The sequence below is a fragment of the Microbacterium sp. JB110 genome (genome assembly GCF_003335195.1).
Lineage (GTDB): Bacteria > Actinomycetota > Actinomycetes > Actinomycetales > Microbacteriaceae > Microbacterium.
The window spans coordinates 1-57671 of record NZ_QPGM01000002.1 but is presented as its reverse complement, the minus strand read 5'-3'; the positions used below and the strand labels follow the sequence as shown (position 1 = coordinate 57671).

Here is a 57671-nt window from a genome sequence, read left to right as displayed (position 1 = left end):
CTCGGCCTCGAGCAGCGGCACGTCGCCGGAGAGCACGAGCACGTCACCGGAGAAATCCTGAGGCAGCGCGTCGACCGCGAGCTGCACGGCGCGCCCTGTGCCTGGCACGTCGTCCTGATCGACGACGACGAGACCGGGGTGATCGCCGATCACGTCGACGACGCGGTCACGTTCGTGCCGCACCACGACCTCGATCACGGCTGCGCCGAGCGCGTCCGCCGTGTGGAGCACATGTCCGACGAGGGGACGGCCGCCGATCGGATGGAGCACCTTCGGAAGCTTCGACTTCATCCGGGTGCCCTGACCCGCCGCCAGGACTACGATCGCAAGATTCTCGTGCATCACGCTCCGCCACCAGGACTCGAACCTAGACCTCACAGCTCCAAAGGCTGTTGTGCTGCCATTACACCATGGCGGACTGCGACCGAAAGGCCACTCCCTCCAGTCTGCCATGCGACATCCGCGAGGCTTCAACTGACGCCAGATGCTCCGAGATCGGCCTGCAACCAGCAGAAGGTGTCAGGTGAGCACGGCCGCGCGCGGCCCCCTGCGATACTGGAGGGATGGCAGAAGCGGATGAGGTCGACCGGATCGTCGGCGCATGGCGCGCCCAGCGCCCCGACCTCGACTTCTCGCCGATGGAGGTGCTCTCGCGCGTCGACAGGCTCTCACACCACCTCGAGCACGCCAGGCGCGCCGCCTTCGACCGCACGGACATCGAGCCGTGGGAGTGGGACGTCCTGTCGGCGCTGCGCCGCGCAGGAGAGCCCTACCAGCTCAGCCCGAAGACGCTCCTGCAGCAGACGCTCGTGTCATCCGGCACCATGACCAATCGGATCGACAAGCTCGTCGATCGAGGGCTGGTGCGCCGAGAGGCCGACCCGGATGATGGGCGCAGCGTGCTCGTCTTCCTGACCGAACCAGGCCTCATCCGCGTGGATGCGGCCATCACCCGACTCATCGATGCAGAGGCCGACTTGTTGCACTCCCTGTCCCCGACCGAACGCACGAGGCTCGCCGCCCTGCTGCGCCACCTCAGCATCGGCGTGGAGAACGCCTGATGGCGCATCTGCTCGGGGCCGAGAGCCTGCACCAGGAGTTCCCCGCGAAGGTCGTGCTCGACGACGTCACCGTCGGCATCTCCGAGGGCGACCGCGTCGGCATCGTCGGGCGCAACGGCGACGGCAAGTCGACGCTGATGAAGATCCTCACGGGCATGTCGGAGCCGGATGCGGGGCGCGTCACGCGCCGCAGGGGCCTGCGGGTGGGCATGCTCACCCAGACCGATGAGCTGACAGGGTCGGACAGCGTGCGACACGCGATCGTCGGAGATGTGCCGGATCACACGTGGCGAAGCGACGCGCGCATCCGGAGCATCGTACGGGGGCTCGCGGGCGACCTCGACCTGGAGGTCGCCGTCTCGACGCTCTCCGGCGGCCAGCGCCGCAGAGTCGCGCTGGCAGTGCTGCTCGTGGCCGAGTGGGACGTGATCGCGCTCGATGAGCCGACCAACCATCTCGATGTCGAGGGCATCACCTGGCTGGCTGAGCACCTGCGCACCCGCTGGGGCGCGAATCAGGGCGCTCTGCTGCTCGTGACGCACGACCGGTGGTTCCTCGACGCAGTGTGCACACGGATGTGGGAGGTGCACGACGGAATCGTCGACCCGTTCGAGGGCGGATACGCCGCGTACGTGCTGCAGCGGGTGGAGCGCCAGCGGCAGCGGGAGGTCGTCGAGGAGAAGCGGCAGAACCTGATGCGCAAGGAGCTGGCCTGGCTCAGGCGGGGTGCCCCGGCGCGCACGTCGAAGCCGAAGTTCCGGATCGACGCGGCGAATGCGCTGATCGCCGACGAGCCGCCCGTGCGCGACTCCGTGCAGCTGTCGCAGCTGGCGACCGCCAGGCTCGGCAAAGACGTCGTCGACCTGCTCGACGCGGGCGTCGCCTACGACGGGCGCACCGTGCTGCACGACGTCGAATGGCGCATCGCGCCGGGTGAGCGCACCGGCATCCTCGGCCAGAACGGCGTTGGCAAGTCGACGCTGCTGGGACTGATCTCCGGCGATGTGACGCCCACGAGCGGGCGAGTGAAGCGCGGCAAGACGGTCCGCGTGGCCTACCTCGACCAGCGGCTGGCCGAACTCGACGCCGTGCAGCACATGCGGGTGCGCGAGGTGCTGGCAGAGCAGAGGACGAGTTACGTCTCCGGCGGCAAGGAGATGACGCCCGCGCAGCTTCTGGAACGGCTGGGCTTCCGCTCCAGCGAGCTGTCGACGCCGGTGCGCGATCTCTCCGGCGGCCAGCAGCGTCGGCTTCAGCTGCTGCTGGTGCTGCTCGACGAGCCGAACGTGCTGATCCTCGACGAGCCGTCGAACGACCTCGACACCGACATGCTCGCCGCGATGGAGGATCTGCTCGACTCGTGGCCGGGCACGCTGCTGGTCGTCTCGCACGACCGGTACCTGCTCGAGCGCGTCACCGACCAGCAGTACGCGATTCTGGACGGCTCGCTGCGGCACCTGCCAGGCGGCATCGACGAGTACCTCAAGCTGCGAGCCGCACAGGACGCTGCGGGTGCCGCTTCTCCCCCGGCCGGAGGTGCGCAGCAGAAGCGGTCTCCGGAGCTGTCAGGCGCCGAGCTGCGCACGTTGGAGAAGGAGCTCTCCTCCGTGGAGCGACGCGCCGAGAAGCTGCGCAGCCAGGCAGACAAGAAGCGGGCGGGCCTGGCCGACCTCGACCAGGCGGACTTCGAGCTGCTCGGCTCCGAGATGGCGAAGATCGCCGAGCTGGAGGACGAGGCCGCGGCCCTCGAGGAGAAGTGGCTGGAGCTGTCGACCCGGCTGGAGTGATCGGTACGCTGCTCTCCGAGATGAATCGGACGGCCTCCACGCGCCGCAGTCGTCGGTTGCCGGTGCCGTTCAGGAGTACGCAGCAGGAATCGCGGGGGCGCAGGTCGTCGCGACGCACCGCGGCGCAAGCGGCGAGACGGTTCTCACGGAACTCGATGCGGCAGGAGTCGATCCGCTTCAGCTTGAAGCAGCGGATCTTAGTCCCGAGGATTTGCCGGACGTCGACATCGACATCAGCGACGGGAGCCATCGACATCCGATGCAGAGAACGAGACTGCCGAAGCCTCACCATCCCGAGCGCCCGTTCTGGTTCAACACGGTCAGTGTGGCAACGCTGCCGTCAGTTCGTGTCGTTGTCCTCGTTGTATGCGTCGAGCACGTCATCGATCGGCGCATCCATCACGAGACGATGATCGCGGATGTACAGCCCGCGTGTGCAGAACCGGCGCAGGTCCTTCTCGCTGTGGCTCACGAAGAACAGTGTGCGCTCCTCGGAGAGCAGCTCGTCGATGCGCGCGTAGCACTTCTCCCGGAAGGCCTTGTCGCCCACGGCCAGCACTTCGTCGACCAGGAGGATGGGTTCGTCGAGCCGAGACACGACGGCGAACGCGAGACGCACCTTCATCCCGCTCGACAGATGGCGGAACGGCGTGTTCTGGAAGTCGCGCAGCTCCGCGAAGTCGATGATCTCGTCGTACCTGGCCGCGACTTCGGCGCGTTTCATGCCGTGCAGCCCGGCCGCAAGGCGGACGTTCTCGCGCACCGTGAGGTCGTTCGCGAAGCCGCCCGTCAGCTCGATCAGCGGGGCGACGCCGGCGCTCACGCGCACGTTGCCCTCGTCGGGGAGCAACACTCTGGCGACGAGCTTGAGCAGCGTCGACTTCCCTTGCCCGTTCCTGCCGACGACGCCGATCGCCTCCCCCCGTCTGACGGAGAAGGACACATCGCGAAGGGCCCAGAACTCGTCCTTCGGCGTGCGCCGATTCGCGCTGGCGAACATCGACAGGATGCCGCTGCGCCCGCGGCGGTTGCGCCGGAATCGCACGCCGAGCCCGGTGACATCGATCGCGTTTCCTGTGTCGTGGGCCATCACAGTTCCTTCAGCACGGGGCGCTCGAGCGCGCGCATCACGAGGTACCCGATCAGGAGCACCAGGGCGCTGGCACCCACGGTCGACAGCACCGGCCCGGTCCGCCATTCCTCGGGGAAGAAGCCCGCGCGGTACAGCACGAACAGCCCCGCGAGGGGATTCGCGTATTCAAGCCATGCGAAGCCATCAGGCAGGTCGCGGATGCCGTAGATGATCGGCGTCGCGTAGAACAGCGCACGCAGGATCAGCTTGGTCGTGCGCTCGAGATCGCGGAACAGCACGCACAGCGGCGCGATGATGAGGCCGAGCCCCGTGAGAAGCACGACCTGCAGCACCACGGCGACCGGCAGCCACAACACACCCCACCCCACAGCGACGTCTGCCCATCCGCCCTCGCCGGTGAGTCCTGCGACAACGGCGAAGATCACGAGCACGGGCAGCGAGAACAGGAACTCGACGCCCTTCGACACCACGGTGCGCGCTACCCAGATCGACCGGGGAATCGCGGTTGATCGCACGAGCTTCGCATCGATCTTGAACGCTCTCGTGAAGTCGGAGATCGAGGTGTTGAACCACATCCACGGAAGCAGTGCCGAGATGAGGAAGAGGATGTACGGAGTGGCCCCCACCGTGCGGTGGAACACCTGTGTGAACACGAACCAGTAGATCGCACTCATCACGAGCGGATCCAAAACGCTCCAGATGTAGCCGAGCCAACTCGTCGAATAGCGGACCTTGAGGTCGCGTGCAGAGAGCAGCCACAACGAGTGGGTGTATCCGCGCACGCCCGAGGTGGCTCTGACCTTCACCCTCTGATCCTACGGTCGGGCGAGGCGGGCTCGACCGCCGATCACGCGCGTGTTGTCATCCGAGGTCGCCGCACTGGTCGATGCGGTACAGGGACGATTCATCATCGGTGGCGACCTCGGTGAAGAGACCGGCGTCGACCGCCGCATGCACGCCGAGGTACAGGTCGCTGTCAGGGTCGCCACCGCCGAACGATCCCGGCGTGTACAGCACGTGCCGCACGCGGAGCTCATCGAGAGCCGCGCACACCTCTGACGACTCGTCGATCGAAGGAAGCGAATAGGCGAGCGTCAGGCGTGCGTCGTCCCAGCGCCCACGGAGGTGGGGGAAGACGGGCTCCCGCCCCGCGAAGACTCCGGTCAGCGCCGCCCCGTCCCAGGGGTCGCCGAGCACACGTTGGTTCTCGGGCACGACAGCACTCACCTGATGACGCATGAAAGTCATCTGCGCAGACGAGACGATGGCCCGGTCACTCGCCTGCACGGGCTGGCGGAACACCGCCCCTGCCGCCTCGCTCACTCCTGTGGCAGCGAGCGTGCCGGTCGATGTGACACCGACGATGACCGCCGTGACGATGGCCGCCCCTGCTCCGAACGCACGCCGCGCCGGCACGATCAGGCGACCGAGCGCGACGATTCCGATCGTGGCGAGCGGAACCCCCACGATCGCGAGGGCCGCGGCCAATCGATACGGGTCACCGAGCCAGAGCGCGGCGATCATGCTCGAGACCGGGCCGACATCACCGGCAGCGAGCACGTACAGCAGCGCAAGCACCAGGTAGGAGATCACCACCCAGCGGGTCGCAGCACGACGCAGCGCCATGAAGACTCCGCCGATGACCGCAAGGGCGAGCGGGGGCGCGACGATCGTGACCACCCCGTTCACCCCCGTCTGCGACTGCGCCATCACCACCTGCGTCAGGCTCTGCCACGGGGACTGTGCGACGAGGTCCGTCGTGTCCCCCGGGCGCCCCGTCAACGGCATCGCCGCGTTTCCGAAGATCAGGCCTGCGGCGATCACGACTGCGGCCGCGCTCACGCTCCCCCACAGCGTGTATCTGGCCCGTCGCAGTTCGCCCGGCGCGGCCTCGTGCGCCTGACGGAGAACGATGATGAGTCGCCAGAAGACGAACGGTGCGACGATCACGAACAGGGTCGCGATCGCACGGGGGTCCGCCGCGGCGAGCGCACCGCCGGCCAGAGCGACGCCGACGACCGCCGCCGTCCATCTCCTGGCGCGCGACACACGCCCGCGATCGCCGAGCACGGCCCGCGCTGCGACGAGGACGATGCCGACGGCTGCGGGCAGAAGGGCGTGGGCGAGCGCAGACGGGTACAGCGCGCCTCCCGTCAACAACCCGTAGGGATACCAGCCGAACGATGCACCGAGCGGAAGGGCGATCGTCGCCGCGGCCCATGTGGGCACGACGGTGCGTGCGAGCCACGCGATGCCTGGCAGCCATACGACGGCGATCGTCGCAAGGAACAGCACGTTGAAGGCGACGGCGACTGGCACACCGGTCGTCTGCGCGACGAGGGCGGCGAACGAATGCCAGCCGGACGGAGAGTAGGTGAACGCCCCCGTCGTGTCGATCAGACCACCGATTGCGAATGGGGAGGCGGAGTGCCCGCTCAGAATCGCGCCGGTTGCGGAGAGATGGAAGACGTTGTCCTGCGTCTGCGCGATGCGGTCGGGAATCGGCACCCGCCAGAACATCACGATGGCGATCGCGAGCGCGGACAGCAACCACATTCCGAGCAGCAGGAGCACACGGCGATCGGCTCGCGGCTCCAGCCGCGGCACCGCCGGGCGCACGGCCAGCGCGAGCGCGAGGCCGACGGCCGTGACGATGAGCACCTGCCACCACGCGAAGGCGAGACCGAACGCCCCGAAGATCGTCGCGGCACTCGCAACGACGCACATCCCGACCAGGCCGGAGACGGCGGTGCGAGCCAGCGTGCCGAAGCGGAACGGCGCAGTGACGATCAGCCCTGGGCCGAGCAGGCACACGACCGCGACGAGGAGTGCAGGGAAGGAGTCGCCCCAGGTCATCCCTTCTCACTCCCCGTCTGCGAACACTCGTCGCTCCCCTACGCCAGCTGGTTGTTCCACATCGACAGCGCGGAACCGATCGCCATATGCATGTCGAGGTACTGGTATGTGCCGAGGCGACCGCCGAAGTAGACGTCCTGTTCGCCCTTGGCCAGTTCGCGATAGGCGAGCAGACCCGCGCGGTCGTCCTCGGTGTTCACCGGGTAGTACGGCTCGTCTGTCTTCTCCGCGAAGCGCGAGAACTCGCGCATGATGACCGTCTTGTCGGTCGGGTACACGTCAGTCCGCTCCGGGTGGAAGTGCTTGAACTCGTGGATGCGCGTGTAGGGGAAGTCCGCATCGGGGTAGTTCATCACCGGCGTGCCCTGGAAGTCCCCTACGTTCAGCACTTCCCGTTCGAAGTCGAGCGTGCGCCAGCTGAGCGCACCCTCAGCGAAGTCGAAGTAGCGGTCGACCGGACCGGTGTACACGACTGGGATCTGGCCGACGGTTGATTTCTTGTTGAATGGCTGCGATGCGTCGAAAAAGTCCGTGTCCAGACGCACCTCGATGTTCGGGTGGTCGGCCATCCGCTCCAGCCACGCGGTGTAGCCGTCCGTCGGCAGACCCTCGTACGTGTCGTTGAAGTAGCGGTTGTCGTAGTTGTAGCGCACAGGCAGTCGGCTGACGATGTCACCCGAGAGCTTCTTCGGGTCGGTCTGCCACTGCTTGGCGGTGTAGTCGCGGAAGAACGCTTCGAACAGCGGGCGTCCGATGAGCGCGATGCCCTTCTCCTCGAAGTTCTGCGCCGTCTTGACATCGAACTCGCCAGCCTGCTCCTTGACCAGCGCACGCGCTTCGTCCGGACTGTAGGCGGCCTGGAAGAACTGGTTGATCGTGCCGAGGTTCACTGGCAGGGGGTATACGACGCCCTTGTGGTGCGAGTAGACCTTGTGCACGTAGTTCGTGAATGTGGTGAACCGGTTCACGTACTCCCACACCGTCTCGTTCGACGTGTGGAACAGATGCGCGCCGTAGCGGTGCACCTCGATGCCGGTCTCGGCGTCTGCCTCGCTGTAGGCGTTGCCGCCGATGTGGTCGCGGCGGTCGATGACGGTGACCCTGCGGCCGGCGTTCGCGGCCCGTTCCGCGATCGTCAGACCGAAGAATCCAGAACCAACAACAAGAAGATCGGTGTCCATGGCCAACATTCTTACATCCGGATCTGGTCCGGCCACTCAGGTTCCACGGCACCCACAATCCCATCGGTACTGCTCTAAGCCTCGGGAATCACACACGCCCAGATGTGCGCCGCAGAAGTCTCCTGGGGCTGTGCGCCATAGAAACTTCCTAAAACGCAGAGCGCTCGCGCCGCCTGGTCGCCACGCGCTCTCATGGCGGAGCACCGCGCGCGGCAACGAGCGGTCGCTGCACGCGCCGACGGCGTGGCGGTCATCCAGTTTCGAGTCGATGCTGTGGTCTAGAATCACGATGCGCCTCCACCACCGCGTGTACTCTCTGCGACATTGGCGCGGGCCGCCATTCTCGACCCGCCTCGGACCCCAAACCTCAAGGATCATCACGGAATGACTGCACACTCGAACGAGCACTACGACGTCGCGATCGTCGGCGTCGGTATCGGAGCCAACTACGGTTCGGTGCTGACCTACTACAGTCTGTACAAGACTGTCGAGAGCCTCGGCAACAAGGTCCTGATGGTCTCAAAGATCGGTGCTAGCGCGAGCGACCCCGAGGTGCAGGACACCCACTCGATGCGTTTCGCACGGGAACACTACAACCTGAGCAAGCTGTACAGCCAACAGACCGTCGGAGAACTGAACCAGATCGCAGACAACTTTGTGATCGGCTCCGATCAGGTGTGGAACTTCGGCATAGCTCAGAACTTTGGCAAGGCGTTTTATCTCGACTTCGCAGACGACGACAAGCGAAAGGTCTCCTACGCCGCTTCTTTTGGGCACGCGAAGGATTTTTCTCCTGAAGAAGAGATTCCGGGCATCTCCCGCCTCATGAAGCGATTCAACGCTATCTCCGTGCGGGAAGACTCGGGAGTTCGAATTGCGCGGGACGTGTACGATGTCCCCGCCACACAAGTCGCAGAGCCCATCTTCCTCACCGATGTGACCGAGTACCGTCGACTGGCGGAGCGGTCCGACCGCGATGTCTCGGGGCCGTATCTCCTCGCGTACATTCTTGACCCGACGCCGGAGAAGAAGGCCGCGATCGAGCACATCGCCGCCCAGAAAGGCCTCAAGATCCGGATCATTCTTGATGCCTGGTCGCACCTGGTCGAGGAGAACAAGGAGAAAATGAACATCCCCGACGCAGTCGAGGATGATATCGACACCTACGACTTCTTGAAGCTGTACGACAACAGCTCCTACGTCGTGACTGACTCTTTCCATGGAACCGCGTTCTCTCTAAAGTTCGAAAAGCCCTTCGCTTCGATTGGGAACCGTAGACGCGGCGTTGCACGCTTCGATTCCCTGTTCCGCCTGATCGGTCACCGAGACCGATTCACACTTCAGGCCGAGGACGTCGTATCGGACGACGCGCGATTCCTCGCACCGCTCGACTACTCGGCCATTCGCGCAACGCTGGATAAGCACGTGCACGATTCGAAGGCGTGGCTTAAGGCGTCGCTCGAGATGCCGGTCCGGCGCACTGTGGGTGCGGCACGAACCAAGCAACCAGCTACTGGGCGATCCGTGCGCTCCGCCCTGCGTGGAGGCGCCCGGGTCGCGAGGAAGGCTATCCGCCGGGTTGTCCGCCGCCGCGCTCCGCGGCCGATACGGATGAACGCGCCGACATTCGTCGCGAACAACGAAGCGTGGCAGATCGAAAGTCGCCCGGGAGAAACCCGACTGCGCGTCGCGGGGCCCACATACGCGACTCAGCGCGGCCATTACGTTTGGACCACGATCCCGACCACGCTGCGGGAGGGCCTCGCGTACGAGCTGGAGCTCGACTGGGCGCCCCGGAGCTCCTCGCAGACGGTCAGCGTCCACCTGCGCAACCCGAACACCCGCAAGTTCAAGGTTGTGGGTGGTATCGACATCGACACTCAGGCCGGCGAGCAGCGCACTGATCGAGTGGTGTTCTTGGCCGACGATCCGGCGTTCTCGCAGATCATGTTCGGAGCACTTCACTTCGGTGGGAAAGATGGTGGTGCGGACATCACATCAATCGCTCTTCGCACGATCTCACCCTCGGCCGTGACCCGACAGGGCCCCGCGGGAGTGCGGGGCAACGATCCCGTTCGTGCTGTCAGGGCACTCGGCCAAATCGACGATAATCGCTTCATAGCGTCGTACGCCCAGCACCGAGTTTCCCGCACCGTCGAGAACGCCCGTTCGCTCCTGATGTACCACGCGCACGGCTTCGAGAAGGGGCTCAGTCGCACAACGAACTTCCGGCCAGGTTTCGGAAAAGCCGTAATGCCGCTGCTTTCCAAGGAGATGAACAAGTGGATCGCGGAGGGGCGCGACCCTGAGGATTCGTTCTTCCAGATCGCGGCTGCCGTCATGCATAACTATTTCGAGCGCCACCGAGAACTCGACGCAGATGTGTCACATTTCTGGAAGTTGTTCGATGCTCCGGTTCAGGAGCACATCACTCGTGCAGTGTCGGGTCTTGGTGGCGCCATGCCTGCGGACGTCGAGCGCGACTTGGAAGCGTGGAATCGCTCGGATCGCGAATTCGAAGATGTCGTCTTCTCTCGCCGCAGCGTACGTGAGTTCACCGCAGATCCTGTCGCCAACGAAGACATCGAACGCGCCGTGCAGATCGCTTTGCAAGCGCCGTCCGTATGCAACCGCCAGCCGGCGCGCGTGCACCAGTTCGAGGACTCGACGAAACTCAAGTCGGTGTTGGAACTCCAGGGTGGCTACCGAGGCTACGAACTTCCACCGAAGTTGCTACTCGTAACGAGCGACCACGCCGCGTTCGTCGCCGCGGTCGAACGCAACCAGGCCTACATCGATGGCGGACTGTTCATGATGCTCCTTCTGCTCGGGCTCGAGCACACAGGTCTGGGCGCGGTCAGCCTCAACACGGCGATGGGTCAGGAACGCGAAGCCGCCATTCGTGAAATCCTTGGGATCCCCGATTCCGAAGTGTTCATCTCCTTTATCGCTGTCGGCCACTTCGACCGGTCGGTTCACGTTCCGCGCTCCAAGCGCATCGGGCCCGGCTACGTCCTCAAGCGTCACGCCGACGACTGAGATCGTACGTGGCGACGACAGCAACAAGCACGATTGGGCCGTCTGTCAACGGCAGGAAGGCATCCGCCATGGGGCTGGGGAAACTCTCGGATCGCACTGGGTACCCACTGCAGGCCGCAATCTGGCCACAAGCCGGTATCTCGACTGAGACCGAGGCACACTTCGCTCTGAAAGGGTCCGTCGGGATCTCCCTCTCGGAGGGCGGCGCAGACTTCGCACAAGGCGGACGGCTCGCGACGGGCACCTACTACAACCTGTTCAACCTCGGCAAGTGGCGCAGGAACTCCGGCGATCTGCCGCTGGAGCTGCAGCTGACGGGCCAGGGGCGGTTCCTGCTGTCCATCCATCTCGCCTGCCGGAACCGCTCAACGCAGCAGCTCTTCAGCGAGATCGTCACGCTGGACGGGTTGCACCGCCAGCCGTTCGAGCCCTACCACGATGCCTCGTCAGACGCCATCGTCTTCTTCAAGCTCACAGCGCTCGAGGACGGTCGGTTGGAGGACTTCGCCTGGGCGACCACGGAAAAGCCCCGCAGCACGCCGGAACTGCTGCTCTCGGTCACGACGTTCCGACGTGAAGCGGAGGTCGCTTCGACCGCCGAGCGCTTCCGTCGATTCCGCGCGGGCTCAGAACTCAGCGAGCACATCCGCATGGTGATCGTCGACAACGGCCAGTCCGCGACGATCGAGAACGGCGAAGGCGTCACCGTCATTCCCAATGAGAACCTCGGCGGATCGGGCGGCTTCACCCGCGGTCTGCTCGCGGCCAGGGAGACGAACGCCAGTCACGTTCTCTTCATGGACGACGACGCGTCCATCCAGATGGAGGCCGTCAGCCGCACCTGGTGGTTCCTCGCCTATGCTCAGGATCCGCGCACGGCCGTCGCCGGCGCCATGCTCCATGACGCGAAGCGGTGGGAGATCGGAGAGAACGGAGCGCACTTCGATCTCGGTTGCAAAGCGCACTACGCAGGCCTCGACCTACGACGGCGCAAGAAGGTCTTCGAGATGGAGTACGAGACCACGGCGCCAGCCCGAGGAGATTTCTACGCCGGTTGGTGGTTCTTCGCCTTCCCCGTCGCTCAAGTCGAGCACCTGCCGTTCCCGTTCTTCGTCCGCGGAGACGACGTCAGCTTCTCGCTCGTGAACGACTTCACCACCTTCACGCTGCCCGGCGTCGCTTCCGTGCAGGAGAGCTTCGTCGACAAGGCCTCACCGCAGACCTGGTACCTCGATTTCCGCAGCCATCTCATCCATCACCTGAGCCTGCCGGAGAAGAAGCGCAGCTGGGCGGAGCTGCAGCGGATGGTGCTCAACTTCTACCTGCGCACCGTTCTTCGCTTCCACTACGACACGCTGTCGGCGGTCAATCTGGCGTTCGAGGACGTCATGCGCGGGCCGGATTTCTTCGATGAGAACGCCGACATGGCTCAGCGCCGTGCAGACATCAAGGCCATGACGACGACGGAGACCTGGCACCCGATCAGCTCGGCACCGAAGCCCCGACGCACGTTCCTCCCGCGGCCGGTGCGCGCACTGCTGTTGCTGACCCTGAACGGTCATCTGCTACCGCTCGGCATGGCGAAGGTGGTCCTTCCTGCGGAGTCACGCGAGGACTTCCGCCTGATCTACGGCGCGAAGGAGATCACTCACCTGAACGTCGATCAGACGCAGGCCTACACCGTGCGTCGCGATCCGCGTCGTTTCCGGCAGGAGACGATCCGCCTGCTGAAGAACACCCTACGGCTGCGGCGCATCTACCCGAAGATGCTGCGCGAGTGGAGCCGCGGCTACGACGGGCTGACATCGAACGCTTATTGGAACGACAAGCTCCGGCTAGAGCAGCAAGGCGACTGAATCGCTCCAACACCAGAGGCGGTCGGGCCGGTCCCGGAGAAACCCGATCCGACCGCCTCACACGCGTCCGAATATGCAGCGCACGCGGCCACCGTGCCGGCGAGTCGCTCCGCTATTTGGTCGCGATGGTCATTCCCATCTCGGAACTGATCGTCACAGCACCGACCCAGACCGCGTACCTGAAGCACTTGCTCGTCGAATAGCGCGTGGCGGGGCAAGTCCCGGAATTACCGCCTCCGTAGATCGTGCCCATCGCTCGGAGTTGACCCCCAAGGCTAGCCTGCGGATAGACGACCGGACCGCCGCTGTCGCCGCCTACGACCACCACACCGCCCGAAGTCGCCTCACCACGGACCAGGCCGTGCAGGTTGCGCCCGAGATCGGACGAGTACTGAGTGTAATTCGCACGGTCGATAGTGAGGCAGTGTAGCCCCGAGTTCGCGCCATTGGTGCATGCCCTCGCGCCAACGACATTCCCACCGACGGCGCCGATGCTGTGATAACTCGATGTGTTGTATGAGCCATAGTAGATGCGCGGCAGAATTGACTGAGGGTTGACTTTGATCAACGCCGCATCGATGTCGGGATGCCGGTACCCGGACCCAGTGTATGCCGTGCCGAATGTTCCAGCGTCATTCGACACCGAGACGCTGCTGTAATCGTCAACACAGTGATAGGCGGTCAACAGGTGCTTGGCACCCGTGGCGTTGCTCGTCACAGGAAAGCTCGTCGAGCAGAACCCACCATTGGGCAGGTAGTACCCGCCCCCGCCCTCGTACGGTGCGTCGCCGTTCCATCGCGCCGCGGGAGTGAGTTCCTCACCGACGTCAACCGAAGTGATATCGACGTCGATCTCTCGACCCGCTGCTGCGGAGACAACCATTCGGTCCTCCGACTGGGCCGAGAGTTTCTGCGCCCCATCGCCCGAGTATTCGACCCAGACCCCACTGCCATCAGCCTCGGGACCAGATGCAACGATCGTGAGATCGCCCGAGGTATCGTCCACGGTCATCCCTGGCAGACGGTCCACCGCATCCTGCATCTCAAACACTGTGTACTTCGCGTCGCGCACGTTCAACGTCACTTCGGAAGGCGCGCGGTCCAAGATACGTTGCGCCTTGGCCTCCACCGAGCCGACCCAGTACACGTCGACCTCTCGTGCGACGGGATCGACGATGACTCCCGCATAACCATACTCAGCGCCGTCGGCGGTGACGCGCTCCCCACCTTCTGTCGGGTTGACGAGCGCGAGAAGCGGGTCGACAACCTCCATTACCAGGTCCTGTCCGACCATCACGTCGCCGGTCGGCTCTCCGTTCGCATCGACTCCGTCGACCTCAGCGCCCATTGCCGCACTGCCGCCGAGCCCCGCTCCGAACGTGACAGCGACAATCGCTGTCACGCCGATCGGAATCGATCTCCACCATCGCTTCGAACTCATATGCCCTCCTCGTAGACCTCCCCCGCGACTGAGCGTAGAGGCGATCAGCAGAGCCAACCAGCGCACGGGAACCCTGGCATATGGGGCTGTCTCATGAAATCTTCCACCGTGCCGGATTGCGCAGAGCAAGTCGGCGACCGCCGCCCATTGCGCGAAGGCGGAGAAGTCCGCTGGGCGCCGTCAGCGGCGCCGTCGTCGGATCTGACGCCACACACACAGGAGGATGGGTACGTCAGGTCGGCACTACTTCTGGTGCACGTCGGAGACGTCAGCCCTGCGATGCCCGACCGAGGTATCGATCTGGAACCATGAACGGGCATCTGCTGCCGTTCTGTGGCGCGTGCTGGCGTTCTGACTCACGCCGCGCGTACGGCACGGCTGCATTGCAGACAACTCACTCGTAGTCGACATCGGCGCGCTTGACCCAGCGTTCACCGGCTTCCGTCGCGACTTTGAGCCAGGTTCGAGACCCGGAAATCGCTACGGCCTTCACCACCGTTCCAGCCGACAGCGCGATACCCGCACCACAATCATCACGAGGGCCGAGCAGGGCGGTCGTGTCCGTCAGCACCCGGTAGGTCAGCCGCGCTGACGAGACGCCTCCATTGGGCGCGACACACAAGCTCTCCGGCGCAGTGGCGTAGCGCACGTCTGCGCGAGCGATCCAACGCTCGCCTGCGCCCGTGCGCACCCGCAACCAGTTCCCTGAACCGGACACCTCGACCGCTTGGAGCACGGTACCTGAGACGAGAGCAGTGCTGTCGTCCGAGCAGTCGCTGCGCGGCGCGATCCGCCCAATTGTGTTCGATTCGCGCACAGCGTAGACCTTCGATGCCGCTTCGACGCCGCCTCTCGGCTCAAGGCAACGTGCCTCCGAGGTCGTTGCGACATCGATATCCGATGTGGGAATCCAACGTCTACCCGTACCCGTATCCACCCACATCCAGTCCCCTGACCCGGATACACCGTGCGCGCGCACGGCAACTCCTTGAGCAAGCTTTGCCACGCCTACGTCACACGTGCTCCGTGGTCCGACAACTCCCACAGTGTCGTTGTCAACGACATACACCGCAGAGCGCGTCTTCACACCGCCGTTTGGCCCCACGCACTGTTGCTCCGGCGCAGTCGCATACCTGACGTCGGACCGTGCCACCCAGCGAATCCCCTCGCCTGTCCGGACCTGCAACCACTGTCGGTCTGCGGTCACGTTGATAGCCTGAGCTACTGAACCCTCTGGCAGGACTGTTCGGTCAATGGCGCATTCCGTGCGCGGGGCGCCCCGGCCCACCGCACTCGATACTTCCACGGCATAGACCTTGACCGCGGTTGTCGACCCGGGAACGATAGTACATGCCGCTTCGCCTGCCGTCGCGTACTTGACGTACTCGCGAGATACCCAGCGTTTACCGACATTCGTCTGAACCTGCAACCATTTTCCAGACTCAGTCACGCGTACGGCCTGCACGATATCGCCCTTCGAAAGTGAGGTTATCCCCTTCGAACAGTCCGTGCTCGGTGCGGTGCGTGCATTCAGACTCGATGCGGTCACTACGTACGCTTTCGAAGCCGTCCGGGTGCCCGACGGCACAGTGCACGCGTCGGCGTGCGTCGAACCGAACCAGTCGGTGAAGTAGTTGTAGAAGTTGCGGTTGCCGTACGCGGAGCACGAGTCGCCCGTGCCGTAGCCGGCCTTCAGCGCCGCTTGGTTGGGCTGGTAGGGCGTGTAGTAGTACAGCGCCGCCGTCGCCTTGTTCTCGATGTAGACCGGCGCCGAGCCGCACGACGCGTTCGGGTGCCAGCGCACGTTGGACGTCGCTCCGACGGGGTACCAGCTGAAGTAGCTGCTCTTCGAGTACACCTGGTACTGGCGAGCGGCGCTGTACACCTGGTTCTGGAAGCCGTAGTAGCGCGTGTCGCATGCGGAGGTGTCGGGGCAGGCCATGCCCATGGCGATCGTGTAGCGCCAGTCGCTCGGCCAGGTGTGCGTGACCAGGCCCTGCTCCTTCTGCAGGATCACGATCAGTGCCTTCGGGTTGATGTCGCACGACTTCGCCACGCGGTAGATGATCGCCGCCGCGCTCTCACCCGAGCGGCCCGTGTAGCCGTCGCAGTATTGATCGGCCGACCGGCTCTTGGTGTTCTGGGTGTAGTCCGGGAGGCAGGTGTAGCCGCTGCGGCAGCTCGAGACCTTGCTGTTCAGGAACGACTTGATCTGCGACAGCGACATCGACGATCCATCGTAGAAGACGTGATCGCTGATGATGTTGCCCGGATTGAAGCCGCTCAGCGACGCCTGCATTTCGAAGTCGCCCGGATTGGCGAGATCCTCGCCGGTCGACATCGCCATGCGATCCATCTCGGCTTCGGTCAAGTCGCCGCGCTTCATCGCACCGGCGTTGGCTTTCGAGGCGAAGCGCGGGTCGTCGGTTCCCGCCGGGTCGACCGTGCTCCCCTGCGGCAGCTCGACCTTCTCGAGCTGGTTCGCCTCATCGGCTGCGTCGTCGTCCGCGTCGGAGTCCTGCGACTCGCTCGGCTCCGGAGTCGGCTCTGTCAGGTCCGATGGCTCAGGCGTGGGCTCCGTCTGCCCCGACTCGTCGGACTCATCGACGGCGTCGTCCGGCGCATCGGTCTGATCTTCAGGGCTCACGACCGCCGAATCCGTGCCGTCTTCCTCGCTGTCGGCGCCAAAGGCTGATGTAGGGACCAGTGCCGCAGCGAGGGTTGCGGCAACCCCGAGAACCAGGGCGTGTCGCAATCGGGTGGAGATACGCATGTGGTAATTGTGACAGAAGTGTGCTCTCGAGGCGAGTGTGCCCACTGTTACCTGTGTCGCGATGGGCACCGGGCACGGCGGGCGACGGCACCCCACAGCAGCACCGCGTCGGCGGTGCTCGCGTGGTCTCGGGCCGATCCGGTGCCGCTCCGCGTGCTCAGATCAGCGCCCCGGACGCCCGCACGTCATCTCTCGTCGGCTGCGGGCTTCTCGTCGTCGCCGGTGCGTGCCGTTCCACCCTCAGCGCGCTGATCCTTCTCATCGCTGCGCGGGCTCTCGCCGATCGGGTTCTCGGGCTGGTCGTCGTCACTCAGCCCGCCGATCGGGATCCGACCCGTGTGCGGGCCCTTGACCTGATCCGGAATCGTCTTCGGGTCCGGTGCTGGCGCTTCCGGCGCCTTGCGCTGCGGCTTCTCCTTGGCGGCGTCCTGCGAACCGTCATCATCCAGCTCGGCGACGGCCTCAGCGATCGGCCCGTCGAAGACGACCCTGTGGTCGCGAATGATGATGCCGCGGCTGCACAGCTTCTTCACCGTGTTCTTGTTGTGGCTCACGATCATCATCGTGACGCCGCGCGCGGCCAGCTCCTGCAGCTTCTCATTGCACTTCTTGCGGAAGGGCGCGTCGCCCACGGCGAGCACTTCGTCGACGAGGAGCACGTCGGCGTCGACGTGGATCGCCACGGAGAAGGCCAGGCGCATGAACATGCCCGACGAGTAGTGCTTGACCGCCTGGTCGATGAACTCGCCGATCTCACTGAACTCGAGGATGTCGTTGTAGCGCTCGTCGGTCTCTTCCTTGGACATGCCCAGGATGGCCGCATTCAGGTACACGTTGTCGCGCCCCGTCAGCTCGGGGTGGAAGCCCGCGCCGACCTCGATGAGGCCGGCGACGCGTCCCCGTGTGAACACGCGGCCTTCGTCCGGCTCCATGACGCCGGAGACCATCTTGAGCGTCGTCGACTTGCCTGAGCCGTTCAGCCCCATCACCGCGACGGACTCGCCCTCGCCGATCTGGAAGCTGACGTCGTCGAGCGCGGTGAACGAGTCCGAGCGCACCCTCTTGCGGCGCACCGCTGCGACGAGCGCTTCCTTGATGGAGTGCGTGTGGCGCTTGCGGAAGCGTTTCGAGACGTGATCGATGATGATCGCGGGCTTGGCGGCAGAGGTCTGCAGAATCTGTTTCGACATCACACGTCCTGGGCGAAGGTCCGCTCGAAGCGGCGGAATGTGTACTGGCCGAGCAGCAGGAGCAGCAGGCTGAGGACGAGTGCGCCGCCGATGTACCAGCCGAACGCGGGCGGGAAGCCGAACCAGCCGCCGACCTCGTCTGTCGCGTGGAACGTCGGCACCGTGGGCGACCAGAAGCCGAAGTGCATCAGCTCGACGGCCACCGAGATCGGATTGCAGAAGTAGAGGTACACCCACACATCACCAAGGGCCTCACTGATGAGGCGCCATGGGTAGAGCACAGGCGACAGCCAGAGCACGACCTGCCGGATGAGCTCGCCGAAGTTGTCGGCGTCGCGGTAGCGCACGTTGATGCCCGCGAACAGAATGCCCATGCCGAGCGAGAGCGCCCCGATGATGATCAGACCGAGCAGCACCGCCCCGATATGGATGAAGTCGGGCCGCCAGCCGTAGAGCAGCGCCACGACGAGCAGGATGGCCAGCTGCGGCAGGAAGTGGATGAAGCCGTTGATCACCGCCGCGACGGGGAACAGCTCGCGAGGCATGTAGATCTTCTTGACGAGCGCTTTGTTCGCGACGATCGACGAGGTCGCCTGTTGAAATGCCCCGTTGAAGAACTGGATCGTGACGAAGCCGCTGAAGATGTACAGCGGGAAGTTGTCGATCCCCTTGTCCACCCCGAGGATCTTGCCCATCACGAGCCAGTAGATGAGGAACTGGACGAGCGGCCTGGCATACGACCACGTCCAGCCGAGCGCCGAGTTGCGATAGCGGGTGGAGGTCGCCTTGCGCACCAGCACCTTCAGCAGATAGCGCCAGCGGAACACGTCCGCGAGACCGCGACCCCTGCCGGGGACGTTGTAGTCCTTGAGATCGACTGCGTTCACTCCGCCGTGCCCCATATCCTGTTCCGTGTGAAGGCCACACGTGATCGTACCGCCGTGAGCCTGGATGCCCGTTCAACCCGGGCAGGGTTGCGCCGGATGGCCGTCACAGATCTGCGTGCAGCTGCCATACCTTCTCGGCCGCGCCCGTCCAGGTGAACGCCCGCGAGCGGTCCTGACCGAGCACGCGCAGGCGCTCGCGCCCCGCGCCGAGCGTTGTGCGCAGGGCGTCGCCCAGGTCGCCCTCCGGCACGAAGAGGCCGCCGTCGTAGATGACCTCGCGATGCACGGGCGAGTCGACCGCGACGAGCGGAATGCCGAGCGCCATCGCCTCGACCGCACGCCACGGCCATGCGTTGCGCGTCGCCGCGGCCACGAAGCTCGTCGCGCCGCCGATCACGGCCGCACGGTCCTCGCGTCCGAGCGAGCCCCGCGCATGCACCCGTCGCTCCGGGAGGCCTCCGGCCTGGGCGAGGTCGGCGAGACCCGGCTCCTGCCCCTCCGGCACGTCGATGACCACGACGTCGAGGTCGGTGGCTGAAGCCGCCCGCAGCGCGGCGGCGAGCCCGTCGAGATTCGCGGTGCCGCCGCTCGCGGCGACGTAGTCCATCGGCAGACCGAGCTGTGCGCGACGCGCGACCGCGTCATCCGGGATTGCGAAATCCAGTTCGACGGCACCGGGAATCACGCGCACACGGTCGGCAACGCGTGCGTACTCGCCGAGCGCGTCGGCCATCACATGAGTGGGGACGACGATCGCATCCGCGTACTTGGCGGCCCTGCGCAGCAGCCGCCGCTGCTGCGAGGCGCCTGCGCTGTTGCGCTCGGACGACACGGAGCTCCAGGGTGAAAGATCCCAGACGGTCGCGACGGTCTGGTCGCCCTCGTTCACGCGATCGTGCGCGGTGAGCGGAGCGAGCAGCGTCGGCGAGTGCACGATTCCGCGACCCGCTCCCCTGACGAAGCCGAACGGCCAGTCGCGGCGCATCTGCTTGGCGGCGCGTACGGTGAACAGCCCGTCGATGTCGGGGTCGTCGGCGACGGGAGCGATGCCTTCCACACGACAGCCGACGGGTGCCGCACCGATCAGCGCGCGCGTGAGATCGCGCGCGGCGGCGTGCAGGTCATCGCTCGTGGGGTCCACGACCTGGTCGAGGACGACGCGGAGACTCACAGGCATGGACAGAGCCTATCCAGCGTCTCCTGAACGTCCCCGTATATCCGCCGGGACGGGACGATCACTCTTCGCCGTCTCCGTCCTGCGTCGGATGGAGCGCCTCCGCGACGTCCTGGTGGATCTGCGCATAGTCGGGTGGCGTCGTGTCGGTGCCGTAGTCGTTGTTCGGCGTGAACTCGATCGAGTCGATCGGCTGCTCCTTCGCCTTCACCGCCAGCTCGAAGAAGTACGGCAGATCGGCCTGCGGCATGTCGGTCTGCACCAGATCGTCGCCCGCCGCGGCGATGTCCTGGAACCTGGTCAGCACGTTCTGCGGCGTGAACTGCTCCAAGATCGCCGCCTGCAGCTCGCGCTGCCGCTTCATCCGGTCCCAGTCGGTCGTCGTGTAGCGCGACCTCGCGTACCACTGGGCCGTGTCGCCGTCCATGGTCTGCAGGCCGGGTTCGATCCATCCGGTCGCCCATTCCTCCGCCGGCTGACCCGTATACGCAGGACCAGGACCCTCAGGCAGCCTCTGGGTCACCTCGATCTCGACCCCGCCCAGTGCGTCGACCAGCGAGGCGAAGCCGTGCATGTCGAGCAGCACGTAGTGCTCGACATCGATGCCGAGGATGCCCTCTGCCGCATCCTTGGTGGCCTCGATGCCGGGAGCGGAGCCGTTCGCCGCGGCATCCGGATAGAGATCCTCGCCGCCGGTCTCGCTGAACTGCCCGTTCGCATCGCAGACCTCGACGCGCTGGCGGACGTGGTTCAGCCACGCGTTCCAGCTGCACGTCTGGCTGGCCTGCCCCTGGAACCCGTTCGGATAGATGTCGTGCATCGGCGTGCCCTCCTCGAAGGGCACGTTCAGCATCTGGCGCGGCAGACCGAAGATGGTGACCTTGCCGGTGTCGGCGTTCACGGAGACGACGGAGACGCTGTCGAATCGCAGCGAGTCGCGCCCCTCCGACGAGTCGCCGCCGAGCAGGAGCACGTTGTAGTAGCCGTCATCCGGTTCGATCGGAGCGCCGGCGGAGAAGATCTGGTCGATCGCGTTGCTCGCCGCGAGCATCCGGGGCGCGGCGAAGGCGACGGTGCCTCCCGTGACCAGCATCAGAGCGACGGAGAGCAGTGCGATCAGGTAGCGACCGGGAGTGGCCGTCTTCACCAGGCGAGTGAGGCGGAGCGCATCGAGGCTCAGGATGATCCAGAGCACCCCGTAGGCGACGACGATCACGGTCAGGGCGACCAGGACGAAGGGGTTGATCAGCACGCTGAGCGTGGCGGATCGCCACAGCAGCAGTCCCGCGACGAGCAGTACGACGAGCAGCCACATCACCAGCGTCGCGGCGAGACCGAAGCGCCCGAGCCTGCGGCTGCCCGCGAGCACCTGCGCGGACCCGGGAATGAGCCAGTTGATCACGACGAGCCACCAGCCCCGGCGCGTCATCACCTGCTCGTCGGACGCGTCGGGGTGGCGCATCGGGCGTGCGCTCAGAACGCCATCGCCCCGAGCTGCCGAGCGCCGCGGCGACTCGGTCAGGGTCACGCGCCGCCCTCCTGGTCGCTCTGCAGCGACTCCTTCAGCCTCCGGTTCTTCTCCCCGACCTGTGCCTCGAGGTCGCGAGCGTATGCCTCGATCCTCTCGGCCATGGCCTGGTCACCGGCGCCGAGGATGCGCGCGGCGAGGAGCCCCGCGTTCTTCGCGCCGTTGATCGACACTGTGGCGACGGGGATGCCCGCCGGCATCTGCACGATCGACAGCAGCGAGTCGAGCCCGTCGAGCGTCTTCAGCTGCACGGGAACGCCGATCACCGGCAGCGCGGTCAAGGACGCGAGCATGCCCGGCAGGTGCGCCGCTCCCCCAGCACCCGCGATGATCGTCTTCAGGCCGCGCGAGCGCGCCTCGCGCCCGTAGCTGAGCAGCTTGTCGGGTGTGCGATGCGCCGAGACCACCTCGACCTCGTGCGGAATGCCGAAGTCGCTCAGCGCGGTCGACGCGTCGGCCATGACGCGCCAGTCGGAGTCCGACCCCATGACGAGCCCGACCAGTGGTTGCGTAGAGGAGTGAAGCACGCCACCCAGCGTACGGCGCTCCTCTCAGCTCCGCCTGACACGACCCGCAGAGTTCGGTATCAACCCGCCGACACCGGAGCACCCGCTCTCCGGCCCCACCGGTCGCCCCTCGGATGCGACAGAGTGCCGCTGTTGCGTATGGCAAGCGGCACTTTCTCGCACCTGAGCCGCAGAGCGCGGCGCGTCAGGCGAGGGATTCGCGGCGCCAGAGGCGGGCGGCCTGGTGAAGGTCCTCGGCGTAGGTGCTCAGACGCAGCGCCCTCGTCGTGAAGGCGGTCGACCGGCCGGGTTCGCTCTGCTCGTAGTCGTCGGCCAGGTGCGCGGCTCCGGATGCCTGTACCCGGCAGAACGCGCTCGCCCGGTCGAGGGCGACCGCGAAGTCGCCGATGAACACGCCGCGCATGATCTGATCGATCACGGACACCAGCTCGTCGGGAGCGGCGGGGCTCGGTGCGCCGGCGATGACGGCGTCGGCCGAGCGGAGCTCGGTGCACCCTCGCTCGTACAGCAGCGCCGAGGTGTCGGGATCATCGTGGATCGACAGCTGCAGCAGGTACAGCCGCCACAGCGACCCCGGCAGCGTCTTCGCCGGCGAACGCGACCACAGCTCGGCGATGTCGTCGATTCCGTTGTGGTTCGTGAAGTCGATCAGCCGTTCGACGATGTCGGTGTCCGGCTCTGCGCGCACACGCATCAGCAGCGCCTGGGCCGTCGAGTGCGCCACCCGCGACACCTCGGCAGGGTCGTCGCCGGCGAACAGTCGGTCGAACGTCTCAGACGGGAGTCTGACCGGCTTATGGAACTCGTCTGTCACTGCTCACCGCCCTGTGCGACCGTCGGGATGCCGGTCGTGTCGGTGGGGATGTCGAACCCGCCGCGATGCCGCGGCGCGGGCTCCTCGACGATCACGCGCCGCCGGATGAGCTCATCCGGGCGCTTCTGCGCCAGGAACCCCACGAGCTTCTCCCGCACGAGACAGCGCAGGCCCCAGATATCGTCGGCGTTCGCTGCGGTGAGCGAGGCGCGCAGCTGGGCGACACCGCCGACCGCATCCGTCATCACCAGACCCCACGAGCGTCGATCCCACAGGTCTGTGGAGTCGAGCACCATGCGCAGCTCCTCGCGCAGCGCGTCGATGTCGACGGAGTAGTCCACTTCGAGGTAGACGGTTCCCGTCACCTCGGTCTGGTTGCGGGTCCAGTTCGTGTACGGCGTCGTCGTGAAGTAGGTGGATGGCAGCACCAGGCGCCGGTCGTCCCAGATCTGCACGACGACGTAGGTGAGGGTGAGCTCTTCGACCGTGCCGAACTCGCCGTTGACCTCGACGGTGTCTCCTGTGCGCAGGCCGTTCGAGAAGGCGAGCTGGAGGCCCGCGATCAGATTGCCGAGCGTGGACTGCGCTGCGATGCCCGCGACGATCGATGCGACACCGGCCGATGCGAGCAGCGACGCCCCGAACGTCTGCGCGCCGGGAATCGTGAGCAGCATCGCGCCGGCGGTCAGCACGATCACGAGCACCATCACGAGGCGCCGGATCATCCGGATCTGCGTACGTCGCTGGCGGAACGTGAACGGGTCGCCTTCGATCTTCTCCTGCGCGCGCAGGGCGCCGTCGACGAAGAAGATCAGAATCTTCGCGAGCAGCCAGCCGACGATGGCGATCACACACAGGCGCAGCACGTACTCGACGATGCCCGCCACGTCCTCCGTGCCATCCGGTATCAGGTTGGGCACGGATACCCAGCTGCCGACCACCGCGATGCCCCAGAAGATGATCTTCGGGAATCGGTGCTTCAGTTCGGCGAACAGCTCATGCTTGCGGCCGAGTCGGCCCATCACGCTGGCGAACACGAACGACGCGAGCAGCCCGAGCCCGATGGCGACGGCGACGGCGACGAGCACCCACACCCAGGCCATCAGCGGGTTCGCGGTCGCGGCTTCAGCGACGTCCTCGAGATCGTTCTCCATGCTTCCACGGTAGTCGCGGCGGCTTGGCAACGGCCGGATACGGGCGGAACGTTCTGCCTTCGCGACACAAGAGGAGTGCGACCGCATGGAACGAGCGTGCACTCGATCCGGATGGACGGATGTCGCGCGGTCGTATTCAGCTCAGCGGGCCGACGACGAGCCGGTGAACGATCCCCGCGAACCAGACGTCCTGCCTACGCAGTCCGCGCATCGCGGGCGGTCTTGAGCCAGCAATCGATGATGCCCCCGGCCGCGATCGCGCAGACTCCGAAGAAGCCGAATACCACCGCGAGCACGCGCAGCGTCTCGGATGTCACGCCGCTCTCGACCATCAGCACCTCGAGCATCTCGGGATTGAACAGCTCGCCACGGCCCAGCAGCGTGAGGAACCAGCTCGCGCCCATCACCTGCAGCGCCGTGTTGACGATCGCGATGCGAGTGGTCCACCGCCCGCGGACGAACACGACCGCCTGAACCACGATCGCCATCGCGAACAGCACGAACACGGCGGCCATCCACCACGGCCACAGCGCGGGGTTCCAGATCGGATACGCCTCACCGTGCAGGAAGATGAAGCCGAAGTACCGATCCCACACGAACGCGAACGCCGCAACCGGCATCAGGATGGCGACGGCGATCAGGTCGGCCAGTCCTCTCCCCGTGGACCGATTCTCCGGCAGCCGGTCGACGTTCCACCGAGGGGAACCGGCGGCGCCGAGCCGGTCCATCACAGCGAAGGCGAGCGTCGTCCACACGCACACGTGCAGCCCCGCTGTGATGCCGGAGACGATGCTCTCCGCGATGATGTCGCCGACGTCCGCACCCGAGATCGCGTATCCGAGCGCCACCAGCACGGCGACGCTCGCCGGCACGATGGCGAGGAGCAGCCTCAGCAGGCGCAGCCACGTCAGGTAGTGGCGCGGGCCGATCAGCTGAAGCCGCCGGTCGGCGAGACCCGCCGCCAGCACCGCGGGATCGCCGAGCTCGTTCAGCGCGGCTCGCTCGGCCTCATCCGGACTCTCGCCCTGTTCGATGCGTGCTTCGACGGCGTCGGCGATCGATCCGGTCAGCTCGTTCCTGACGTCGTCGTGCGCCTCCGCGGGCACGCCGCGGAGCGTCGCGGCAATGTATCTGTCTGTCAGTGTCGCGGACATGTCAGTGCTCCTTGTCAGTCGGCGCGCCGCGCCGGGCGGACGTGTCGTCGGTGGTGTCGGGAGTCGCAGCGCTCTCCGCTGAGTCGTCGAGCGATGCGATCGATGTCGTCAGCGCGGCCCAGTCGATGGTGAGCGCGTCGGCGAGCCGCTCACCCTCGTCGGACGTTCGGTAGAACTTGCGGGGGCGAGCCTGAGCCGTGCTCCATTCGCTGACGAGGTGTCCCTGCTTCTCCAGGCGGCGCAGCAGCGGATAGAGCGTGTTCGCGTCGGTCTCGAAGCCGTGCCGCATGAGCTGCTCGAGCAGGCCGTACCCGTAACCGGGCTCGCGCAGCAGGCGCAGGCACGCCAGCACGATCGTGCCGCGGCGCAGTTCCTGCAGGTGGGCGTCGAACTCCTCGTTCATACGTAACACAATACTGTGTGTCACACACTATTGTCCAGCACGCAGGCATCGACATCCGGCTCCCCCGACCATGAAAGACTTGCTGCGGCATGTTCGCTCACTCCCCGTCTTCCTCCTGTCCGGTCCGCGCACTCGGTGCGCCCTCGCACCGGAGAGCTCGGGCGTGAGCACGCAGGGCACGCGCGCTCCGGCATCCGGCTTCTTCTTAGCCGCGCTCGCGACGATCGGCGCGGGTGTCGGAATGTCGGTGCAGGGCACCGCCAACGGCGAGCTCGGCGATGCGCTCGGTTACGGCGTCTTCGCCGCGGCGTTCTCCTTCCTGTCCGGTTTGGTGATCCTGGTGGTCGTCGCCGCGTGTGCGCCGACGGCGCGCGCCGGCATCGTCCGCGCGTGGCGGGCCGTGCGCACCGGCGAGTTCCCATGGTGGATGATGCTGGGCGGCATCGGCGGAGCCATGATCGTGCTCGCTCAGGCTCTGACGATTCCGCTCATCGGCGTATCGGTGTTCACGATGGCGTTCATCTCGGGCCAGCTCACCGCGGCGCTCGGCGTCGACAACACATCGCTCCCGCCGGGCGGACGACGCCCTCCGACGCTGTGGCGCGTGCTCGGCACGATCGTCGTGCTGGTCGGCATCTCGCTGTCGGCCGTCGACGTGCTGGTGCAGGGAGTGCCGCTGTGGGCGCCGATCCTGCCGTTCATCGCCGGCGCGATGCTCTCGTTCCAGCAGGCGTTCAACGGGCGGCTGCGCGTGCTCGCACGGTCGGCGATCACGGCGAACCTGACGAACTTCGTCACGGGCGGAACCCTGCTCTTCGTCTGCGCCGCGGCGCTGTTCGCCTCCGGCGCGCGCATCGAGGGCCTCCCCGAGATACCCGGTCAGAGCTGGACTCTCATCGGCGGAGTGCTCGGCGTCGTGTTCATCGGCGTGACCACGATGACCGTCGCCCGGCTCGGGGTGCTGCTGCTGAGTCTGATGTCACTGTTCGGAAACCTGCTCGGTTCCCTCGTGATCGACCTGACCTTCCACTCCGCCCACGCCGAGGTGAACCTCACCACCTACCTGTCGATGGCCATCGTCCTCGCCGGCGTCCTCGTCACCAACATCCCCCGAACCCGCAACCGCACCGCCTGACACCGCACGCGCGCAGACCCCGCGAGCGTACCCCCTGTGATCGAGTGGACCAGGGCGGGTTCAAGGGGTCCACTCGATACGAAAGGGTCCGCTCGCAAGACGACGCGGGTCAGCGGGAGCGGAGGGTGCGGACCTGTGCGGCGACGGCGTCGCGGAACGGCGCGTCGACGGCGAGCGGGGCGAGCCAGTCGATCGCGGCGAGGAAGCCCGCCGGGTTCGCCTCGTCGGAGAGTGCGGCACGCACCTCGTCCGAGACGCTGGCGAGGATCACAGGCGATGTGGTCTCCGAGACCGCCACCGCGTAGCTGGCCAGGATCCGTGATGCGACCTCGGTGAACGTCTCGCGGCTGCGCGCCTGGGTCAGCACCGGCATCACGAACTTGCTCATCCGGTCGCCGGAATCGGTCGCGAGCCGCTCCAGCGTGTCGGCGATCGCGGGGTTGCCGAAGCGCTCGGCGAGCACGCGCACGTACTCGGCACCGTCGACGCCGCTGGGGAGCTCGGTCGTCGGCAGCGCCAGCTCGTTCCAATAGCGCTCGAGCCATACCGTGACATCCGGATCAGCCATCGCCTCGTGTGCGTAGGTGTGGCCTCGCAGCAGACCGACGTATGCGAGCACCTGGTGGCCCGCGTTGAGCAGGCGGAGCTTCATGAATTCATAGGTGTCGATCTCGTCGACGAAGACCGCACCGTGGTTCTCCACCGCGGGTCGGCCCAGGGCGAAGTTCTCCTCGAGCACCCACTGCTCGAAGGGCTCGGCCACGACCGCCGCCGCATCGGTCACGTCGCCGAGCAGGCTCGCGACGGTCTCGAGCTGAGCCGCCGTGGCGCGCGGCGTGATCCGGTCGACCATCGTGCTCGGGAACGCGACGCTCCGGTCGATCCAGTCGGCGAGTTCATCGCTCGCCAGGCGCGCCGTCGCGACGACGCTGCGCTTGGCGACCGTGCCGTTGTTCTGCACGTTGTCGCACGACGAGACCGTGAAGGCCGGCACCCCCGCCTCGCGCCTGGCGCGCAGGGCCGCGACGATCAGTCCGAACGCGCTGCGGGGCGCGGCGAAATCGCCAGCGGCGTCGGCGCGCACGACCGGGTCGTCGCCCGCCGTGCGGGAGTTCTCCGGGTCCTCGACGTAGCCGCTCTCCGTGATGGTCATGCTCACGATCCGGATGTCCGGATCGGCCAGACGCGCGACGGCGGCTGCCGGATCATCCGGCACCAGCACGAACTCGCGCAGCGAGCCGATCACCCGCGAGGTGACGGCGCCATCCGACTCGAACAGGCTCAGGCTGTACAGGCCGTCCTGGCTGCGCAGCGCGTCGAGCAGGCCTCTGTCCTCCTCGCGCACGCCGATGCCGCAGATCGCCCATGGGGCATCCGGGGTCTCGTTGAGGACGCGATCGACGTACATCGCCTGGTGCGAGCGATGGAAGTTGCCGACACCGATGTGGGCGATGCCGACCCTGGGCTCGCGATCGAGATAGCTCGGCCGCGCCACGGAGTCTGGCAGCTGCGAGAGGGTCTGGCGGGACAGCGCGGTCATGGTTCTCCTCGGCGCTGAGGGACGGCGGACTGAACCAGAGTACGCCCTCGCGAGCAGGCCTCCGACCCGCGCTCGGCGCGCGGGGGCGGTGCCTCCCCTACTTGCCGCGCTGGTCGACCACGCGCTTGGCCTTCATCTCCGTCTTGGGGAGGGTGTCGGGGGCGACCACCTCGACGTCGGCGCGGATCTCGCAGCGCGTGCGCACCTCGCTGGCCACCGCCTCCCCGGCAGCGGAGTCGGTGTGCTCGACGACGACGGTCATCACGTCGAGGCCGCTGTCGAGCGTCGACAGCCGGATCTGGAACTCGTCGCCGGTGCCTGAGACGGCACGCACGGCCTCCTCGATCTGCACGGGGAAGAACTTGATGCCGCGCAGGTTGATCAGGTCGTCCGCGCGTCCGGTCATGCACCCCATCGCCTTGATGTGGCTGCGCCCGCACGCGCATGCCTCACGCGAGAGACGGGTGTAGTCGCCGACCACGAAGCGCAGCTGTGCGGAGCTCTCGGAGTTGAGGTTGGTGCACACGGTGATGCCCTTCTCCCCATCCGGCATCACGTCCTGCGTGACCGGGTCGATCGTCTCCCACACCTGGATGTCCTCCATCAGGTGCAGGAAACGCTCGTCTCCAGCCTCGTACTCCGGGCACGAGTAGCCGCCGCAGTGCGGGGCCGCCTCCGTGCATCCGTAGAACTCGACCGTCTTGGCGCCCCACAGCTCCTGGATGCGCTCGAGCGTGCCCGCCACCCCGGAGAACGGCTCGCCTCCCTGCAGCAGCCACCGCACCGAGCTCTTCGCCGGGTCGAGGCCCATCTCCTGCATGGTGCGGCCGAGGTACAGGAGATACGAAGGCGTGGCGATCAGCACGCGGGGCTGGAAGCGGTCGATCATCCCGACCCGCGCCTTGCTGTCGAGTCCGCCAGCCGGAATCGTCGGCAGGCCGAGCTTGGTGAACGACTGCTGCGCGCCCCACGCGAACACGTGCGGACCGAAGCCGACCATGCGCAGCGCGGAGTCGCCCTTGCGCAGCCCTCCCGAGTAGAGCGCGCGGGCGTTGGCCTGCTCCCAGTACTCGCGGTCGAAGTGCGTGTAGCGGAATACGCGGGGGGTGCCGGTCGATCCGGATGAGGAGAACAGCATCCAGCCGCGGTCGTTCCATTCGTCCTCGCCGCAGGTCGTGTACGTGCCGTACGGCGGGTGCGCTTCGGCGTCGGCCATCATCTCGTCCTTGGTGACGACCGGCCAGTTGCGCACCATGCTGTCGACGTCGGCGACATCCGTCGGCGCGACCCCGAGCCGGTCGAAACGATTGCGGTAGAACCGACTGTTCTCATAGAGGAACGGCGCAACCGCAGCGATCTTCTCGTCCTGCACCTCACGGATCCGGTCGCGCGACCAGGTGTCCTTCTCCGACCAGTACTGCTCGCTGACCGGCTCGCTGCGGTCCTCATGGTGCTTCGCCAGCACGTCTTTCCACGCGTTCCGAGTGTCCTCGGCACGCGTCGCCTGCGCTGTTCCCATCGGGTCCTCCTCGACTCGTGTGAGTGTGTCTGCTGGCAGACTGCCACCAAGACCCGGTACCGGAGAGAGAATTCGCATCAACGGGATCGGCGCACCCAGCGCTCCCCGGTTCCTGACCGATGCCTGACCGCGTGCGCCGTCGGGGCGTGTAGCGTCGCGCGGGATGCACCGAAAAGCTGGAGGCCCCATGTCTGTCCCACGCTCGCTCCTCGCCGGAGCGATCGTCGCCGTCTTCGCCCTGACGGGCTGCAGCTCAGGTGACCCCGAGGAAGAGAACCCCGCGCCGTCCGAATCCGCGGAAGGCTCCACCGACTCCGCTCTCGACGGCCTGCCCGACGTCGTCGCGGTCGTCAATGACGAAGAGATCGGCCTCGAAGAGTTCACCACGACCTACGAGAGCCAGCTGCAGCAGGCGACCATGTCCCAGCAGCAGACGGGCCAGGAGGTCGACCCTGAGCAGCTCAAGCAGCAGGTCGCCGACTTTCTCGTGAACAACCGGCTGCTGATGCAGGGCGCCGCGGAAGCCGGAATCGAGGCCGGGCCCGACGACATCGAGTCGGTGCTGCAGAACGTCGCCGACCAGAGCGGCCTCGAATCGGTCGACGCCGTCTACGAGGCGTTCGCGGACCAGGGCATGTCGGAGGACGACGTGCGCGAGGATGCGGCCGACCAGTACGAGCTCGAGCAGTACATCGAGGCGAACGCGGATCTGACACCTCCGGGCGACAAGGAGCTGCGTGCCCAGTACGACACCCTCGTCGAGCAGGCGAAGACGCAGGGCAACGAAGACACCCTCCCCCCGTTCGACGAGGTGAAGGGGCAACTCGCCGACCAGGCGGTGACGGAAAAGCAGAGTGCCGCGATGCAGGAGATCCTCGACCAGCGGCGCGAGGAGAGCGACATCGAGGTGAATCTGTAGCACCCCGCGCCCCGCGAGCGTCCCCTTTTCGACCGAGCGTGCACCTCAGATCCGGATCTGAGGTGCACGCTCGTTCACAAGGGTGACGTTCGGCGAGAGGGCGAGCCGGGAGGGTGTCGGGCCGCCGGTGGACGGCGAAGCGGAGACTGGGAGCTCGCCTACGCGGTCGGCACAGCGACGATGGGCTCCGTCGTCGGCGCGCCCGTCGCGGATCCGCCCTCGTCCTCGACCGTGACGGCGATGATGTCACCCTGAGAGAGGTCGCCCTCCAGGAGCTTCGGCTCATCCGCCCCGCCGTTGAACACACCGGCCGAAATCGGAACCTCGCCCCGAACCAACCAGAGCTCGTACTGGCTCCCGTCCTCCAGAGCGGGCACGTCATCGGCGACGATGACCGCCTGGCCCGTCTCGTACGACCAGTGCACGTCCAGCGTGCCTCCGCCCGGGAGATCCTCAGCGGCACTGCGCGCGTCAGCGGCGACCTCGATCTGGTCGAGAGCCTCGACCGCGGCAGGCTGTTCGAGCAGCTGCGTCGCCACGATCGCACCGCCCCCGAGACCGGCGACCACGACGATCGAGGCCGCGAGTGCCCACAAACGACGGCGGCCACGACGACGCTTCCGCTCCGGTCCGCGGTCGCCGTCGCCGTCGCCGTCGGGGGAATCCGAGCCGGTGGCGCCCGACTCCTGCGCGGCGCCGGCCTCGGAATCGACGGACGGCGCCGAGGGGTGCTCCGCGATCCGGGTGAGCAGTGCGTCCCTGATGAACGAGGGAGGCTCGACCTCCACGGTCGCTTCAGCGAGGAGCGCGGCAGTCTCTTCGTCGTGCTCGGCTCGCTCGCGCAGTTCAGGGTCACCGGCGAGCGCGCGGTCGAGCCGCTGCTCATCTTCCGGGTCGAGTGCGTGGAGGGCGCGAGCAGCGAGCAGCTCATCGAGATCTTTCTCGCTCATGCCATTACCCCCATCTTCGACCTCAGTCGTGACAACCCGTCACGCATTCTCGTCTTCACCGTGCCGATCGGGGTTCCCGTCAGCGCCGAAATCTCGCGTTGGGAGTACCCGCCGTAGTATGCCAACGTCAACGCCTCCTTCTGCTTCTCCGGAAGCTGCTGAAGGGCATGCACCACACGTCGTCCCTCCCAACGAAGTTCGACGTCCTCCGCGACGCCGTCGAACTCCACCCCCACGTTGCGAATGCCGATCCGCACATCGCGCTCGACGCTGGCCTGCGCCGATCTCACGCGATCCACAGCACGACGGTGCGTCATCGTGAGCACCCACGTCCTGCCCTGCCCCTTATTCGGAGAGTACTGCGAGGCGGATTGCCAGATCTCCAGGAAGACCTCCTGCAGAACCTCCTCGCTCTGCGCACGATCGACGAGGACGCGCAGGATGAGTCCGAACATGCGTGACGAGAGTGCGTCGTAGAGGCCCGCGAACGCCGCCTGATCGCGCTCAGCGATCCGGAGCAGCAATTCTGCGATGGAGTCACCGGGGTCGCCGGAGTGCTCCTCCATCTCGATGCCGTCGATCACCATGCACACAAGCATGCCTCACGTGCGCACGTTCCGACTCCGCCTCGGCCCTCTGCACGGGCGCGTCGGCAGCGCTGAGAACGAGTTCCCATCCGATCTGGCGTGCAGTTCGAATACCCAGTGAAGGCCCGAAGATGTCTCGCCTCGAGCGGGCGTCCGATCACAAGGAGAACGAAATGATCACCAAGAAGTCTGCTTTCACCGCCGCAGCCGTACTGTCGCTGGTCGCCGTCGCCGGTCTGACCGGCTGCAGCACCGATGCGACTGACGACGAGGAGACGAACTCCCCCACCACCGAGGAGACTGCTCCCGAGGAGAGCACCGACGAGGGGATGAACGAGGAGACCGACGACATGGCTGACCCCGCCGCTGATCTCGTCGGCCCCGGATGCACCGCCTACGCCGATGCCGTTCCGGACGGTGCCGGTTCGATCCAGGGAATGTCGGAGGACCCCGTCGCCGTCGCCGCGTCCAACAATCCGATGCTGACGACTCTCGTCTCGGCCGTCTCCGGCGAGCTGAACCCGGATGTCGATCTCGTCGACACTCTCAACGGCGACGAGTTCACCGTGTTCGCTCCCGTCGACGATGCGTTCGCCGAGATCGACCAGGCGACACTGGACACGCTCAGCACCGACGCGGACATGCTCTCGTCGATCCTGACCTACCACGTCGTGCCAGGCCAGATCGCACCGAGCGAGATCGAGGGCACCCACACCACCGTGGAAGGCTCCGACCTCGAGGTGATGGGCTCCGGCGATGAGATCACGGTCAACGATGCGAACGTGGTCTGCGGAGGCGTCCAGACGGCCAACGCAACCGTCTATCTCATCGATTCCGTCCTGATGCCGATGTAACCACGGTGATCGCCATCGACGGTGCTGCGAGGCTCCCGGAAGCTCTTCTGATGCTCCGGGGGCCTCGTCTTGCTGGTGTGCGCGCTCATCGCTGGCCGTGCACGGTTCGGTCCGCGGTGTTTCGTGTCGGTCACGCGGGGGTATCTTCTTCGATTTCCTGCTGACAAACCCACCGTCTGGGGTCTACGGTCGACATCAAGGTGACCGTGCAGATTCGGTCGCGGATCAGGCGAAGGGGGCGAGTTGCCATCAGTTCGGTTCAGCGGCGTCGACCAGTCGGATGCCTTGCAGGAGCTCCTCAACTCTGCGACCGTACTGCGCCATGACCTCCACCGGTCCCCGGAGATCGGCTGGGCCGAGCACGACACCGCCGCCCGCATCCGCGCGGAGCTCGACGCGATCGGTGTGACCTGGCGCACGTGTGCCGGCACGGGCACCGTGGCGGTGCTGGCCCCGGATGCCCCTGGCCGTCACGTGGCGCTGCGCGGCGACATCGACGCCATGCCGATCGATGAGGATTCCGGCGTCGAATGGGCATCGCGCCGCGAGGGCGCGATGCACGCCTGCGGTCACGACGGTCACACGGCCGTGCTCGCCGCGACGGCGCGCTGGCTGGCCGCGCACGAGGACGCCCTCCCCGGCCCCGTGAGTCTGCTCTTCCAGCCGGCCGAGGAGGGCGGTCACGGTGCCAAGGCGATGATCGACGACGGGGCGCTCGACGGCGTCGACGTGATCTTCGGCTGGCACAACTGGCCGGCGCTCGGCCGCGGTCGGATGGCATGCCCGGATGGCCCGGTGATGGCGGCCAACGGCACCTTCACGATCGAGGTCGCCGGCATCGGCGGGCACGCCAGCCAGCCGGAGGCCACCCGCGACCCCGTGCTCGCGGCCGCGGCGATCGCCGTCGCGCTGCAGCAGATCGTGGCCCGCCGCCTCGCGCCGCAGACGGCCGCAGTCGTCGCGGTGACCTCGATAGACGCCCCCAGCAGCCCCACCGTCACACCGGCGACCGCCAGGCTCAGCGGCAGCATCCGTGTGCCGAGCATCGCCGTGCGCGACGAGGTGTTCGCACTCATCGTCGAGATCGCCGACGCCACGGCGCGCGCTCACGGGGTCACGGCCGCGACGGAGACGACCAACCGCTACGGCGCCACGGTCAATCATCCGGAGCCCGCCGCCGAGCTGCGCACAGCTCTGGCCCCCGAACTGGCCGCGACCTTCAGCGCAGAAGACCACACCTCCGACGTGCCGATTCCGGTGATGGCGTCGGAGGACTTCAGCTACTACCTCGACGAGGTGCCCGGTGCGTTCGCGCTGGTCGGTTCAGGGTCGCCGCACTCGTGCCACAGCCCGCACTACGACTTCGACGATGCCCTGATCGCGCCGGTCGTCGGCGCATACGCGCGCCTGGCAGGCGCCCCGCAGCTCCCCGTGCCAGCCAGGCCCGGGGCGGTAGGAAACAGCAAGAGGTGAGAGAGATCTAGATCGACCTGGAAGGAGTCCGATCATGGACATGAGTCCGTTCGAGCAGTGGGAGTCCGACATCCGCGGTTACTGCCGCGCCTATCCGACCGTTTTCTCACATGCGTCCAATGCGCGCCAGGTCGCTGAGGACGGCACCAGCTACATCGACTTCTTCGCGGGCGCAGGCGTCCTCAACTTCGGGCACAACGATCCGAAGATGAAGCAGGCGATGATCGACTTCATCTCCTCCGACGGAGTCGCCCACAGCCTCGACACCTACACCACGACCAAGCGCGACTTCGTGCAGAAGTTCCACGACGTGATCCTGGCTCCGCGCGGCATGGACCACAAGATGCAGTTCATGGGGCCGACCGGCACCAACGCCGTGGAGGCCGCTCTCAAGCTCGCTCGGCTCGCCACCGGCAGGCTCGACGTTGTGGCGTTCTCGCACGGATTCCACGGAATGACGCTCGGGTCGCTCGCCGCGACCGCCAACGAGGCGTTCCGCAAGTGGGCGGGTGTTCCGCTCGATCACGTGGTGCGACTGCCCAACGAGTTCGCCTCCGGTGGCGGCTTCGAAGGTCTCGAGGCCTACCGTGCCGCCCTGGCCGACCCGTCATCCGGGCTGCGACCGCCTGCGGCGTTCCTGGTCGAGTCGGTCCAGGCCGAGGGCGGTGTCTGGGTGCACAGCGCCGAGTGGCTGCAGGAGGTGCAGCGGCTCGCCCGCGAGACCGGCGCGCTGTTCATCATCGACGACATCCAGGCGGCGTGCGGCCGTACGGGCTCCTACTTCAGCTTCGACGGGATGGGCCTCGATCCGGACATCGTCACGCTGGCGAAGGGCCTCGGCGGCTTCGGCACGCCCATCGCGATGAACCTCAACAAGCCGGAGGTGGATGCGCATTGGGCGCCGGGCGCGCACACCGGCACGTTCAGGGGGCAGGGCCTGTCGTTCGTGGCCGGCACCGTTGCATTGGACTACTTCACCGACGACGTCCTGATGACCGAGGTCGACGCCAAGGGTGCCGTCATGGCCGAGCGGCTCGACGCGATCGCAGCGCGGCATCCGGATCTCGGATGGCAGGTGCGAGGCAAGGGCATGATGCAGGGGCTCGACGTCGTCGACGGCGCGGTCGCCGCCAGAGCACAGGCCGAGGCGTTCGCGAACGGCCTGCTGATCGGGCCGTGCGGCTCCGGGGGGCGCGTGATCAAGCTGATCCCGCCGCTGACGATCCCCGAGGAGGACCTGACCGAGGGCCTCGAGATTCTCGACGCCGCCATCACGGCCGCAAGCGAAGGAGGTGCGTGAGATGCGCATGCGCGACGACATGACGTTCCCGCCGGAGGAGTATCAGCGCCGCATCGAAGAGCTGCGGCACCGGATGCAGCGGCGCCTGCTCGATGCGGTGATCATCACCGACCCCGAGAACCTGATGTACCTCACCGACTACCAGACGACGGGGTACTCGTTCTTCCAGGCTCTCGTGGTGCCGCTCGAAGCCGAACCGTTCATGATCACTCGACAGATGGAGGAGTCGAACGTCATCGAACGCACGTGGGTGGAGCTGACGCGCCCCTACCCCGACACCGGTGACGCGATCCAGCAGCTGGTCGCGGCGATGCGGGAATTCGGGCTGACCGGCAAACACGTCGGCTACGAGCGCAACAGCTATTTCTTCCCCGCCTACTTCCAGGACCGCATCCACACCTCGTACCGGACGGGGCAGCTGATGGACTGCTTCGGCATCGTCGAGGAGGGGCGCGTGCGCAAGTCCGCCGCCGAGATCGACATCATGCGCAAGGCGGCCAGAGCGACCGAGGCGGGGATGAGCGCGGGAATCGCCGCGGCGGAAGTCGGTGCGACGGAGAACGACGTCGCCGCCGAGATCTCCCGCGGCATGTTCACAGCGGGCGGCGAGTATCCAGCCGTGATGCCGTATGTGACCAGCGGCCCGCGCACCATGATCGGGCATGCGACGTGGGAGGGCCGCCAGCTGCAGTCAGGTGATGCGGTGTTCCTCGAGGTCGGCGGGTGCTTCCGGCGCTATCACACGGCGATGATGCGCACCGTGCTGCTGCACGATATGACGCCGTCGATGGCGCAGGCGCAGGAACGGATGAAGACAGCGTTGCGCGAGCTCAAGGGCTCGCTCAGGCCAGGCCTCACAGTCTCGGATGCCGACTCCATCGTGCGCAACATCATCACGGAGAACGACATCCAGGCCGATCTGGTGACCCGTGCGGGCTACTCGATCGGCATCGCGTTCCCGCCCGCCTGGGACGAGGGCTACATCCTCAGTCTGATGCCTGGAGGCAACTCCGTGCTCGACGAAGGCATGACCTTCCACGTGATCCCGTGGATGTGGGGCGTCGACGGCACCCGCACCGTCGGCATCTCCGACACCATCCGGATCACCGAGACCGGATGCGAGTCGTTCTTCACACTCGACGAGGACTTCACTGTCAAGGATGCGGGCGAGCACGTCGGCCTGCACGCGCTGGAAGGGGAAGCATCATGACGGAGACCTTCACCGCGATCGACCCGACGACCGAACGGGTCGTGCGCGAGATTCCGACCCTGGACGAGACGGCGCTCGATGCCGCGCTGCAGCGGTCAGAAGACGCGTACGACGCGTGGCGGCGCTGGTCGTATGCCGACCGTGCCAAGGTGCTCAACGGCGTCGCGGCCGCCATGCGCCGCGACGTGGAGCGGCTGGCGATGCTGATGACCGAGGAGATGGGCAAGCCCATCGTCGAGGCGCGCGGCGAGGTCGAGAAGGCCTGCTGGGCGGCCGAGCACTATGCGGAGCACGCCGAGCAGTACCTCGCGCCGGTCGACCTGCCCAGCGACGCGACCCGCTCCTACGTGCAGCATCTCCCCCTCGGTCCCGTACTCGGCGTGCTGCCGTGGAATGCCCCGTTCTGGCTGGCATTCCGGTTCATCGCACCGGCGCTGATGGCGGGCAACACCGCCGTGATGAAGCACGACCGACACGTGCCGGGATGTGCGGAGGCGATCGCGGACGTCGTGGCGCAGGTCGCTGCCGAGCACGGCGCTCCGGAGGCGATCCTGCAGCACGTCGCGATCGGTCACGATCTGGTGGAGCGCGCACTGCGCGACGACCGGATCAAGGCGGTGTCGCTGACGGGCTCGGAGAAGGCAGGCGGCGCCGTGGCCTCGATGGCGGCGCGACAGATCAAGCCGGCGGTGCTGGAGCTGGGCGGCTCCGACCCGGCGATCGTTCTGGCGGATGCCGATCTCGAACATGCGGCCGACATCATCACCGTGATGCGCAAGATCAACGCCGGCCAGTCGTGCATCGCCGCGAAGCGCGTGATCGTCGAACGCGCGGTGTACGACGAGTTCGTCGCGCTCTACGCCGAGCGGCTGGCCGCGCTGCGACTGGGCGACCCGCGGGAGGCGACGACCGATGTCGGGCCGATCGCCCGCGCCGACCTGCGCGAAGGACTGCACCGCCAGGTGGTCGAATCGATCGAGCAGGGCGCGACGCTGCACTTCGGCGGCGAGATCCCCGAAGGGCAGGGATTCTTCTATCCGGTGACGCTGCTGACGGACATGACGCCGCGCATGACGGCGTGCGTCGAGGAGACGTTCGGCCCCGTGGCCGCGGTCATCCCGGTCGACTCGGCAGAGCAGGCGGTCGCGGTCGCCAACGACACACCGTACGGCCTCGCGGCCAGCGTGTGGACCGGTGACGTGGCTCGCGGTGCGGCGATGGCGGCTGAGATCGAGGCGGGGCAGGTCGCCGTCAACGGCATTGTGAAGACGGACCCGCGCCTGCCGAGCGGAGGAGTGAAGCGCTCCGGATTCGGGCGCGAGCTCGGCCCGCACGGCATCCATGAGTTCGTGAACGCACAGCAGGTCTGGCTCGGCCCGAAGCGAGAAGGGTGAACGGCACCGGTTGACGTCGGGCCCTCCACCGGGTACGCCGGAAGGAGGCAGGAGGTGCCGGATGACCAGGTTCCTGGACAGACGGGAGGCGGGACTCGCGCTCGGAGGCCTGCTCTCCGATCGGTCGTTCGTCCATCCGGTGGTGCTCGGGTTGCCGCGAGGCGGGGTGCCCGTCGCAGACGAAGTCGCGCGCCTCATCGACGCGCCGTTCGATGTGCTCGTGGTGCGGAAGCTGGGCATGCCAGGGCACGAAGAACTCGCGATGGGTGCGGTCGGCGAGGGCGGATCGATCGTGCTCAACCGCGAGGTGATCACGGCTGCGGGCATCTCGGCAGAGCAGGTGGACCGCGCAGAGATGCGGGAGCGCGCGGAGGTCGAGCGACGGACGGCGCTGTTCCGCGACGGACGACCGCGTATCACCCTCGTCGGTCGCGAGGCGATCGTCGTCGACGACGGCCTCGCGACCGGCGCCACCGCACGAGCCGCATGCCGAGTCGCGCGAGCTCAGGGTGCCGAGCGCATCGTGCTGGCCGTCCCAGTGGCCCCGCACGGGACATCCGGGGCCTTCGACGAGGCGGATGAGACCTTCTGCCTCACCGAGCCGCGCGACTTCATGTCCGTCGGCATGCACTACGTCGATTTCACGCAGGTAGATGACGGCGAGGTCACCGACATCCTCCGCTCGGGCGGTGAATGATGCCGGGAGCGGGGCAGGTGCCTATCGGTGTGCGAGCGCCTCGGCCAGGTCCAGGTCGGCAAACGGGTCGCCGTCGAACATCGAGCCGGTCACCTCGTCGGTGAATCGCTGCTGTACGAGTGCAGTGAGATTGCCGTCGAGGGCGTAGAAGAAGGTCAGCGCCGCAGATGCCCGCGCGTTCTCCAGGTAGTGCTCCACGAAACCGGTCACGTCCTCAGATTCCAGTGCGGCAGTGGAGACGTAGATGAACAGCGGCCGGGCCAGAGAGTACGTACCGTCCTGCGCACGTTCAAGCGAGGGGGCCACCCCATCGATGCTCACGGTGGTCAGGTCGTCGCGGGTCTCAGCGCTGCCCAGATAGTTGCCGATGCCCATGAAGCCCATCCCATCCGGATCTTCGGCGATCCAGCCGGTGAGCTCCGCGATGTCGTCCGAAGCCTCTACGTCCTCTCGGATCTCCCCCGCCGCCCCGTTTATCTCGTGGGCGAACGTGGCAAACGTTCCTGATCCAGCGGGGCGGCCGTAGAGATTCAGGTCTTCGTCCGGCCACTCCGGGCGCACATCCTGCCAGGTCTCGACCGTCGAGTCCGGTGACCAGATCTGTGCGAGTTCGCCCATGGTGATGTCCCGCGCGAAGTCGTTGTCTGCGTGCACAACCACGGTGAGAGCGTCCCACGCCACCGGCAGCTCGATGAACTCGATTCCGGCGGAAGCGCACGCATCCATGTATTCCTGAGGGATGGCCTCGGAGGCGTTGTTGATCGCCGACTCCCCGGCGCAGAAGCGGGCGAACCCGTCCTCGGACCCTTCCGCTGTCACGGAGACCGCGTAATCGGACGTGCTGGACACGTGCTCGGTGATCGGTGCCACTGTGGAAGAACCGGAGATCTCGATCCGGTCCGATGCTGCAGCCTGCGCGCAGGCCGTCAGCGCCAGCCCAACCGATGCGGCCATTCCGATGGCGGCAAGACCTCGGCGGGTCATCGCGCTCGTTGTGCTCATCGCTGTTCCGTTCCGGGTTCGGTGCCGCTCGGGTTCGTGTCGCCGTGCGGGCTCCCCTCCCCGGCAGCTCCGCCAGGCTCCTCCGGTCCGGCCGTGCCGGTGCGGCGTCCGATCAGGTCCCGGAGCACCTCCTCGAAGAACTCCTTCACCTTCGCCCAGTTCACCGTCGCCTCGGCCAGGTGGTGCTCGAGGCGCTCGATCTCGGCATGCTGCGCCTCGTGCTGACGACGCTCGGCCAACTCGGCGCGGAGCCGGGTCACCGTCTCCTCGGTCTCGGCCATCAGCCGGACGAGTGCAGCGTCGATCTCTTCGACGGAGAGCGGCACATCTGCCTCGGTCAGCGGTGAACGCTCGTCGGCTCGGTCACCCCGATCCTCGGGGCCGAGCCCGTCGGCGTGCTGCGTGTTCATGATCGACCTCTCAGAAGATGGTGGTGACGAGAATGAGCAGGCCCGGCACGACGACGAACACGCCGAGCACCCACAGCGCCGCGAAGAACTTGTTCTCGGCAGATCGGTTCGCCAGCCACGTGGCGCCCTTGATCGGAATCGTCCGCAGGAACGGGATCCCGAAGATCAACACCATCGCCGTCACGTTGAACAACAGATGCACCAGAGCCACCTGCAGGCCCACCGAAGCATCGACGCCGCTGAGACCCAGCGCCGCCAGCAGCGCGGTGGCTGTGGTGCCGATGTTGGACCCGATGGTGAAGGGATACACCTGGCGCAGGGAGAAGGTGCCTGAACCGGCAAGAGGGATCATCAGCGAGGTGGCCGTGGAGGATGACTGGACGATCGCGGTCACCACGGCCCCGGAGGCGATCCCGCTGAGCGGACCGCGGCCGATGGCGGCGTGCAGCACCTTCTTCGCCTGTCCCACCATGAGGACCTTGAGCACCTTCCCGATGAAGGTGATCGAGACCAGGATCAGTGCCACGCCGACGACGATTGTGATCACCCCTCCCCACGGCACTCCGAGGGGCTCCGTGAGAAAGCCGACGAGTTCTTTCAGCGGTGCGGTCGCTGCTCCGACCACGTCCACGCTGTCGGTGTCCACGCCGCCGACACCGGTGAGAGCATCCGCGAGCCACCCGGAGATCCTCTGGAGAAAGCCCGTCGCGACCTCCAGCGGGAGCAGGATGGCGACGGCGATCAGATTGAAGAAGTCGTGCACGGTGGCGGCGGCGAAGGCCCGTCGGAAGTCGTCCTTGTTCCGGATCATTCCGACGCTGACGAGAGTGTTTGTGAGAGTGGTGCCGATATTGGCGCCCATGATGATCGGGATGGCGACTTCCAGCGGCAGCCCGCCGGCGGCAAGACCGACCGTGATCGAGGTCGTGGTGGAGGAGGACTGGGTGGCCGCGGTGGCCAGGACACCCACCATGAGCGCCACGAGCGGGTTGCTGGCGAATGCGAACAGCGCCTCGGCTTGGCCACCGGTTGCGGCCTTGAAGCCGGCGCCGATGACGCCGACGGCGGAGATCAGCACGTAGACGGAGAGGACGACGGAGAGCCAGTTGACGACCGATCGCACTCGCCCCTCTGGCACGAAGGCGTCGAAGGGGCCACGCAGCGGTGATTCCTCGGCGGGCGCTGACGTGGCTGCCTCGTCAGGATGCCGTGTGATCACTGAACCGTGCTCATCGGTCGGATCATCAGCAACGTCATTCTGCCGATCTGACATCTGCTGACTCATCCGCCGCTCGGCGTCGCTGGTGGGCACGAGGCCATTGGAACAAGGAAGCAGCCTGCGGCACACCCGTTCGGTCCGGAACGCTGACTGAATATCGGGTGAACGAGATTCCGCCTGCGGCTGGGCAAGAGGGGAATCGGCCCCGAGGATCCGACGTCACTGCTCCCCCTGTGCGGCCCGTTGTGCCCGTCGATGAGCACGCACGGCTCTCCGCTCTCGACAATCGGGCAGATGCCACGACCTGATCGCGAGCGCACGGCGCCCAGCAGAAGCGCGGCGCGAAGTCCGCGCAGGAGACACACAAGCGCGCCGGCGAGCAGGCCCGCGAGGATCAGACGCACACCGGGCCTCATGACGACGAACCGGACTCCGCATAGGCGTGGAAACAGCACCCGAGACGGTTCTGCCCCCGCGGATGATTCTTCGGAGGGACCGACGCCCCCACCCCGTCACAGGTGAGGGCCAGAGAAAGTGGGCCCACCGGGGTTCGAACCCGGGACCCGCGGATTAAAAGTCCGATGCTCTGCCAACTGAGCTATAGGCCCGGTGTCCAACTTTACTCGAACCTCACGCGTGCAGATGCACCCCGCAGATTCGTCGCCCGCTTCTGCTCAGATCGATCCGGATCGATCCGCCTGACCTGGCCGCCCCAGCTCCTCCGCCCCGATCACACCGTCGAACACGCCCTCATCGATCGACTGGCCCGACCGAATGACGCTCAGCGCGCCGGACGGCTCGAAGACGACCGCACCCACCTGGTCGGGATGCGATACGCCGGCCAGCCGCAGGCGTGAGTTCAGCTCCGGATGCGACACGTGGCAGCGCCCCATGTTCTTCTCGAGCACTCGGGGGCCCGCCATCAGCAGCACCGGACGGTTCACCACCAGCCTGGCCCCGAACGTCGAACGCCGGATGACCCCGGACAGCGCCTGCAGCAGCACGAGCGTCACGATCGCGACGATGCCGCCGCCGAGCCTCGGCGACTCGCCGAGAGCGGCGCGGGCGATGATGCCGCCGAACGCGATGACCGCGGCGAGATCGTAGCTCGACATTCCCGAGAGCATCCGCTGGCCGAGCACACGCACGAGCACGACCAGCGCGAGGTACATGCCGATCGTCGCGAGCGCGACCGCGCCGGCTTCCAGCCACGAGATTCCGAGCAGTTCGAGCACCGATGTTCCTTCCGATCGCAACAGACCAAGGGTAGTCCTGCCCCTGGCGTCATCCGGCTCGTGCTCTTGAGTTCCCCGCGGAGCACGGGCATTGTGAAGATCAGCGTCCCGAGACGTGGAGGTGATGCATGGACCCGCTGATCGGCTTCTTCACGGACTCGACGGGCGTCCAGATCGAACTCCTCGTCGCCTCGTTCCTGCTGTGCTCGCTGATCGGGCTCGAGCGGCAGGTCAGGCAGAAGAGCGCCGGCTACCGCACGCACGTGCTCGTCGGACTCGGGTCGTGCGCGTTCACCCTCGTCTCCGGCTACGGCTTCGCGATGGTGCTCGGAGACGACGCGTCGCTCGATCCCTCGCGCATTGCGGCACAGATCGTGTCGGGCATCGGGTTCCTCGGCGCCGGCGTGATCTTCAAGGGGCGGAACGTCGTGCGAGGGCTGACCACGGCAGCGACGGTGTGGGTCGCCGCCGCCGTGGGCATGGCGTGCGGCGCGGGGCTGCTCGCCCTGGCGGCCGCGCTGACGGTGCTGCATCTGGTGACGCTGTTCGTCGTCGCCCCTGTCGTCCGGCGTCTGCCGACCCCAGATCGGCACCGCGTGCTGCGCATCACATACATCGACGGCGGCGGCGTGCTGCGCGACGTCCTCGAAGCGGCGACCGCGATGGGGTTCAGCAGCTCGGTGGTCAGGAGTCGTCGCAGCACGGAGGACGATCGGGCGCTGGTCACCGTCGACGTGCACTTCTACGGCCAGCAGCCGATGCGGGAGCTGGTGCCGCCGCTGCTCGATCTCTCCGGGGTGGAGCGCGTCTCCGTGCGGGGCGCCGAATCGCACGACGCCGACGACGACGACTCGGTGTGACGCGCCACGGAGACGCCGAAAGAGTCTGGTCAGGTCAGGAGCTGCGGGCGATCCGACCCGTTGGGAGGATCAGACGGTGCCGGATGCTGACAGCGCTCCGCCTGCCGCGCGGATCTCCGCCAGCGCGGCATCGCTCGAATCGGGGGCGACGCCCGCGACCAGGTCAGTGAACACGCGCACCGCCCTCCCGTCGCGGATCGCGTCGAGAACCGACGCCCGCACGCAGTGGTCTGTGGCGATGCCGACGACATCGATCTCCACGACACCGAGATCGGTGAGAAGCGCGGAGAGCGTACTGCCCGCCTCTGTGGTGCCCTCGAACGCCGAGTACGCCGGCTCGCCCTGCCCCTTCTTAACGTGGTGGGTCACGGCCGAGGCATCGAACAGCGGGTCGTAGTCGGCGCCTTCCGTGCCTGCGACACAGTGCACCGGCCACGTGTCGACGAAGTCGGGCTCCCCCTCGGCGAAGTGGCCGCCGTTGTCGTTCGCGCCGTCGTGCCAGTCGCGAGAGGCGATCACCGCCGCGTACTCCCCCGCACGCTCGGCGAGGAACCGGCTCACGCCGCGCGCGACGGCATCACCGCCGGTGACGGCGAGCGCGCCGCCCTCGGTGAAGTCGTTCTGCACGTCGACGATCAGCAGGCCGCGGCTCATCTCGTCTCCCTCGGATGGTGCCTCGTCCCAGGCTACGCTCGTCGGATCCCCGGAGAACAGCCGCCTGTGCGCGTCGTCTCGCGTAGGGCAAGCCGACGCGCACGAACGCCCTCCGGCCGTCAGCCCCGGATCGCGTCCGCGATCGGCACGGTGCCGTTGCCGAACGCGATGGTGCGCCGGATGGTCGAATCGTCGGCGAGGGCGGCCGCGGCGACCGCCGCAACATCCGCCCGCGAGACGCGCCCGTCGCCGGGCTCGGCGACCTCGATCAGGCCCGTCGGCTCGTCGAGTGTGAGCGGACCGGGGCCGAGGACCGTCCAGTCGAGTTCCGTTGCGCGCAGGTGCTCATCAGCGGCGGCCTTCGACTCGGCGTATGCGAAGAACGAGCTGTCCTCCGGCACGCCGTGATCGGTGCGGGCTCCGAGGTACGACACCATCACGTAGCGGCTCACACCGGCGCTCGATGCGGCATCCATCGACCGGACGGCCGCGTCGCGGTCGACCGCATAGGTCCGCTGCGGGTCGCCGCCGCCCGCACCCGCCGTCCAGACGATCGCGTCGTGCCCGGCGAACAGCTCGGACAGGGCAGCAGCGTCGAGGGACTCGACATCGGCGACCAGCGGAGTCGCGCCCGCGGCAGCCACATCGTCGGAGTGGGCAGGGTTCCGGATGACGGCGACGGGCTCGTCGCCCCTCTCCGCCAGAATCGGTGCCAGCCGGAGCGCCACCTTGCCGTGGCCTCCGATGATCAGAATGCGGCTCATCGTGTCTCCCTCTCGTCGACGTGCTTCCACGCTATCGGCGATCGCGGGCAGCGGCGCCGTTCAGCGATAGGTTGAACGAATGACCGAAGACGACCAGCGCGATGCCTGAGCTCGGAATCCTCGCCTGGGCAGCGCTTGCCCTGGGTGCCGCCGTCGTCGGAATGTCGAAGGCCGCACTCCCCGGCGTGAACACGATCGCCATCGCCCTGTTCGCCGCCGCACTGCCCGCGAAGCAGTCAACCGGCGCCCTGCTGGTGCTGCTCATCGTCGGCGACGTGTTCGCACTGCTGATCCACCGCCGCCACGCCCGTCTGCGGGCGCTGCTCCCACTGATCCCGGCCGTCATCGTCGGCATCCTGCTGGGCACGGCGTTCCTCGCCTTCGCTGACAACACCTGGACGAAGCGCGTGATCGGCGTCATCCTGCTCCTCGTGATCGCCGTGACGCTCTGGCGGAGGCGAACCGAACGGCGAGGCGACACCCGACCGCCGGGTGGCCGGATGATGGGCGTGTCATACGGCACTCTGGGCGGCTTCACCACGATGGTCGCCAACGCCGGCGGCCCCGTGATGTCGATGTACTTCCTCGCGATGCGCTTCCCGATGCGCGAGTTCCTCGGCACGGCCGCCTATTTCTTCGCCGCTGTCAACATCGCCAAGCTGCCCTTCTCCATCGGGCTCGGCATCCTCACCGTCCCCACACTGCTCGTCGACGCCGTGCTGGTCCCTGCGGTCGTGCTCGGCGCGTGGCTAGGCAAGATGCTGCTGACCCGGATGAACCAGCGCTTCTTCGACGTCGCGGTGATCGTCGTGACGATCCTCGGCGCGGTCTACCTGCTGATCTGAGCGGCGTAGGGCGTGTCCGGAACATCCGTACGCACGTCGATCCGGATGATCCGGTCGCCGCGCATCGTCACGAGGTAGACGGCGCGCGCGTCGCCGCCGCCCGCGATATAGGCCGCGGCGGGGATGCCTTCCACGACGACCGCTTCAGCGAGACGCGCTCTGCCCGCGAACACTCGGGCGACCGCATCCGCTCCCCGCAGGCGATGTTCCAGGAGCGGTGCTCCGTGTTCGGCGCCGGAGCTCGCGAGTGCCACGGCTCCGTCATCGCTGCGCAGCTCGATATCCGGATCGAGGAGCTGCAGCAGATCGCCGAACTCACCCTCCCTCGCAGCGCGGAGGAACGCGTCTATCGCCGCTCCCTGCCTCTCGCGCACCGTCGCCACGTCGACGGCCCGAAGGCGCGCTCTGGCGCGCGACGCAAGCTGGCGCGCCGCTGTCGGCGTGCGCTCGACGATCAGCGCGACCTCGTCGTACGGCAGCGCGAACGCGTCGTGGAGCACGAGCGCGAGACGCTCGAGAGGGCCGAGTTCGTCGAGAACGACCTGCAGCGCGAGCGCGAGGTCGTCCGCCCTCAGCGCAGCTTCGGCAGGACCTGCTTCGTCCGAGGCTGCGAGCGATTCCATCGCGTCGGCATCTGCTTCGTCCCGCCGCGCCGCACGCTGGCGCAGCATGTCGATGCACACGCGTGAGACCACTGTCGTGAGCCACGCGTCGAGGTTCTCGATACCAGCTCTGTCCGCACGCTCCAGCCGCAGCCAGGTCTCCTGCACGGCGTCGTCGGCGTGCCACGGCGAGCCGAGCGTGCGGGCGGCGATCGCGTGCAGCCTCGCGCGACGGGCGGTGAATTCCGCGCCGAGGTCGACATGTGTCCGTTCCGTAGATTCCAGAGCCATGGAGTTCCTCCGGCATCAGCTTGTCACGTTTCCGATGCGTCATCCGACTCACAAGTGAGAGGCACTCACCTGCCTTGATCAGACACACATTCTCTCTTTCGAGGAGCTGCGACATGACCATTCCCCGCACAGACATCGACCTGACGGACCTGCGCACGAGCGTGCGCGGCCGCGTGTCACTTCCTGGCGACGATGATTTCGAGCGGGCACGGCGGCCGTGGAATCTCGCCGTGGAGCAGCAGAACGTGCGCGCGGTCGTCGAGGCTGCGGACGCCGACGACGTCGCCGCCCTCGTGCGCTTCGCCGGTGAGCGCGGAGTGGCCGTCGCGACGCAGCCCAGCGGGCACGGCGCGACCGGGCGCGCTTCGGGTGCGATCCTGCTGCGCACAGGGACGCTCGATGCGATCTCGATCGACCCGGCCGCACGGACAGCACGGCTCGGCGCCGGCGTGCGTTCGGGCGATCTGCAGCGCGCGGCAGCCGCGCACGGGCTGACGGGGCTGCCAGGAAGCTCGCCCGTGGTGACCGTGACCGGCGCTGTGCTCGGCGGCGGCCTGAGCTGGTTCGGCCGGCGACACGGCTGGATGGCTGACAGCGTGCTCGCGTTCGAAGTCGTGACGGCAAGTGGTGACGCCACGCGCGTCACGCCGTCGTCCGATCCGGATCTCTTCTGGGCTCTGCGCGGAGGCGGCGGTGAGCTCGTCGTCGTCACAGCGCTCGAGCTGCGGCTGCACGCCGCGCCGCAGGTGTTCGGCGGGCGGATGCTGTGGCCAGCGAACCATGCGCGCGCGGTCGCGGAGGCGTTCCGCACGATTGCGGAGGCGGCGCCGGATGAGCTGACCGTGTGGCTCCAGCTGCTGAACTTCCCTGGCGCCGATCCGTTGGTCGCGCTCGACTCGACGTTCCTCGGAGACGAGCACGAGGCGCGCTGGCTGCTGCGCGCGACAGACGCCCTGCCGCACCCGCTGTCGGACTCGCGTGCGGCGATGAGCGTCGCCGATCTCGGCACGATCACGGCCGAGCCGACGGATCCCGCGCCGGGCCTCTCGCGCGCCGAGCTGCTCTCGCGGTTCGACGACGATGCCCTCGACGCGCTCCTGGATACGCCGATCGCTCCCCTCGCGATGGTGCAGATCCGGCATCTCGGCGGCGCGCTCGGCCGTGCGAGCGACAGCCCGCACGGCGCGCTCTCCGAGCCATATGGCGTGTATGCCTTCGGGGTGCCGACGACGCCCGAGCTGTCGGACGCCCTCGGCGACAAGCAGGAAGCACTCGTCGACGCGCTGCCGACGACGGGCCGCAAGCCGCTGTGCTTCCTCGCACCGTCCGAGCGGCTGTCAGACGCGCTCCCGGCAGCGTCCGTGGAGCGGATCGCGCATCTCAAAGAGGAACGGGACCCGGACGGCACGATCCGCGGGAACTTCAGCGCGCGAGGCTGAGGGGAGGCCGACCCACCGCCGAGCTGGACTGATCTGCTCTGCCCGCTCGTCCTCGTCGCACCGTACATCGAGACGGACGACGACGCAGAAGGCCCTCGGTCCCGAAAGGAACCGAGGGCCTGTTGAGCCACCTACCGGAATCGAACCGGCGACCTGTTCACTACGAGTGAATCGTCTCGCGACCGCCGTCCGCTCTCAACGCCTCAGCCGTCGAGGTCGTCGCCGCGCCATCGCCTGATCTCACGCCGCAGACGGTTCACGCGACTCTCCGCCGCGTTCACAAGACGCCCGGCGAAAGCAGCCTCGTCGCCGTCCAGCTCCGACTCCGCCTTCGCGGACGAGAACGCGTCTGGAACGCGGGCGATCAAGCTGCGCAGCCGATCGATCACGTCATCCGGGCCGAGTCCCGCGCGCGCACATTCCCTCACGACGTGCCTGAGCTCGATCTCGAAGTCCTTGTACCGCCTGTCGAAGGACATCGCGAAGCGAGCGTTGCGATTGTTGAACGCTGGATAAGGCAGCGCCGAGGTCACGTCGTAGAGCGGCGCCAGGCGCGGTCCTCTTCGAGGATCGTGGATCAGGGAGTAGTTCTTCGCGTGGGCATCGGTACCGAGGGCGATCCAGTTGAAGAGCACCGCGTCGACGAACGCTGAGGCGCTCTTCGCTGAGTCGCGTCCACGGCTCCCGAGAATCGCGTTCATGACGCCGTGCACGCCTGGCCCGCCTTCGGCCTGATACTTGAGCGCCGGATGCACGCCGAGCGCTTGGGCGAGATCCTCCTGGTGCACGCGCGAAACGCTTCCGCTCTGGTCGGTGACTCGGTCGTACCGCTCAACGACGATCGCGTGTTCGCCGCCGACTCGAAGAATACGGCTCTCCGCGACGTCGAGCCCCGCGGCCGCCGCTGCAGACATCGTCAGGTGCTCGTTCAGATCACCGAACTCCAGCCCCTGGATCCCCGGCTTGAAGATGTGCGTGGACGCAGAGCGCCCCGTCGGGACCGCCCATGCGCCGTCGATTCGCGCAAGAGTGAACTTCGATTGCGCCCCAGCCAGAGAGAAGGCGCCTTGGCTATGACCAGGAAGCAACCAGTCCGACGGGTCCTTGCGCAATTGACGGATATGGGCGGCGAGGTCCTCATCCGAGATCGCCTCCAACGCACCCTCACCAGGCAAGTCGGTCGCGTCCGATTCGCTCAACTGAACGGCGCCGGCAGTATCCATCCCCACGTGCGAGAGAAGACTCATCGGGTTGCGTGGGCTGACGCCGAACCGGGCGCCCCATCGCTCGAGCACGGCCTCATTGTCCGGCAGCAGATTCCACAAGAAGTTCGCTGGTGCTTCGCCGTCGTGCTGACGCCGTGACTTCGGCATGGACAGCGTCAGTTCCAATCGACCTGCGCTCGCTCGCCAGTCGTCATCGTAGACGAATCGGATACCGCCGCTGCTCTCGCGCAAGAACCAGCCGACCCGAGCAGAGTCGATGTATGCGGTCAGCTGACTCGTCATGAGGGGTTCAACTCCACGTCGAGTTCGAGGACGTCAGCCATACGCACGAGAAGCTCGAGCGTCGCCGTTGAGGCGTAGCCGTTCTCGAAGCGCACGATCCACTGCCTACTCATGCCGATCTCCTCGGCGAGCTGCGCTTGCGACAGTCCTTGATCCCGTCGACGGTCGCGTACGATGTTGCCCCAGTCGGACGGAGTGACAACGAGCATGAGCACCCCTGTCCGCAGAATCTGACACCCGAGTTGATGTCAGAGAAGTCTGACATCAACTCGGGTGTCAGTCAACTCTGACATCTCAGCCGCCACAATGCAGAAGGCCCTCGATCCCGAAAGGGACCGAGGGCCTTGTTGAGCCGCCTGCCGGAATCGAACCGGCGACCTATTCATTACGAGTGAATCGCTCTACCGACTGAGCTAAGGCGGCGTCTGTGACCGCGTCAGCGGCACGATGAACAAGCATACCGGATGTCCACCCGCGCAACGAATCGGGACCGACGCCCGCGCGTGGCACGGTCGTCGCGCGGCGCCGCCTCCGGACGGTGCAGGGTCACTGGCAGCGGAGCCCGTCATCCGGCACCGTGCCGTCGATGAGAAAATCGCCGACAGCGTCGTTGATGCACGCACTGTTGCCGTACCCGCCGTGCCCCTCGCCCTCGAACGTGATCAGGGTGCCGCTGTCGAGCTGCTCCGCGAGCGCCTCGGCCCATTGATACGGCGTCGCAGGATCCCCTGTCGTGCCGACCACGAGGATCGGCGCCGCGCCCTCGGCGGTGATCCGGTCCCGTGTGCCCGTCGGCTCGTGCGGCCACTGCTCGCACAGATCGGGCCCCGACCAGTACGGCGCGATCGTGGGTGCGTTCTCTGACATCAGTTCATCGGCCGCGTCGGTCTCCGCCGCAGTCGAAACCGGATAGTCCATACAGTTGTAGGCGGAGAACGCCTCGGTCGTGTTCGCGACATACGTGCCGTTGACGCGGTCGTTGTACATGTCAGCGAGCGCGAAGGCACCGGAGGCGTCGCCCTGCTGCGCTCCCTCCAGCGCGGCGGTGAGATCGGGCCAGGAGAGAGGACTGTACAGCGAAGAGATGATCGCCGTCACCAGCGTGTCGGCGCCGAGTTCACGGCCGTCCGCTCCGACGAGAGGTCTGTCATCGACCTCGGCGAGCAGCGCGCCCAGATCTGCCATGCCGTCGTCGACGTTCCCGGGGAACGGACACTGCCCGCCGTCGCCGCAGTCCGCGAGGTACGCGCGCAGAGCGTCCTCGAACCCGACGCCCTGCACGGCGCCGACCATCGCGCTGGGCACGGATGGATCTATGGCCGCATCGAGCACCAGGTGCCCTGCCCGCTCCGGGAACAGGTTCGCGTAGGTCGCGCCGAGGAACGTGCCGTACGAGAAGCCGAGGTAGCGCAGCTCGTTCTCACCGAGCACGGCCCGGATCAGGTCGAGGTCGCGGGCCGCCTGCTCGGTCGTGATGAACTCGAGCAGGTCGCCGGTGTTCTCCTCGCAGCCCGCAGCGAAGTCGGCATTCGACTTCTCGAGCTCGCGCTCCCACTCCGCACTGCCGCGTTCGCCCTCCGGCAGGTCGTAGAGGTAGGAATCCATCGCGGCGTCGTCGAGGCATTCGACCGCCGTCGACTCGCCGACGCCGCGCGGGTCGAAGCCGACGATGTCGTATGCGGCGCGCACGTCGTCGGCGAACAGGTACTGCGCGCTGGACTGCACGAAGCTGACGCCGCTGGCGCCCGGCCCGCCGGGGTTGGTGAGCAGCGAGCCGTCAGGAGCACCCTGCTCGGCGAGGTAGCGCGTGAGGGCGAGGTCGATCTCGCCCCGCGCCGGATCATGCCAGTCGAGCGGAGCGGTGATGGTCGCGCACTGCAGATCGGGACCGCAGTCCTGCCACTGCGGCGGCTGGTCGTAGAACTCGATCAGTTCGCTCGGCACGCCGTCGGTGACGGGCGCGGGATCGGCCGGACGCTCGGGGATGAATGCCGAGAGGCATCCGGAAAGCAGCATCGCTCCGGCCGCGAGCACCGCAGCGGCCGCCGCGATGCGCCGCTTCGGTCTGCCTGCCCTCACAGCCGGTTCCCGCTCACGACGGTGACCAGCAGACTCTCCAGCGCCAGCGCGGGCTGTGCATTCTGCTCGATCGCGGCACGCGTGTCGGTGATGTGGTCGAGCACGCGCAGAGTGCGCTCCTGGCTCCACTCCCCCGCCACCCGGCGCAGATCGTCGATCACTTCGAGATTGATGATGCCCTCCTGGCGGTCGTGCTGCAGCATGACGACGTCGCGGTACACGGACTGCATGTCGGTGAGCACGCGATCGAGCCCGTCGCGCAGGCTCCGCGTCGCGCGGCGCTTCTGGTCCTCCTCCAGCGCCTGGATCTGCGCGCGCACCGCTGGCGGCACGCGCGATCCCTCCGGCACGCCGACGGTGCGCAGCAGCGATGCCCGCTCGGCCTCGTCGCGCTCGGCGGTCAGCGCCTTGGCATCGTCGGTGGCTGCCTGCACGATGCGGCCGGCGACCTCGACGACGTCGCCGATCGTGCGGCCTCCGAGCACCGCGCGCAGGCTCTCGTCGCGCCTCTGGCGCGACGCAGTGTCGGTCGCGAGCCGCTGTGCCATGCCGATGTGCCGCTGCGAGTGCCGCGCCGCCTGCTCGGCGACATCGACGTCCGCGCCCGTGCGCTCCACGATCAGCCGAGCCACGTCGTCGACCTCTGGCTCGCGCAGTCGCAGGGTGCGCACCCGCGAGCGGATCGTCGGCAGCAGGTCCGCCTCGCTCGGGGCGCACAGCAGCCAGATGGTCTGCTCAGGTGGCTCTTCAAGAGCTTTGAGCAGCACGTTCGACGTGCGCTCAGTCATCCGGTCGGCGTCTTCCATCACGATCACGCGGTATCGGCCGAGCGACGGCCCGAAGTACGACCGCTCGACGAGCGCGCGCGCCTGCTTGATCGTGATGATGACGCCTTCAGTGCGCAGCGCCATGAGGTCCGGATGGGTGCCCGCGAGCACCTGGCGCATGGTCGCGTGGTCATCGGGCGCGTTCGCGATGAGCGCCGCCGCGAACGCCTGCGCGAGCGTGGAGCGGCCGGAGCCCGGTGGGCCGGTGATGAGCCAGGCATGCGCCGGTGATCCCTCGTCGTGCGCCGCGCGCTGCAGCGTGCTGACCGCCTCGTGCTGGCCCCACACGTCGCCCCAAGGGAGCTCCGCCGCGGCAACTGAAGTCATACGCAAAGCCTACCGGCGACGTCGACGCGCCGCGCCCCGCACCGCCGCACCGCCCACCGCCGCTGCGCGCGCGCCGCCGCGTTCGTTTGCGCCGAACGCGGGGTATCCCCCACAGACACCGACAACGACGCAAACGAAGCACCACCCGCATAACGCGCCCCGCACCGCGCCTTCCGCGCCGCCGCGACGGCGCTCAGCCGATCAGGCCGGCGACGCGGGCGCGCACGCGGGCGGCGATCTCTTCCGGCGGCAGGGTCGCGTCGACGACGACGAACCGCTCAGGCTCAGCCTCGGCGAGCGCGAGGAACGCCTCGCGCACCCTGGTGTGGAAGGCGTCGCGCTGCGACTCCATCCGGTCGAACGGCTTGTCGTCCGCGTCGAGCCTGGTGCGGGCCGATGCGGCGTCGATGTCAAGCAGCACCGTGAGGTCGGGAAGCGCGCCCTCGGTCGCCCACAGCGAGAGGTCGCGGATCTCGTCAGGATCGAGCACACGGCCCACACCCTGGTAGGCCACGGACGAGTCGAGGTAGCGGTCCTGGATCACGACCTCGCCGCGCTCGAGGGCGGGCCGCACCAGCGCGTCGATGTGGTGCGCGCGATCCGCGGCGAACAGCAGTGCCTCGGCACGCGCACCGATGTCGGCGCCGTCCGCGCCGTCTCCCGACGCCTTGTGATGCAGCACGATCTCGCGGATGCTGTGTCCCACCGCCGTGCCGCCCGGCTCACGGGTGCGCACCACGGTGCGACCCGCACTCTCCAGCCATTCCTGCAGCAGGCCCGCCTGGGTGGTCTTTCCCGACCCGTCGCCGCCCTCGAACGTGATCCAGAGCCCACCAGATGCCGGCACGGGCGCTCCCCCGGTCGAGGCCCCGCCGAAAGGGCCGGGCATCACGACGTCTTCTCGGCCGCCGTCGACTTCTTGGTCGTCGTCGATTTCTTGGCCGCGGTTGACGACTTGGCCGCAGTCGAAGACTTCTTCGTGGTCGAAGCCGACTTCGTGGTCGACGAGGCCTTCTTCGCTGTGGACGATTTCGCTGTTGAGGCCTTCTTCGTCGGCGCCTTCGCGGGCGACTTGCGCGTCGTCGTGCGCTTCTTCGCCGGGCCCTTGGCGCGCTTGTCGGCGATCAGCTGCACGGCGCGCTCGAACGTGATCTCATCGACCTGCTCACCGCGCGGGATCGTCGCGTTCGTCTCGCCGTCGGTCACATACGGGCCGAACCTGCCGTCGCGCACCTTCAGCGGCTTCTCGCTGACAGGGTCGTTGTCGAATTCCTTCAGCGCCGCGGCGGCGCGTCTGGCGCCGTACTTCGGCTGCTTGTAGATCTCGAGCGCCTCGTCGAGCGTGATGTCGAAGATCTGATCCTCGGTCTGCAGCGAGCGCGAATCCGCGCCCTTCTTCAGATACGGGCCGTACCTGCCGTTCTGCGCGGTGATCGTCTCGCCGCTGTCCGGGTCCTCCCCGACGGGGCGCGGCAGGTCGAGCAGCGTGATCGCCGTGTCGAGGTCGATCGTCTCCGGCGACATCGACTTGAAAAGCGACGCGCGACGCGGCTTCGGCTCATCCTTCTTCGCCGTGCGCTTCTTCGGCTTCTCCTCGACCTCGCCGGTGGCCGCATCGACCGCATCCGGGTCGACCGGGTCCTCTTCCTGCAGGTACGGGCCGAAGCGGCCGTCCTTGACGACCACGACCTTGCCCGTCGCAGGGTTCTCACCCAGCACGCGGTTGCCGGCCACAGGCGCGTCGATCAGCTCCTGCGCTTTCTCGGGCGTGAGCTCATCCGGAGCCAGTTCCTCCGGAACGTTCACGATGCGCGGCTTCGCTTCGGGCTGCGCCGGATCGACGATCTCGAGGTAGGGCCCGTAGCGTCCGAAGCGGAGTGTGGCCACGTCGGTGATCCGCGTCGCGTTGATCTCGCGCGCGTCGATCTCGCCGAGGTTGTCGACGATGTTGCGCAGGCCGGGGTGCCCCTCACCGCCGTAGTAGAAGGACTTGAGCCATTCCGGCCGCTCCTCCTCGCCACGGGCGATGGCGTCGAGGTCGTTCTCGAGGTTGGCCGTGAAGTCGTAGTCGATCAGCTCGGCGAAGTGCTCCTCGAGCAGCCGTGTGACGCTGAAGGCGAGCCAGGTCGGCACGAGCGCCTGCCCGCGCTTGACGACGTAGCCGCGGTCGAGGATCACGCCGATGATGCTGGCGAAGGTGGAAGGCCGGCCGATGCCGCGCTCCTCGAGCACCTTCACCAGCGTCGCCTCGGTGTAGCGGGGCTTCGGGCTCGTCTGGTGCCCCTTCGCCTCGGGCTCGCCGAGGCTCAGCGCGTCACCGGTCTCGACCTTCGGCAGCTGCTGGTCTGCTCCCTTGTCGGCGTCGGCACGCGTCTCGTCGCGCCCTTCTTCGTAGGCCTCGAGGAAGCCCTTGAAGGTGTAGACGGTGCCGGATGCCGTGAACTCGGCCCGCTTCCCGTCCGTCTCAGTCTCGAGCGTGACAGTGGTCGTCTCGAGCTTCGCGTCGGACATCTGGCTGGCGACGGTGCGCTTCCAGATCAGGTCGTACATCCGCTTCTCGTCGCGCCCGAGCTCGCCGCCGATCTGGCTCGGGCGGCGGAAGGTGTCACCAGACGGGCGGATCGCCTCGTGCGCCTCCTGAGCGTTGCGGCTCTTCGACGCGTACACGCGCGGCTTCAGCGGCACGGCCTTGTCGCCGTAGAGCTCGACGGCCAGTTCGCGGGAGGCTTTGACAGCCTGCGCCGACAAGTTGGTCGAGTCGGTTCGCATATAGGTGATGTATCCGCGCTCGTACAGGCTCTGCGCGACGGACATCGTCGTCTTCGCCGTCATGCCGAGCTTGCGGCCGGCCTCCTGCTGCAGCGTCGACGTGGTGAAGGGCGCGTAGGGGCGGCGGGTGCCGGGCTTCGCCTCAACGCTCGTCACCGTCGCGGACGCCGCCTCGAGGGCGGCGGCGAGCTCCGTGGCCGCCTTCTCGTCGAGTACGACGACGGCGCGCTTGAGCTTGCCGTCCTCGCCGAAGTCACGGCCGACGGCGACGGGGGCGCCGTCGAGGCGCACGAGCTTGACGCGGAAGGCGTCGTCCGCCCTGGCTGCAGTCGCATCGATGCCCCAGTAGTCGGCCGACACGAAAGCCATCCGCTCGCGCTCGCGGTCGACGACCATCCGGGTCGCCGCCGACTGCACGCGGCCCGCGCTGAGCGCCTGCCCTTCGCGGCCGCTGCCGACCTTGCGCCACAGCACCGGCGAGACGTCCCAGCCGTACAGGCGATCGAGCACGCGGCGGGTCTCCTGCGCGTCGACAAGAGAGATGTCGAGTTCGCGAGTGTTGCTGATCGCTGCCTGGATCGCGTCCTTGGTGATCTCGTGGAACACCATCCGCTTGACCGGGACCTTCGGCTTCAGCGTCTCGAGCAGGTGCCACGCGATGGCCTCGCCCTCGCGGTCCTCATCAGTGGCGAGCAGGAGTTCGCTCGCACCCTTCAGCGCACGCTTGAGTTCGGTGACCGTCTTGGTCTTGCGGTCGCTGACCACGTAATAGGGTTCGAAGCCGTTGTCGACGTCGATCGAGTACTTGCCGTACACCGCGCGGTCCTTCTCAGGGATGTCTCGCTTGTTCGCGAGGTCGCGGATGTGACCGACCGAGCTGAGCACCTCGTAGTCGTCGCCGAGGTAGCTCTGGATCGACTTCATCTTCGTCGGAGACTCGACGATGACGAGCTTCTTGCCTGTTGCCAAGGTGGCGTCCTTTCTTCGCTGGCAACCATACACATTCCCAGCTGTGTAGGAATACCGGATCTCCAGCGGCGGAATTCGGGGCATCGTCCGGATGCGCGGCTCGCGCGGGCGGCGGATCTGCGGTTGGTGCGGCCAGCGAAGGGTGCCTCACGGAGGACCGGCGCGGGAAACGGCCAGTGCAGGGACCCCAGCATAGTGCCAGGAGACGGACACGGTCGCGATCAGGTCGTCGAGGGAGCACGAGGAGACGCTCGCGCCCTGCGCTGCGGCGACTTCGGCCGCCCTGGCGCACGGTTCTCCGACGATCGCGCCGCTGGCGGCATCGGCTGCGGCGAGCGCTGCCGCGTCGGCGATGCCGGCAGCGCGCTGGCTCTC

At 67.1% G+C, this 57671-nt stretch carries 49 protein-coding genes and 3 tRNA genes (1 of these 52 running past the window's edge); 15 read left to right on the top strand and 37 right to left on the bottom strand.

The window, feature by feature from the left end:
• Nucleotides 1-342, bottom strand: partial view of a bifunctional UDP-N-acetylglucosamine diphosphorylase/glucosamine-1-phosphate N-acetyltransferase GlmU gene (gene glmU, locus CIK77_RS03695; RefSeq protein ID WP_087056120.1) — the start only. Its footprint begins 1116 nt before the window's first position; only the first 342 of its 1458 coding nucleotides appear in the window; the start codon lies at nt 340-342; its stop codon lies off the left edge, out of view.
• Nucleotides 343-346: 4 nt separating this feature from the next.
• Nucleotides 347-418 (bottom strand) — tRNA-Gln (locus CIK77_RS03690).
• A 145-nt stretch (nt 419-563) separates the two neighbouring features.
• Between CIK77_RS03690 and CIK77_RS03685 the strand changes: the two genes are divergently transcribed.
• Both CIK77_RS03685 and CIK77_RS03680 read left to right on the top strand, forming a co-directional pair.
• Complete coding sequence (locus CIK77_RS03685) at nt 564-1061, top strand: MarR family winged helix-turn-helix transcriptional regulator (protein WP_087056119.1); 498 nt, start codon at nt 564-566, stop codon at nt 1059-1061.
• Nucleotides 1061-2848 carry an ABC-F family ATP-binding cassette domain-containing protein gene (locus CIK77_RS03680; protein WP_087056118.1) on the top strand — a complete coding sequence of 596 codons (1788 nt, stop codon included), beginning with the start codon at nt 1061-1063 and terminating at the stop codon, nt 2846-2848. Before CIK77_RS03685 ends, CIK77_RS03680 begins: the two co-directional genes overlap by 1 nt.
• Nucleotides 2849-3188: 340 nt before the next feature.
• Here the strand turns inward: CIK77_RS03680 and CIK77_RS03675 are convergent, their stop codons facing one another.
• The 4 genes from CIK77_RS03675 to glf are packed head-to-tail and all read right to left on the bottom strand — an operon-like array spanning nt 3189 to nt 7978.
• Complete coding sequence (locus CIK77_RS03675; protein ID WP_087056117.1) at nt 3189-3938, bottom strand: ABC transporter ATP-binding protein; 750 nt, start codon at nt 3936-3938, stop codon at nt 3189-3191.
• Nucleotides 3938-4747, bottom strand: a complete 810-nt coding sequence (locus tag CIK77_RS03670; protein WP_087056116.1) for an ABC transporter permease — start codon at nt 4745-4747, stop codon at nt 3938-3940. The genes CIK77_RS03675 and CIK77_RS03670 overlap by 1 nt, the downstream gene beginning before the upstream one ends.
• Nucleotides 4748-4802: 55 nt before the next feature.
• Nucleotides 4803-6797 carry a DUF6541 family protein gene (locus CIK77_RS03665; RefSeq protein ID WP_087056115.1) on the bottom strand — a complete coding sequence of 665 codons (1995 nt, stop codon included), beginning with the start codon at nt 6795-6797 and terminating at the stop codon, nt 4803-4805.
• 38 nt (nt 6798-6835) lie between these two features.
• On the bottom strand, nt 6836-7978 hold the full coding sequence (gene glf, locus CIK77_RS03660) for a UDP-galactopyranose mutase (RefSeq protein WP_087056114.1): 1143 nt from the start codon (nt 7976-7978) through the stop codon (nt 6836-6838).
• Nucleotides 7979-8362: 384 nt separating this feature from the next.
• Here glf and CIK77_RS03655 point away from each other — a divergent pair, with 384 nt between their 5' ends.
• Nucleotides 8363-11017 (top strand): polysaccharide pyruvyl transferase family protein, encoded by a 2655-nt coding sequence (locus CIK77_RS03655; protein WP_087056113.1) that lies wholly within the window; start codon nt 8363-8365, stop codon nt 11015-11017.
• Nucleotides 11018-11085: 68 nt separating this feature from the next.
• Nucleotides 11086-12873, top strand: coding sequence for a glycosyltransferase (locus tag CIK77_RS03650; RefSeq protein ID WP_087056112.1), 1788 nt, complete (start codon nt 11086-11088; stop codon nt 12871-12873).
• A 112-nt stretch (nt 12874-12985) separates the two neighbouring features.
• Here CIK77_RS03650 and CIK77_RS03645 read toward each other — a convergent pair whose 3' ends face one another.
• The 11 genes from CIK77_RS03645 to CIK77_RS03595 form a co-directional block, all read right to left on the bottom strand.
• A complete protein-coding gene (locus tag CIK77_RS03645; protein WP_087056111.1) occupies nt 12986-14314 on the bottom strand; it encodes a trypsin-like serine protease in 1329 nt (442 codons plus the stop codon).
• A 394-nt stretch (nt 14315-14708) separates the two neighbouring features.
• Nucleotides 14709-17087, bottom strand: coding sequence for an SH3 domain-containing protein (locus CIK77_RS03640; protein WP_140403566.1), 2379 nt, complete (start codon nt 17085-17087; stop codon nt 14709-14711).
• A 185-nt stretch (nt 17088-17272) separates the two neighbouring features.
• Nucleotides 17273-18277 carry an ABC transporter ATP-binding protein gene (locus tag CIK77_RS03635; protein ID WP_087056109.1) on the bottom strand — a complete coding sequence of 335 codons (1005 nt, stop codon included), beginning with the start codon at nt 18275-18277 and terminating at the stop codon, nt 17273-17275.
• Nucleotides 18277-19179, bottom strand: a complete 903-nt coding sequence (locus CIK77_RS03630; protein ID WP_087056108.1) for an ABC transporter permease — start codon at nt 19177-19179, stop codon at nt 18277-18279. Before CIK77_RS03630 ends, CIK77_RS03635 begins: the two co-directional genes overlap by 1 nt.
• A gap of 88 nt (nt 19180-19267) precedes the next feature.
• Nucleotides 19268-20341: a glycosyltransferase gene (locus CIK77_RS03625; RefSeq protein WP_087056107.1), complete on the bottom strand. Its 1074-nt coding sequence runs from the start codon at nt 20339-20341 to the stop codon at nt 19268-19270.
• Nucleotides 20342-20399: 58 nt separating this feature from the next.
• Entirely contained in the window at nt 20400-21866 is a 1467-nt protein-coding gene (locus CIK77_RS03620; protein WP_249268695.1) for an LCP family protein, read from the bottom strand.
• Nucleotides 21863-22354 carry a 5-(carboxyamino)imidazole ribonucleotide mutase gene (purE, locus tag CIK77_RS03615; protein ID WP_087056106.1) on the bottom strand — a complete coding sequence of 164 codons (492 nt, stop codon included), beginning with the start codon at nt 22352-22354 and terminating at the stop codon, nt 21863-21865. Before purE ends, CIK77_RS03620 begins: the two co-directional genes overlap by 4 nt.
• Before the next feature lie 223 nt (nt 22355-22577).
• On the bottom strand, nt 22578-23207 hold the full coding sequence (locus tag CIK77_RS03610; RefSeq protein WP_087056105.1) for a DNA-directed RNA polymerase subunit beta: 630 nt from the start codon (nt 23205-23207) through the stop codon (nt 22578-22580).
• Complete coding sequence (locus tag CIK77_RS03605; RefSeq protein ID WP_170934223.1) at nt 23204-24361, bottom strand: mechanosensitive ion channel family protein; 1158 nt, start codon at nt 24359-24361, stop codon at nt 23204-23206. The genes CIK77_RS03610 and CIK77_RS03605 overlap by 4 nt, the downstream gene beginning before the upstream one ends.
• A gap of 194 nt (nt 24362-24555) precedes the next feature.
• Complete coding sequence (locus CIK77_RS03600; RefSeq protein WP_087056103.1) at nt 24556-25515, bottom strand: permease prefix domain 1-containing protein; 960 nt, start codon at nt 25513-25515, stop codon at nt 24556-24558.
• Between the two features lies 1 nt (nt 25516).
• Nucleotides 25517-25918 (bottom strand): PadR family transcriptional regulator, encoded by a 402-nt coding sequence (locus CIK77_RS03595; RefSeq protein WP_087056102.1) that lies wholly within the window; start codon nt 25916-25918, stop codon nt 25517-25519.
• 163 nt (nt 25919-26081) lie between these two features.
• Between CIK77_RS03595 and CIK77_RS03590 the strand changes: the two genes are divergently transcribed.
• Nucleotides 26082-27053: a DMT family transporter gene (locus CIK77_RS03590; protein WP_170934222.1), complete on the top strand. Its 972-nt coding sequence runs from the start codon at nt 26082-26084 to the stop codon at nt 27051-27053.
• 109 nt (nt 27054-27162) lie between these two features.
• Here CIK77_RS03590 and CIK77_RS03585 read toward each other — a convergent pair whose 3' ends face one another.
• Nucleotides 27163-28593 (bottom strand): mannitol dehydrogenase family protein, encoded by a 1431-nt coding sequence (locus tag CIK77_RS03585; protein WP_087056100.1) that lies wholly within the window; start codon nt 28591-28593, stop codon nt 27163-27165.
• 97 nt (nt 28594-28690) lie between these two features.
• Nucleotides 28691-30112, bottom strand: coding sequence for a phenylacetate--CoA ligase family protein (locus CIK77_RS03580; RefSeq protein WP_170934221.1), 1422 nt, complete (start codon nt 30110-30112; stop codon nt 28691-28693).
• Nucleotides 30113-30299: 187 nt separating this feature from the next.
• Between CIK77_RS03580 and CIK77_RS03575 the strand changes: the two genes are divergently transcribed.
• A complete protein-coding gene (locus CIK77_RS03575) occupies nt 30300-31031 on the top strand; it encodes a SurA N-terminal domain-containing protein (protein WP_087056098.1) in 732 nt (243 codons plus the stop codon).
• Between the two features lie 158 nt (nt 31032-31189).
• Here the strand turns inward: CIK77_RS03575 and CIK77_RS03570 are convergent, their stop codons facing one another.
• On the bottom strand, nt 31190-31981 hold the full coding sequence (locus tag CIK77_RS03570) for an anti-sigma factor (RefSeq protein WP_087056097.1): 792 nt from the start codon (nt 31979-31981) through the stop codon (nt 31190-31192).
• Nucleotides 31978-32568, bottom strand: coding sequence for an ECF RNA polymerase sigma factor SigK (sigK, locus tag CIK77_RS03565; RefSeq protein ID WP_087056096.1), 591 nt, complete (start codon nt 32566-32568; stop codon nt 31978-31980). The genes CIK77_RS03570 and sigK overlap by 4 nt, the downstream gene beginning before the upstream one ends.
• A 173-nt stretch (nt 32569-32741) precedes the next feature.
• On the opposite strand from sigK, the gene CIK77_RS03560 reads away from it, so the two are divergent.
• From CIK77_RS03560 to CIK77_RS03535, 6 genes are all read left to right on the top strand, one after another.
• Entirely contained in the window at nt 32742-33422 is a 681-nt protein-coding gene (locus CIK77_RS03560; protein WP_087056333.1) for a fasciclin domain-containing protein, read from the top strand.
• 243 nt (nt 33423-33665) lie between these two features.
• The gene (gene doeB2 / locus CIK77_RS03555) at nt 33666-34895 is read left to right on the top strand and encodes a N(2)-acetyl-L-2,4-diaminobutanoate deacetylase DoeB2 (protein ID WP_212647518.1); all 1230 of its coding nucleotides are present in this window, start codon (nt 33666-33668) and stop codon (nt 34893-34895) included.
• 34 nt (nt 34896-34929) lie between these two features.
• Complete coding sequence (locus CIK77_RS03550; RefSeq protein WP_087056095.1) at nt 34930-36195, top strand: aspartate aminotransferase family protein; 1266 nt, start codon at nt 34930-34932, stop codon at nt 36193-36195.
• Nucleotide 36196: 1 nt separating this feature from the next.
• Nucleotides 36197-37405 carry an ectoine hydrolase gene (doeA, locus tag CIK77_RS03545; protein WP_087056094.1) on the top strand — a complete coding sequence of 403 codons (1209 nt, stop codon included), beginning with the start codon at nt 36197-36199 and terminating at the stop codon, nt 37403-37405.
• The gene (locus tag CIK77_RS03540) at nt 37402-38799 is read left to right on the top strand and encodes an NAD-dependent succinate-semialdehyde dehydrogenase (protein WP_087056093.1); all 1398 of its coding nucleotides are present in this window, start codon (nt 37402-37404) and stop codon (nt 38797-38799) included. Before doeA ends, CIK77_RS03540 begins: the two co-directional genes overlap by 4 nt.
• Nucleotides 38800-38860: 61 nt before the next feature.
• Entirely contained in the window at nt 38861-39496 is a 636-nt protein-coding gene (locus CIK77_RS03535) for a phosphoribosyltransferase (RefSeq protein ID WP_087056092.1), read from the top strand.
• A gap of 21 nt (nt 39497-39517) precedes the next feature.
• Here CIK77_RS03535 and CIK77_RS03530 read toward each other — a convergent pair whose 3' ends face one another.
• From CIK77_RS03530 to CIK77_RS03510, 5 genes are all read right to left on the bottom strand, one after another.
• The gene (locus CIK77_RS03530; RefSeq protein WP_087056091.1) at nt 39518-40498 is read right to left on the bottom strand and encodes a substrate-binding domain-containing protein; all 981 of its coding nucleotides are present in this window, start codon (nt 40496-40498) and stop codon (nt 39518-39520) included.
• The gene (locus tag CIK77_RS03525) at nt 40495-40908 is read right to left on the bottom strand and encodes a hypothetical protein (protein WP_087056090.1); all 414 of its coding nucleotides are present in this window, start codon (nt 40906-40908) and stop codon (nt 40495-40497) included. Before CIK77_RS03525 ends, CIK77_RS03530 begins: the two co-directional genes overlap by 4 nt.
• A gap of 10 nt (nt 40909-40918) precedes the next feature.
• On the bottom strand, nt 40919-42220 hold the full coding sequence (locus CIK77_RS03520) for a Na/Pi cotransporter family protein (RefSeq protein ID WP_249268694.1): 1302 nt from the start codon (nt 42218-42220) through the stop codon (nt 40919-40921).
• A gap of 442 nt (nt 42221-42662) precedes the next feature.
• A tRNA-Lys gene (locus CIK77_RS03515) sits at nt 42663-42735 on the bottom strand.
• 66 nt (nt 42736-42801) lie between these two features.
• Entirely contained in the window at nt 42802-43362 is a 561-nt protein-coding gene (locus tag CIK77_RS03510; RefSeq protein WP_087056088.1) for a DUF421 domain-containing protein, read from the bottom strand.
• A gap of 128 nt (nt 43363-43490) precedes the next feature.
• On the opposite strand from CIK77_RS03510, the gene CIK77_RS03505 reads away from it, so the two are divergent.
• Nucleotides 43491-44222 carry an MgtC/SapB family protein gene (locus tag CIK77_RS03505; RefSeq protein WP_087056087.1) on the top strand — a complete coding sequence of 244 codons (732 nt, stop codon included), beginning with the start codon at nt 43491-43493 and terminating at the stop codon, nt 44220-44222.
• A gap of 69 nt (nt 44223-44291) precedes the next feature.
• Here the strand turns inward: CIK77_RS03505 and CIK77_RS03500 are convergent, their stop codons facing one another.
• Nucleotides 44292-44876: an isochorismatase family protein gene (locus tag CIK77_RS03500; protein WP_087056086.1), complete on the bottom strand. Its 585-nt coding sequence runs from the start codon at nt 44874-44876 to the stop codon at nt 44292-44294.
• 119 nt (nt 44877-44995) lie between these two features.
• Nucleotides 44996-45640, bottom strand: a complete 645-nt coding sequence (locus CIK77_RS03495; RefSeq protein ID WP_087056085.1) for an SDR family oxidoreductase — start codon at nt 45638-45640, stop codon at nt 44996-44998.
• Nucleotides 45641-45741: 101 nt separating this feature from the next.
• Here CIK77_RS03495 and CIK77_RS03490 point away from each other — a divergent pair, with 101 nt between their 5' ends.
• The gene (locus CIK77_RS03490; RefSeq protein ID WP_087056084.1) at nt 45742-46485 is read left to right on the top strand and encodes a sulfite exporter TauE/SafE family protein; all 744 of its coding nucleotides are present in this window, start codon (nt 45742-45744) and stop codon (nt 46483-46485) included.
• Here CIK77_RS03490 and CIK77_RS03485 read toward each other — a convergent pair.
• On the bottom strand, nt 46470-47378 hold the full coding sequence (locus CIK77_RS03485) for a sigma-70 family RNA polymerase sigma factor (RefSeq protein ID WP_087056083.1): 909 nt from the start codon (nt 47376-47378) through the stop codon (nt 46470-46472). The two genes, CIK77_RS03490 and CIK77_RS03485, sit on opposite strands and share 16 nt — an antisense overlap.
• A 113-nt stretch (nt 47379-47491) precedes the next feature.
• On the opposite strand from CIK77_RS03485, the gene CIK77_RS03480 reads away from it, so the two are divergent.
• A complete protein-coding gene (locus CIK77_RS03480) occupies nt 47492-48817 on the top strand; it encodes an FAD-binding oxidoreductase (RefSeq protein ID WP_087056082.1) in 1326 nt (441 codons plus the stop codon).
• A gap of 203 nt (nt 48818-49020) precedes the next feature.
• Here the strand turns inward: CIK77_RS03480 and CIK77_RS03475 are convergent, their stop codons facing one another.
• From CIK77_RS03475 to CIK77_RS17585, 8 genes are all read right to left on the bottom strand, one after another.
• On the bottom strand, nt 49021-50325 hold the full coding sequence (locus CIK77_RS03475) for a type II toxin-antitoxin system HipA family toxin (RefSeq protein ID WP_087056081.1): 1305 nt from the start codon (nt 50323-50325) through the stop codon (nt 49021-49023).
• Entirely contained in the window at nt 50322-50534 is a 213-nt protein-coding gene (locus tag CIK77_RS03470) for a helix-turn-helix transcriptional regulator (RefSeq protein WP_140403565.1), read from the bottom strand. The genes CIK77_RS03475 and CIK77_RS03470 overlap by 4 nt, the downstream gene beginning before the upstream one ends.
• 141 nt (nt 50535-50675) lie before the next feature.
• A tRNA-Thr gene (locus CIK77_RS03465) sits at nt 50676-50748 on the bottom strand.
• Between the two features lie 123 nt (nt 50749-50871).
• Entirely contained in the window at nt 50872-52341 is a 1470-nt protein-coding gene (locus tag CIK77_RS03460) for an alpha/beta hydrolase (RefSeq protein WP_087056331.1), read from the bottom strand.
• Nucleotides 52342-52400: 59 nt separating this feature from the next.
• Complete coding sequence (locus CIK77_RS03455; protein ID WP_087056079.1) at nt 52401-53558, bottom strand: DNA polymerase III subunit delta'; 1158 nt, start codon at nt 53556-53558, stop codon at nt 52401-52403.
• A 193-nt stretch (nt 53559-53751) separates the two neighbouring features.
• Complete coding sequence (gene tmk / locus CIK77_RS03450; RefSeq protein ID WP_087056078.1) at nt 53752-54447, bottom strand: dTMP kinase; 696 nt, start codon at nt 54445-54447, stop codon at nt 53752-53754.
• Nucleotides 54447-57296 carry a type I DNA topoisomerase gene (gene topA, locus CIK77_RS03445; protein WP_087056077.1) on the bottom strand — a complete coding sequence of 950 codons (2850 nt, stop codon included), beginning with the start codon at nt 57294-57296 and terminating at the stop codon, nt 54447-54449. Before topA ends, tmk begins: the two co-directional genes overlap by 1 nt.
• Nucleotides 57297-57443: 147 nt before the next feature.
• Nucleotides 57444-57671 (bottom strand): helicase (locus CIK77_RS17585; RefSeq protein WP_114347199.1); only part of this gene is annotated, 228 nt, incomplete at its 5' end.

What these genes read in the sequence shown, in the direction of transcription:
- CIK77_RS03605 (WP_170934223.1), bottom strand. Translation starts at nt 24,361, where the DNA reads ATGGAGAACGATCTCGAGGACGTCGCTGAAGCCGCGACCGCGAACCCG.
- CIK77_RS03625 (WP_087056107.1), bottom strand. Translation starts at nt 20,341, where the DNA reads ATGCCTGTGAGTCTCCGCGTCGTCCTCGACCAGGTCGTGGACCCCACG.
- CIK77_RS03525 (WP_087056090.1), bottom strand. Translation starts at nt 40,908, where the DNA reads ATGAACACGCAGCACGCCGACGGGCTCGGCCCCGAGGATCGGGGTGAC.
- CIK77_RS03645 (WP_087056111.1), bottom strand. Translation starts at nt 14,314, where the DNA reads ATGAGTTCGAAGCGATGGTGGAGATCGATTCCGATCGGCGTGACAGCG.
- CIK77_RS03535 (WP_087056092.1), top strand. Translation starts at nt 38,861, where the DNA reads ATGACCAGGTTCCTGGACAGACGGGAGGCGGGACTCGCGCTCGGAGGC.
- CIK77_RS03540 (WP_087056093.1), top strand. Translation starts at nt 37,402, where the DNA reads ATGACGGAGACCTTCACCGCGATCGACCCGACGACCGAACGGGTCGTG.
- CIK77_RS03635 (WP_087056109.1), bottom strand. Translation starts at nt 18,277, where the DNA reads ATGTCGAAACAGATTCTGCAGACCTCTGCCGCCAAGCCCGCGATCATC.
- CIK77_RS03495 (WP_087056085.1), bottom strand. Translation starts at nt 45,640, where the DNA reads ATGAGCCGCATTCTGATCATCGGAGGCCACGGCAAGGTGGCGCTCCGG.
- CIK77_RS03655 (WP_087056113.1), top strand. Translation starts at nt 8,363, where the DNA reads ATGACTGCACACTCGAACGAGCACTACGACGTCGCGATCGTCGGCGTC.
- CIK77_RS03530 (WP_087056091.1), bottom strand. Translation starts at nt 40,498, where the DNA reads ATGAGCACAACGAGCGCGATGACCCGCCGAGGTCTTGCCGCCATCGGA.
- CIK77_RS03455 (WP_087056079.1), bottom strand. Translation starts at nt 53,558, where the DNA reads ATGACTTCAGTTGCCGCGGCGGAGCTCCCTTGGGGCGACGTGTGGGGC.
- CIK77_RS03640 (WP_140403566.1), bottom strand. Translation starts at nt 17,087, where the DNA reads ATGCGTATCTCCACCCGATTGCGACACGCCCTGGTTCTCGGGGTTGCC.
- CIK77_RS03480 (WP_087056082.1), top strand. Translation starts at nt 47,492, where the DNA reads ATGACCATTCCCCGCACAGACATCGACCTGACGGACCTGCGCACGAGC.
- purE (WP_087056106.1), bottom strand. Translation starts at nt 22,354, where the DNA reads ATGGGGTCGGACTCCGACTGGCGCGTCATGGCCGACGCGTCGACCGCG.
- sigK (WP_087056096.1), bottom strand. Translation starts at nt 32,568, where the DNA reads ATGGTGATCGACGGCATCGAGATGGAGGAGCACTCCGGCGACCCCGGT.
- doeA (WP_087056094.1), top strand. Translation starts at nt 36,197, where the DNA reads ATGCGCATGCGCGACGACATGACGTTCCCGCCGGAGGAGTATCAGCGC.
- CIK77_RS03680 (WP_087056118.1), top strand. Translation starts at nt 1,061, where the DNA reads ATGGCGCATCTGCTCGGGGCCGAGAGCCTGCACCAGGAGTTCCCCGCG.
- CIK77_RS03630 (WP_087056108.1), bottom strand. Translation starts at nt 19,179, where the DNA reads ATGGGGCACGGCGGAGTGAACGCAGTCGATCTCAAGGACTACAACGTC.
- CIK77_RS03475 (WP_087056081.1), bottom strand. Translation starts at nt 50,325, where the DNA reads ATGACGAGTCAGCTGACCGCATACATCGACTCTGCTCGGGTCGGCTGG.
- CIK77_RS03580 (WP_170934221.1), bottom strand. Translation starts at nt 30,112, where the DNA reads ATGGGAACAGCGCAGGCGACGCGTGCCGAGGACACTCGGAACGCGTGG.
- CIK77_RS03560 (WP_087056333.1), top strand. Translation starts at nt 32,742, where the DNA reads ATGATCACCAAGAAGTCTGCTTTCACCGCCGCAGCCGTACTGTCGCTG.
- CIK77_RS03585 (WP_087056100.1), bottom strand. Translation starts at nt 28,593, where the DNA reads ATGACCGCGCTGTCCCGCCAGACCCTCTCGCAGCTGCCAGACTCCGTG.
- CIK77_RS03490 (WP_087056084.1), top strand. Translation starts at nt 45,742, where the DNA reads ATGCCTGAGCTCGGAATCCTCGCCTGGGCAGCGCTTGCCCTGGGTGCC.
- CIK77_RS03675 (WP_087056117.1), bottom strand. Translation starts at nt 3,938, where the DNA reads ATGGCCCACGACACAGGAAACGCGATCGATGTCACCGGGCTCGGCGTG.
- CIK77_RS03460 (WP_087056331.1), bottom strand. Translation starts at nt 52,341, where the DNA reads ATGCTGCTTTCCGGATGCCTCTCGGCATTCATCCCCGAGCGTCCGGCC.
- CIK77_RS03470 (WP_140403565.1), bottom strand. Translation starts at nt 50,534, where the DNA reads ATGCTCGTTGTCACTCCGTCCGACTGGGGCAACATCGTACGCGACCGT.
- CIK77_RS03550 (WP_087056095.1), top strand. Translation starts at nt 34,930, where the DNA reads ATGGACATGAGTCCGTTCGAGCAGTGGGAGTCCGACATCCGCGGTTAC.
- CIK77_RS03650 (WP_087056112.1), top strand. Translation starts at nt 11,086, where the DNA reads ATGGGGCTGGGGAAACTCTCGGATCGCACTGGGTACCCACTGCAGGCC.
- glf (WP_087056114.1), bottom strand. Translation starts at nt 7,978, where the DNA reads ATGGACACCGATCTTCTTGTTGTTGGTTCTGGATTCTTCGGTCTGACG.
- CIK77_RS03665 (WP_087056115.1), bottom strand. Translation starts at nt 6,797, where the DNA reads ATGACCTGGGGCGACTCCTTCCCTGCACTCCTCGTCGCGGTCGTGTGC.
- CIK77_RS03575 (WP_087056098.1), top strand. Translation starts at nt 30,300, where the DNA reads ATGTCTGTCCCACGCTCGCTCCTCGCCGGAGCGATCGTCGCCGTCTTC.
- CIK77_RS03570 (WP_087056097.1), bottom strand. Translation starts at nt 31,981, where the DNA reads ATGAGCGAGAAAGATCTCGATGAGCTGCTCGCTGCTCGCGCCCTCCAC.
- CIK77_RS03505 (WP_087056087.1), top strand. Translation starts at nt 43,491, where the DNA reads ATGGACCCGCTGATCGGCTTCTTCACGGACTCGACGGGCGTCCAGATC.
- CIK77_RS03600 (WP_087056103.1), bottom strand. Translation starts at nt 25,515, where the DNA reads ATGTCCGCGACACTGACAGACAGATACATTGCCGCGACGCTCCGCGGC.
- CIK77_RS03685 (WP_087056119.1), top strand. Translation starts at nt 564, where the DNA reads ATGGCAGAAGCGGATGAGGTCGACCGGATCGTCGGCGCATGGCGCGCC.
- CIK77_RS03595 (WP_087056102.1), bottom strand. Translation starts at nt 25,918, where the DNA reads ATGAACGAGGAGTTCGACGCCCACCTGCAGGAACTGCGCCGCGGCACG.
- CIK77_RS03485 (WP_087056083.1), bottom strand. Translation starts at nt 47,378, where the DNA reads ATGGCTCTGGAATCTACGGAACGGACACATGTCGACCTCGGCGCGGAA.
- tmk (WP_087056078.1), bottom strand. Translation starts at nt 54,447, where the DNA reads ATGCCCGGCCCTTTCGGCGGGGCCTCGACCGGGGGAGCGCCCGTGCCG.
- CIK77_RS03500 (WP_087056086.1), bottom strand. Translation starts at nt 44,876, where the DNA reads ATGAGCCGCGGCCTGCTGATCGTCGACGTGCAGAACGACTTCACCGAG.